This is a genomic window from Streptomyces enissocaesilis (assembly GCF_039533765.1).
Lineage (GTDB): Bacteria > Actinomycetota > Actinomycetes > Streptomycetales > Streptomycetaceae > Streptomyces > Streptomyces enissocaesilis.
The window spans coordinates 1-56,815 of record NZ_BAAAUD010000050.1; the positions used below are offsets into that span (position 1 = coordinate 1).

Here is a 56,815-nt window from a genome sequence, read left to right on the forward strand (position 1 = left end):
GCGGACCGCCAGCGCCGCGCGCTCGCCCAGGGACTGCCCTCCCTGATCGACCTGATCACCACACAGAGCACCACCCCCTGACCGACCGGGCGGGCGACCGACCGGACGACCGGACGGCCGGCACAAGAGCGGGGCCGGGTCCGAACCGGTCAGCCGTTGAGGTGGCGTTCCATCCAGTCGGCCGCGGCGCGACGGAACAGCCGCCGGTTGTCCGCCCGCAAGAACTCGTGCCCTTCGTTCCTCAGCAGCAGCAGCTCCGAGGGGATGCCGTGCTCGCGTGCCGCCCGTACCACCTGCTCCGACTCGCCGGGCGGGACGTTCGTGTCGTGCTCACCGTGGACCGCCAGCAGCGGGACCCGCAGCGCGTCGATGCGGCTCATGGGGGACAGCGCGTGCAGGAGTTCCCGGTCGTGTTCGGGATGGCCGTACTTGGCCGCGGCCGACTCCGCGATCCACGGCTCGGTCCCGGCGAAGAAGGTCGCGAAGTCCGACATGCCGCAGACGGCGACGCCGGTACGGAACAGGTCCGGGTGCCACACCAGGGACGCGAGCACCAGATAGCCGCCGTACGAGCGTCCCATCACGGCCAGCCGTGTGGGATCGGCGAGTCCGGCTGTGACGACGTGCGCGGCGCAGTCGGCGACATCGTCGATCGCCGCGAACCGCCCGGTGCCCAGGTCCGCGTCCACGAAGGAGCGGCCCCAGCCCGACGAGCCCCGGACATCGGGCGCGAAGACGTCCAGTCCACGGCCGAGCAGTTCGTGGTAGAGCGGATTGAAGACCGGCCGTTCCTGCTCCTCCGGCCCGCCGTGCAGGTGGATCACGCAGGGTGCCGGTCCGCCGGTGTCACGGTCCGCCGCCCGGTAGTACCAGCCGCCGAGCGGCAGGCCGTCGCGGGCGCGCAGGCGCACCGGCCGGGGACGGACCGGCGGGCGGCCCGGTGGTACGGCGTCCTCGTCCCGCGCCGACCAGCCCGTGCGCACGGGGGGCAGCGAAGACGCGCCGTCGGGAAGCCGCCACACGCCCGGCCGGCGCTGGGAGCCGGAGAGCGCGAGGAACATGCCCCCCGGCCCGGTCGGGACGATGCGTGTCACCACCTCGTGCGGCAGCGGTACGGCAACGGCCTGCGGCGGGGGCGCGCCGCTGTCCTGCCCTGCGATGGGGAGGGTGAGGACTTCCAGCTCGCTCGCACCGTGCACGTTCCAGGCGAGGACGGCCGACCCACCGTCGTCGGAGACGGTCAGCAGCTCGAGGCCCGCGGCGTCACGCCCGGCCACCGCGTCGAGGCCGAGACACTCGCCCCCGGCGCCCAGCGTGGCGACCAGGAGGGCCGGGAACTCGCGGTCGGCGTCGCTGCGCAGCCACAGGGTGCGCCCGTCGGGCGAGAACCGGCCGATCCACGGATCGCCGTCGGCCACCGGCACCGCGCACGTCGTCCGCGCGTCGGTGGTGCGCACCACCATCGCTTCACGCCGCCCGCGTGGGCCGCGGCGCAGGAGCGCGAAACGGCCGTCGGCGCTGATGTCGCACACCCGCAGGGTGGCGGCGCCGGCCTCGGTGGCCAGCAGGACGGGCGAGCCCACTCCCTCGGGGTCGATGAGGTACGCGGCCAGCCCGCCGCTCGTCACCTCGCTGCCCGGGGGGCGCCCGGTCGCCGACGCGGCCGTCCCCGGACGCGGACCGGGCCCTGCGTGGTCCCGGTTGCCGCCGCCGAGCAGGGTGGCGTGGCCGTCCCGGTCGGCCCAGCCCGCGGGCAGCGCCGCGAGCTGCGCGTCGGCGCGGAACGCGCCGTGGGTGTGGCCGGCCGTGCCGGACCCCGCGGCCACGGCGGCCACCGCGTCCACGGTGGCCGGTTCGGCGACGGTGACGGCCAGGGCCGAGCCGTCGCGCGTCCAGCGGCCCAGCTGGGCGAACTGGCCCGGTTCGGCGCCGGCGAGCACCCGGCGGCCGGTGCCGTCGGGCCGTACGCACAGCACTCGGGTGTGCTCACCGCCTCCCGGAGCGGTGGTGTACGCGATCCAGCGGCCGTCGGGTGACCAGGAGACCTCCGTCACCGGGTCCGGATCGGCGTCCAGGAGGTGGGCGGCGCTGCCGTCGGCGGCCGCGGACCACAGCTGCGGTACGCCGGCCCGGTCGCAGATGAAGGCCACCTGCGCGCCCGTGGGGTCCGCCGACGGATACCAGCAGCCGTGGACCACCAGGGGTGTCGGAGTGTCCCGGGCTCCCGGGGCGTCCGGCAGGGGCGTCACCGCCGGGGCCGAGGCCGCGGTCGGAGGGCGGCCCGGCGAGAACCGGTCCGGCGTGCCCGGGAACGCGCCCGGGAACGCCGCCGTGGTCGCGGAGGGGGCGGACGAGGGGGGAGCCTTCCCCGGCTCCCGCGGCCGCCGCTCGCCGATCACCTGATTCCGTGCGTCTGCAGCCATATCTCCAGCAAAGCCACCTGCCACAGGGCGTTGGCTCCCCGCTTGGTCCGGTGCGCGTCGGGCGCCGCCAGGAGTTCGGCGACGTACGGCTCGCGGAAGACGCCCCGCTGCCGGGCTTCGGGAGCGGACAGGGCTTCACGCACGCGTTCGAGTACCGGTCCGGCCATGTGGCGGATCGCCGGGACCGGGAAGTACCCCTTGGGGCGGTCGACGACTTCGCGGGGCAGGACCTGACGGCCGGCGTCCTTCAGCACCCCCTTGCCCCCTTGCGCGAGCTTCAGCTCCGGCGGGCACGCGGCGGCCAGTTCGACCAGTTCGTGGTCGAGGAACGGCACCCGGGCCTCCAGGCCCCAGGCCATGGTCATGTTGTCCACCCGCTTGACCGGGTCGTCGACCATCATGACGTGGACGTCCAGCCGGAGCGCCGCGTCGAGCGCGGTCTCGGCGCCGTCGACCGCCATGTGGGCCCGGACGAAGTCGCCGGAGGCGTCATGGCCGACCAGCATGTGCGGCTGGAGCATCCGGGCCAGGTCGGCGTGCGGCCGGTCGAAGTACACGTCGGCATACGTCTCGGGCTCCTGCTCGCGCTCGACGGCGGCCATCGCCGGATACCAGTGGTAGCCGGCGAGGATCTCGTCCGCGCCCTGTCCGCTCTGGACGACGGTGAGCTCTTTGGCGACCTGCTCCGACAGCATGTGGAAGGCGACGGTGTCATGGCTGACCATCGGCTCGCTCATGGCCTCCACCGCGCCGTCCAGCCCGGTCGACACGCGGTCGGAGGGGATCATGAGCTGGTGGTGGTCCGTGGCGAACCGCTTCGCCACGAGGTCCGAGTAGCTGAACTCGTCGCCCTCCTCACCGTTCTCCGACTCGAATCCCACGCTGAAGGTCGACAGGTCGGTCTGCCCCTCTTCGGCCAGCAGGGCCACGATCAGGCTCGAGTCCAGGCCGCCCGACAGCAGTACACCCACCGGCACGTCCGCGACCATCCGGCGGCGTACGGCCGTGCGGAGGGCGTCCAGCACCGCGTCCCGCCAGTCGGCCGCGTCCATGCCGGCGTACGCGGACCTGCGGGTGTACGACGGCTGCCAGTAGCGGTGCTCCTGGTACCGGCCGTCCCGCTCCACGACCCGCACGGTGGCCGGGGGAAGCTTGCGCACCCCGGCGAGCACGGTCCGCGGCGCGGCCACTGTGGCGTGCCAGCTCAGGTACTGGTGCACCGCCACCGGGTCGAGGGAGGTGTCCACCCCGCCGCCCGCGAGCAGCGCCGGCAGGGTCGAGGCGAACCGCAGGCGGTCCGCCCCCTCGGTCAGGTACAGCGGTTTGATGCCCAGGCGGTCGCGGGCCAGCACCAGGCGGCCGGTGTCGTGTTCGGCGATGGCGAAGGCGAACATCCCGAAGAGGTGCTCGACGCAACCGGTGCCCCACTGACGGTAGGCCTTGAGCAGCACTTCGGTGTCCGAGGTGGAGAAGAAGCGGTGCCCGAGGCCCTCCAGCTTCCTGCGGAGCTCCTGGTAGTTGTAGATGCAGCCGTTGAAGACGCCGGTGAGTCCGTTCTGCGCATCGGTCATGGGCTGGGCCCCGCGCTCGGACAGGTCGATGATCTTCAGTCGGCGATGCCCCAGAGCCACCGCGCCCTGCGACCACATGCCCCGCCCGTCGGGACCGCGCGCCGCGAGCCGGTCAGTCATCCGTTCGACCGCTGCGACGTCGGGCCGCCCGCCGTCGAACCTCATCTCTCCGCTCAGTCCGCACATGCGGCACCCCCGCGGTTGCCGGCCGCAGGGACTCCCGGCAGCAGGATCCCCCTCGTCGGATCGGCGGTGTCGAGTTCCTCCGCCCCTGCAGTAACACTCACGGCTTCTCCTCACAGAAAATTCCGTCGGACCCACGGCCGCGCTGCCCCGTCGCGGTAACACTGGGTCGCTGACAGGTCGTCGTTGTCGTCTGCGGGTTCCCCGCGCGATACCACATATGCCCCACAGGTAACATCCGCCCGTTCGGTGTGCCCGGGAGCCCCGCCGTCACGGCGGGGCTCCCGGGCACAGCAGGAACAGGGCCGTGTCGTCCCTGCGGTCGCCCGACGGCCGTGCGTGCCGCACGAGGCCGTCGGCTAGGGCTTCGAGGTCGTGGTCCCCGGCGCTGAGGGCTTCGGCGAGGTCCGCGGTCGCGTCCTCGATGTCGGTGCCCGGTGTTTCGACCAGACCGTCGGTGAACAGGGCCAGGACGGCGCCGGGCGGCAGGGCGACGTCGACCGCCTGGTAGTCCGCCGCGGGGTCGATGCCGAGGAGGAGTCCGGGCGGCAGGGCGGGGCTTCGGGTACGCCCTCCGGGGTGGCGCAGGAGCGGCGGAGGGTGGCCCGCGGTCGCCAGGCACGCGCGCCGGCGGGCGAGATCGAGCTGGACGTACAGGCAACTGGTGAACAGTCCCGGGTTCAGGTCGGTGAGAAGGCGGTTGGTCCGCGCGAGAACGTCGTCGGGGGACGCGCCGGCCATGGCGTGGGCCCGCACGGCGGTACGGACCTGCCCCATCAGGGCGGCCGCGGTGACGCTGTGCCCCTGGACGTCTCCGATGACCGCGGCGGCCGTGGTGTCGTCGAGGCGGATCAGGTCGTAGAAGTCGCCCCCGACGTCCATGCCGCGGGTGGCGGGCAGATAACGGGCCGCCACCCGCAGGCCGGGGAACTCCGGCAGTGTCTGGGGCAGCAGGCTCTCCTGGAGGCTGCGGGCGAGTCCGCTCTTGGTGTCGTACAGATGAGCGCGGTCCAGTGCCTGGGCGGCCAGTCCGCCGAACGCCGTCAGCAGGGCGCGTTCGTCGTGCCCGAAGACGTGGGGGCGCGCATAGGCCAGTACGCAGCAGCCGATCGGACGCCCCGAGGCGAGGAGGGGGAGGAAGGCCCAGGCGTTGTTGCCGTCGTCGGCCATGGAGCCGGGAAAGGCGTCGCCGAGTTCGCGGCGGGAGGCGAAGAAGGCCGGCTCGCCCGTTTCCACCACGCGTCCGCCAGGGCTGTCCGGCGTCAGCGCGGCCCCGTCGAAATGCGCCACCCCCCGCGAGCTGTAGCCGTGATGACCTCGCACGCGGAGCCTTCCCGCCTGTGCGGCGAGCAGTACGACGGCCTGGGCACCGAAGCTGGGTGCGATCTGGCCGACCACCAGCCGGATCACATCGGGCACGCTGAGGGCCTCGGTCAGTGCGGCGGCGAGATGGGCCAGCTGGTACAGCACCCCCGCGCCGGTCGGTCCCGCCCCCGTCCGCGGTACCGCGGTCCGGGCCGGCGCGGATACGTGCGCGCCCGTGGCGACACGGGAGCGGGCGATGCGGACGCTGATCCCCCGGGCATCGGGATAGAGCTCGAAGGACAGCCACAGGCCGTCCGGGCGCCGGACCATGAAGGATGTGGGATGACGGCTCATCACCGCCGATCGGTAGCGGTCCTCGAACACCGGGTCGTCCAGCCAGGGCAGGCTCTCCCAGGGGCGCGCCCCGAGCAGGGTCGGGACGTCACCGCCGACCAGCGCCGCGCCGACCGGGGTGATGAACGTGATCCTGCCGTCGAGATCGAGCGCGCAACCGCCCTCCGGAAGCCGCTCGGCGAAGTCCACCGCCGCCGACGCCTCGGTCTGGGTGAGCGTTCGCCGCCGCGGTACCGGCATGATCCGCGGTCCGGCCTCCGGCAGGACCGGACGGCCGCCGTCGGCGGCGCGGCGCAGAGCCGCGCCGACATAGCCGCATGCCTTCTGGACAGCCCGTTGCCGTTCCCGTTCGATCACCGGGGGGTGGGATCCCGGCCACAGCAGCAGCAGTCCGCCCCAGGTCCGCTGCGCGCTGAGGGCCGGAGCGGCGGCGAGGGCGAACGAGTACGGCAGCGCGAGGCCGAGGCGGGGGTAGCGGCGGGCCAGCTCCCCCTCGGCCCCGACCCACACCAGCCGGCCTTCCCGCACCGCTTCGGCCAGTGGGCCCGAGGCCGACATCCCGACCCTGGCCCAGGGCATCGCCAGGCTGGACGGCACTCCGGCGAGGACAGCGGCGGAGAGCACGTGACCGTCCGACGACAGTACGTAGATCCCGCCGCCGTACGCCCCGGTCTCGCGCAGCGCCCGGGAGAGCAGCCGGTCCAGCACTTCCGGCGCCCCGGCCTCCTCCGGCGAAGCCATGTCCTACTCCCCTGTTTCCCCTGTTCGCCTGCACGGCCGCACGCGGCTACGGCCCCTGTGGGCACGCCGCGAAGCCTCACGCCTCATGAGACCGCCCTTTCAGGGTGCGGAAAATAACACCGTATACGGACATTACGCCCACCGCGTGGCGGTACGCCCGCGCGAGCTTCCGGAGGCCGCGCCCCGCCGCCTTCCCGCCCGCACCGCACGAGACCGGCGGTCCCGCCCGTCCGCGCACCGGTTCCGGCGCCTCACGGGCCGTCCCGTACGGCCGTCGCCACCGCGCCGATAATCCGACGGCGTGAAACGGATGCAGCGGGTCGTCGGCTCGGCGGTGGGTGACGCGCCGGGCGGCCCCTTCGAGTTCGGCCCCGCCGGGGCGTTCTCCACGCGGTTCCCGGCGCACCGTGCCGACGACGAGATGTGCGGAGGCGGCGGCTGGGAGCCCGGCGAGGCCACGGACGACACGCAGACGGCCGTCCTGGTGGCGGAGTCGCTGCCGGAACAGAACGGCCTGGACCTGCCGGACCTCTTCGCGCTTCCAGAACTGGGCCGCGTCGGAGCCCAAGGACATCGGCCTGCAGACCGAGGGCGTACTCACCGGCAGCATGCCCTGGGACATGGCCGCCGCAGTCCACTTCCAGGTCGACCAGCACGCCGCGGGCAACGGCTCCTCGATGCGGGCGGCCACCTCCGCGGCCCACTGCGCACGGGAGGGACAGCAGGCCACGATGGACGCCGCCCGTCGCATCGCCGCCCTGACCCATGGCGACCGCGCCGCCTGGGAGGGGACGGCCGTCTTCCACGAACTCGTACGGGTCGCGCTGGAGGGCGCCGAGCCCCTCGGCGCCCTCCCCCGCGTCCTGGACCACGCCCCCCGGACCACCGTCAGCGATACGCCACCGTCCTCGCCCCTAGCTGGCACCCCGACCGGGCCACCGAGTTCGACGGAGCCGTCTGGCCGGGCCTGGGCTCCGCCGTCTGGGCCCTGCGCACGACGGCCGGTTACGAGGACGCGGTCCGCGCCGCGATCGACCTCGGCGGTGACACGGAAACCGTCGCCGCGGTCACCGGCGGTCTCGCCGGCGCGTACTACGGACTGGACGCGATTCCCGCCCGCCGGACCGAGCGTCTGCACGTCCCCCTGCCGGGATCCGGTGGCCGGGTGCTGCGTCTGCCGGATCTGCTCGGCCTCGCGCACCGCCTCGGAACCCGAACCCTGCCGCGGGGAACCGGCAGGGGGCGGAGCCCGCGGCCCGAGGAGCACCGGCCGCTCCGGAGTCCGGGGCGTACGGACGCGCCGTCTGCCTCGTCCGTGAGCCGGTCGCCCCCGGTGCGGGCCGGTGGCACGTACCGGTCGTCATGTACCGATTGCCATGTATCCGCGCGGTGAACGGCGCGCAGGGGCGGAGGCGACGGGCCGGGCGGCCGCGGCGTGTCAGTGCTTCCGCCGCACCGACACGCCCACGAGCCACACGGCGAGAATCGCCGCGGACGCCACTGCGGCCCTCCGGCCGCGGAACGCCCGGACGCCGTTGGGCAACAGGTCGCGGGCGCGGTCGAACACGCTCAGGGGAATCCCGGCCAGGGCGTTGCCGGGCGGCCGGCGCGGCACGGTCGGATGCGGACGGGTGGGAGCGGTGCGACGGACGGTCTCCCAGGTCGAGCCCAGACGGCGCAGGCGCGCGGGGTCATGGCCCAGGACCTCCTGCAGGCGTGGCAGGAGCAGGTCCTCCTCGTCCCGGATGTCCTGCCGGATCAGGGCGAAGACCTGGCCGGTCAGGTGATCGTGGCGGGGATCGTCCGGGTCCGTGCGCTCGATGTCGGCCACGAGGTCGTTGATCTCCTGGTGTTCCTCCTCGACCCGCGAGGTCAGCGCCTCGCCGTCGGGTGCGAGCCGCCGCAGGGCGGGCCACAGCACGGTCTCCTCGGCGAAGGCGTGGCTGAAGGTCAGCTGGACGATGTCCTTCAGCGTCTGCTGCCGCTCCTCCCGTGGCCGGTCGCCGGATGCGTAGAGGTTCATGAGGCGGTCGAGTTCGGCGTGGTCACGGCGCTGGCGCGCCAGGATGCTGGCCTGGCCGCCGAGTTGCTCGACACTCTGCTGAGCGATGGAGAGAGGCATGGGATGTCCTAACGCGTGGCGCCGGTGCGGGTGCGGCGGGTGAGCAGGACGCCGAGGGCGACCATGCCCAGGCCCAGGACGAAGTGCAGCCAGTTGTCGGCCGTGTTGACGGGGACGAAGTTGGCCGCGCTGTCGTGGTCGATGAACAGGCCGTACAGCCACAGCACCAGGTAGACGGCACCGCCGCCGATGAGGTAGGTGCGGGCGGTGGACGCGGCGCGGGCCATGGCCACACCGGCGACGCCGAACAGCAGGTGCACGATGTTGTGCAGGACGGACACCTGGAACACACCGAGCAGCTTGGCCTCGGAGTGGTGCTCGGCGAACTTCATCGTGTCGTAGTCGGTGGTGATGCCGGGGACGAACCCGAGGACGCCCACCAGCAGGAAGACCGCGCCCACCAGCAGCGCGGCCTGCTGCACAGGGGTCCGGGCGCTCGACGCCGTGCGGTGCCGAGTAGTCATGAGCGCTCTTTTCCTTCTCACAGGGGCGGCCTTGCGGACCCGTCCGATCAGGTCCTCACCGCGCCGGTTACCCCGCCCTCCCGGCATTAGACCGATCCCTCCCGGATCACCCGGCCGCTGTCCCGCCGCGCCCTCGGACGAGTGCTCTGCCGCCTCTGCTGGGCCTTGCCCCCCCAGGCTGGGGGGCAAGGCCCAGCAGGCCGGTGATCAGGCCGCGGACGACAGTTCCTGCCGTACGGTGATCGCGTTGAGGCGGATCGTGTACCGCGCGGTGTCCTCGACGGTCAGGGACCGGGCCTGCTCCGGGCCCAGCGCGACCGTCACATTGACGCAGAAGGCGATGGCGTAGAGCGCGTCCCGCGTCTCCTCGTCCTGGAGGGCGAACAGCAGGTTGTAGTAGTAGCTCGTACGGTCCGCCTCCTCCCGGTAGAAGGAGAGGTGCGTGCCCTCCTGCCGGCCCAGGTCCACGAAGGCTCCGGCGAGGGCCCGCTCGGCCTTGTCCCAGAACGCGGAGTCGGCGGACGGGAACGGAAGGGCCTGGCGCACGGCCTCCTTGAGGGAGAGGACCATGACGCTGACGGGAGCGGTCTCCTGCAGCCCCCAGCCGCGGATGATCTTCACGGTCGAGCAGTCGGGGATGCCGCTCGCCGCCCGGCTGATCTCACCGAAGTCGAAGTCCACGGTCGCCGGGGCGATCGCGTGCTGGAACCCGGCCTCGACGCTCCGCGCCCGGTCCGTGAAGGACGACCCCACCTCGAAGACCGTCTTGAAGGTCGTCTTCCCGGTGGCGATCTGATCGGCCATTGCTGCTCCTAGCGTGTCGGAAGTGATCGCGCCCGGTCGGCAAGTATGCCGTTCGCCCTTCCGTCTCCCGCACGGGGCACGGTCCGTCCCTGCGCCCGTCACGTCCGCCGCACCTGCCGTACCCGCCCTGCCCGTCACAACGGGTCGTCGGGCAGCCAGGACAGGTCGTCCAGGTCCGGCTCCGGCGCCGGCTGCCGGCCGTCGGTCAGGGACTGTTCGGTCCACATGACCTTGCCGGTCGGCGTGTATCTCGTTCCCCACCGGCCCGCGAACTGGGAGACGAGGAACAGACCGCGCCCGCCCTCGTCCGTCGTGGCCGCACGCCGCAGGTGCGGGGCGGTGCTGCTGCCGTCGGACACTTCGCAGATGAGACCGCGCTCGTACATCAGCCGTACGTGGATCGGCTCGGAGCCGTAACGGATCGCGTTGGTGATCAGCTCGCTCAGCATGAGCTCGGTCGTGAACCCGATCTCCCCGAGCCCCCACGTCTCCAGCTGGCGGCCGCACGCGGCGCGGACGGGGGCGACGGCCGCGGGGTCGGGAGCAACGTCCCAGTCCGCGACCCGTGCCGGGTCCAGCAGATGGGTACGGGCCACCAGCAGCGCGATGTCGTCCCGGCGGTGCGGGGGCAGCATGGCGCTGAACACGGCCTGGCAGGTCTCCTCCGGTGTCGCGTCCGCGTGGTCGGCCAGGGTCTGCCGCAGGAGGCGCAGGCCGGTGTCGATGTCGCGGTCGCGGTGTTCGATGAGGCCGTCGGTGTAGAGGACGAGCCGGCTGCCCTCGGGCAGCCGCACTTCGGCGGTCTCGAAGGGCAGGCCGTGGAGGCCCAGGGGTGGAAAGACCGGCACGTCGAGAAAGTCCACCGTGCCGTCGGGACGGACCAGCCCGGGGGCGAAATGCCCCGCCGTGGCCATGGTGCACAGCCCGGAGGCCGGGTCGTAGATGGCGTACAGACAGGTGGCTCCCGTGATGCTGTCGCCGCCGTCGTCCCCCTCTTCCTCGTCGATGCGGGAGACCAGCTCGTCCAGGTGGCCCAGCAGTTCGTCCGGCGACAGGTCGAGTGCGGAGAAGTTGTGGACCGCGGTGCGCAGCCGGCCCATGGTGGCGGCGGCGTGCAGGCCGTGGCCGACGACGTCGCCGACGACCAGGGCGACCCGCGCCCCCGGCAGCGGGATGGCGTCGAACCAGTCGCCGCCCACCCCGGCCTGCGCGGGCAGGTAGCGGTACGCGACGTCCAGGGCGTCCTGCTCGGGCAGGACGCGGGGCAACAGGCTGCGCTGGAGGGTCACGGCCATGGCGTGTTCGCGGGTGAAGCGACGGGCGTTGTCGATGGCGACCGCGGCGCGGGCGGCGAGTTCCTCGGCGAACGCCAGGTCCTCCTCCTCGAAACACCCGGTGGACTGCGAGCGCCAGAAATTGACCATGCCCAGGACGACACCGCGTGCCTGCAGCGGCACCGAGACGAGAGAGTGGATGCCGTAGGCGAGGGCATGGCCGGCCCCTACGGGGTCCTGGGCCCGCCAGCCGTGGGCGACCCTCAGATCGGCTTCGAGCACCGCACGGCCGCTCGCCAGAGCCGCTGCCATCGGCGTGGTGGGGACGACGAACCTGACCAGGTCGCCCACCGGCTGGAAGGGGCGGTCCTCGCCGACACCGCTCACGGCCGCGCGGCGCATTTCGGTGTGCGCACCGGTAGGCTCCTCGCCGCGCAGTACGGGATCCAGCAGCTCCACCGTGGCGAAGTCCGCGAACCGGGGGACCGCCACCTCCGAGAGCTCCTCGGCGGTGCGCATCACGTCCAGTGTGGTCCCGATCCGCACCCCGGCCTCGTACAGCAGTTTCAGGCGCTCCCGGGCGACCTCGGCCGCGCCGGACAGCACCCGCAGCTCGGTGGTGTCCCGGAACGTCGCGGCAGTGCCGGGGGGGCCGCCGTACGGGGCGGTTGGGCGTGTGTTGACGGCCAGCAGCCGGTCACCGGCCAGGTGGATCTCGTCGGTCACCGCGCGGCCCGAGGCCAGCAGCGTGGCGATGGGGGCGTCGAGGCCCAGGTCGGTGACGTGCCGCCCCTCCGCGCCGGCGGGCAGCTCCAGGAGCCTGCGCGCCTCGTCGTTCACCAGTGTCAGCCGGTCGTCGTCCCCGATGATGAGCACCCCCTCCCGGACGGCGTGCAGAACCGCGTCGTGGTGTTCGTACATCCGGGTCATCTCGGCGGGGCCGAGGCCGTGCGTCTGCCGTCGCAGCCTCCTGCTCACGAGTACGGCGCTGCCTGTGGCCAGGGCGAGCGCGCCGACGGCGGAGACGAGGAGCACCGGCAGGTGGCGGTCCACCGCGTCCCCGACGTTCTCGACCGTGACGCCCGCCGTGACCAGGCCGACGACGGAACCGTCGGCGTCGGTGACGGGGACGACGGCCCGGGCCGCGTCGTTCGGGGCACCCTTGAAGATCTCCGTGAAGGCCTCTCCGGCAGCGGCGCGTTCCACGCCCTCGGTGCGCTTGCCGACCAGCCTCGGATCGGTGTCGGCGTACCGGGTGCCGTCCGGCGCCATCACCACCATGAAGTCCACGCCCGATCCCCGCTGGGCCGCGTCCATGTGGGTCCGCAGCGCGGCGGCCGGGTCACGGGACCGCAGCGCCTCGACGGTGCCGGGGGCCCGCGCGAAGGACGCCGCGGCGGCGAGGGACCGGTTCTGGGCGTCCCGCTCGCTGTCCTGGCGCGTCTGGAACGCGAGCGCGACCACCGCGGCCGTGATCAGCAGCACGGCGACCACGATCTGGAGGAGGAGCACCTGACCCGCGGCGCTGCGCACCTCCAGCAGGGAACGCACACCTCGCCGCGACGCGCCTCCGAGACGTCCACTCATGCACCATTTTTAGCATTAAGTTACTTTTCGGGCGCAGGTCCCGCAGGTCCCGCAATTCGCGGCCGGAGCGAATCAGCGGCGGGCCACCGGGCCGGGACCGGCGACGACGGTGGCGCGCACGGGCTCACGCGCTCTTCCGCGGGGCGATCTCCTGGATCAGGCCCTCGACGAGCGCCTTGATCTCGTCGCGGATGGGGCGTACGGATTCGACGCCCCGACCGGCCGGGTCTTCGAGCTCCCAGTCGAGGTAGCGCTTGCCGGGGAAGACGGGGCAGGTGTCCCCGCAGCCCATGGTGATGCACACGTCCGACGCCTCGACCACGTCGACGGTGAGGATCTTGGGGGTCTCGGCGGACATGTCGACGCCCACCTCACGCATGGCCTCCACGGCCGCCGGATTCACCGAGTCGGCCGGGGCGGAACCGGCGGAGCGGACCTCGACGCGGTCCCCGGCCAGATGGGCGAGCCAGGCCGCGGCCATCTGGGAGCGGCCGGCGTTGTGGACGCAGACGAACAGCACGGAGGGCTTGTCGGACACGGCGGGTCTCTTCTCGCGCAGGACGGGCACACATCAGCACCCGATGGTGTCAGCCACCACTGATGTGACAGTATCAGCGCATGATGACGTCAGTCGACACTGAACTGATCCGGGTCCTGGCAGACCCCCTCAGGCTCCGGATCGTGAACCTGCTCGCCCGCGAGACGCTGTGCACCACGCACCTCGTGGCGGAGACCGGCGCCAGGCAGACCAACCTCTCCAACCACCTGAGAGTGCTGCGCGAGGCCGGGGTGGTGGAGACCGAGCCGTGCGGCCGCTTCACCTACTACAAGCTGCGCCCCGACGTCATCGCCCAGCTCGCCGGCCGGTTCGCAGAGCTGGCCGCATCCGCTCGTACCGCTGCCGAGAACAAGAGGGCCTGTCCGTGACCCCCACGCAAGCACCCGCGACCGCCGAGGACTCCTCGGTCGTCCGGAAGCTGTCGACCCTCGACCGCTTCCTCGCCGTATGGATCCTGATCGCCATGGGCCTGGGGCTGGGCCTCGGACGGCTGGTCCCCGGCCTGAACGACGCCCTCGCCGAGGTCGAGATCGGCGGCATCTCGCTGCCGATCGCCGCGGGTCTGCTGATCATGATGTATCCGGTCCTCGCCAAGGTCCGCTACGACGGGCTCGACGCGGTCACCGGCGACAAGAAGCTCATGGTCTCGTCGCTGGTCGTCAACTGGGTCGTCGGCCCGGCGCTCATGTTCGCGCTGGCCTGGATCTTCCTTCCCGACCTGCCCGAGTACCGCACCGGCCTGATCATCGTCGGCCTGGCCCGCTGCATCGCGATGGTCATCATCTGGAACGACCTGGCCTGCGGCGACCGCGAAGCCGCCGCCGTCCTGGTCGCCCTGAACTCGGTCTTCCAGGTCATCGCGTTCGGCCTGCTCGGGTGGCTCTACCTCGACCTGCTGCCCGGGTGGCTGGGCCTGGGCGAAGGCGGGACGCTCGACATCTCGATGTGGAAGATCGCCCTGAACGTCGTCATCTTCCTCGGCGTCCCGCTGCTGGCCGGGTTCCTGACCCGCCGCGTCGGAGAGCGGAGGATGGGCCGCGAGAGCTACGAGGCGGAGTTCCTGCCGAAGATCGGCCCCTGGGCGCTCTACGGGCTGCTCTTCACGATCGTCGTCCTCTTCGCCCTCCAGGGGAGGACGATCACCTCACAGCCGCTGGACGTGGCCCGCATCGCGCTGCCGCTGCTCGTCTACTTCGCACTGATGTGGTTCGGCACGTTCGCGCTGGGCAAGGCCATCGGCCTGGCGTACGACCGCACCGCCACCCTCGCCTTCACCGCCGCCGGCAACAACTTCGAGCTCGCCATCGCCGTCGCCATCGCCACCTTCGGCGTCACCTCCGGCCAGGCCCTGTCGGGTGTCGTCGGCCCCCTGATCGAGGTCCCCGTCCTGGTGGCCCTCGTCTACGTGTCGCTGGCCCGGCGAAGGAAGTTCGGGGCACCGCCGCTCAGCTCGTGACGCGTCGCCCCGATGCGGTGGTGGCCGGCGGCGGGCGGGGCGGGTNCACCGGCCCGTTCGTGAGCCCCTGCGCGACGGCGTCCCCGCCGGTTGTTCCGTGTACGGACGCGCAGGGCCGGGATCACTTGGTGGCGCCCTGCGCGAAGCCGTTGTAGATCCAGCGCTGGAGGCAGAGGAAGACGACCAGGGTGGGGACGATCACGAGGATGGCGCCTGCCGAGATGTTCTCCCAGTGCGCCCCGAAAGGCCCCTTGAAGCGGAACAGGGCGGTGGAGATGGTGCCGAGCTCCTGGGACGGCATGTAGAGGAAGGGGATGTAGAAGTCGTTGTAGACGGTGATTCCCTTGATGATCACGACCGTGGCCACCGCCGGCTTCAGGAGCGGGAAAATGATCTTCCGGTAGATCGTGAAGGCGTTCGCCCCGTCCAGGCGGGCGGCTTCGTCCAGGGACGTCGGGATACCCCGGATGAACTGCAGGAAGATGTAGATCGAGACGATGTCCGTGCCCATGTACAGCAGGATCGGGGCCCAGCGGGTGTCGAACAGGCCGAAGCCGTTGACGACCTGGAAGGTCGCGACCTGCGTGGTGACACCCGGTACGAGCGTGGCGACGAGGAACAGCGCCATGACGAGCTTCTTGGCGCGGAAGTCGAAGCGGTCGATCGCGTAGGCGGTCATCGAGCCGATGACGACGGTGCCGCTGATGGAGAAGAGCAGGATGAAGGCCGTGTTGCCGAAGGCGGTGAGCATCTTGCCGTCGGTGAACGCGGTGGCGTAGTTGCTGAAGTTGAGCCAGTCGCCCGGCAGGGAGAGCGCGCCCCCGTCGGTGGCTTCCTCCGACGTCTTGAGCGACGTCAGGAAGACGACGACGAGCGGCAGGAGAACCGCCAGGCACGCGGCGATCAGCGACAGGTAGGTCAGGGCCGGTCCGAGCCGGCGGCGTCCGCCGCGTCGGGCGGGCAGGGCCGTGGTCATACGAGGTCCACCTTCTCATCGGGCACGAGACGGCGCTGGATCCAGGTGATCAGGAGAATGATCAGGAGCAGCACGACCGCGGCTGCCGAGGCCAGGCCGGTCTTGTTGAACTGGAAGGCGAGCTTGACCGTCTGGATGACGAAGGTCGAGGTACCGGTCGCGCCGCCCGTCATGATGTACGGGATCTCGAACACGGCGAGGGAGCCGGAGACCGCCAGGATGACGCTGAGGCTGAGCACGGGCTTGATGCTCGGGGCGATGATGTACCGGAACTGCTGCCACTTGCCGGCACCGTCCAGTTCGGCGGCTTCGTACAGCTCTCCGGGGATGGACTGGATCGCGCCCAGGAACAGCACGAAGTTCAGCCCGGTGTACCGCCAGACGGAGACTCCGGCCAGCGACGTGTTCGCGGAGACGGGGTCGCCGAGCCAGGCGTGGTCGGTGTCGGCGCCGAACCAGGACAGCACGGAGTCGAGCGTGCCGCCGTCCTGGAAGAAGTAGAGGAAGACGAAGCCGATGGCGACGCCGTTGACGAGGTAGGGGAAGAAGAGGATCCCCTTGAAGAAGGTGCGGAACCTGAGGTCGAAGCTCAGTACGGCCGCGAAGTACAGCGCGACGGTGATCTGGACGGCGGACGCGGCGAGGTAGTAGCCGCTCACGAAGAAGACCCGGAAGAGTTCCGGCCGGGTGAAGATCTGGGTGTAGTTGTCGACGCCCGTGAAGTCGCGGTCCGGGCTGATGCCGTCCCAGTCGGTGAAGCTGTAGAAGACCATGTTCACCACGGGGACGTAGGTGAACGTGATCAGCAGGGCCAGCGGGATCGCCAGGAACAGCCACGGTGTGATCTGCCGGAGAGGGCTGCTCCGCCAGGAACGGCCCGGAGGGTCGCCGGGCGCGCCGCGCCGCGCGGCCCCGCGGTCCGCCCCGCGCGCCGCGGGAGCCGCTCCCGCGGGGGACTGCGCGGGCGCGGTGTCGGTTGTTTCGGTCATGTCGGCCTTTCTGTCCGCTGATGCCGTACGACAGGGGCCCCGGCCGGTGTCGTACGGCCGGGACCCGCGTCCGCCGTCCGTCAGGAGCCGGCGGTCCTCGCCGCCTCGTCCCACTTCCTGTCCAGGTCGGTGAAGAAGTCCTGGAGGCTGCCCCTCTGGGCGCCGCGCGCCATGTCGATCAGCTTCTGGCGGTAGTCGGGCTTGGCCAGACCGATCTCGGCGGCGTTGTCGATCGCGTTGACCTGCCCGGTCTCCGCCTCGGAGCGCTCCACCAGCTTGACATCGTTGTCAACGTAGTCCTTGAGCGTGCTGGGCAGGGGAGCCGACTTCACCGCGGGGACCGCGCCCTCCTTCTGCGAGTAACCGGACTTCTCGGTGAACCAGTCGATCCAGGCCCGGGCGGCCGTCTTGCGCTCGGAGTGGATGCTGACGGCCTGCTGGTAGTCGGAGACGACGGTGGCGCAGAACGCGCCGTCCTTCTGCACGGGGAAGGGCATGAAGCCGATGTCCTGCGGATCGGTGCCCGCCTTCTTCGCGGCGTCCCGCATCTGCGTGATCGCCCACGAACCGAGCTGCATGGTCGCGATCTCCCCCTTGGCGATCAGGGTCTTGGAGCTCTCCCAGTTGGTGGTGGTGGGGTCCTTCTCGGCCAGCCCGTCGTGGACGATGTCGTACAGGAGCGAGTCGATGACGTTCAGCTCACTGCCCTGCTTCCACGGGGAGACGGGGCCGGCGAGCCGGTCACCGGCCTTCGCGTCACAGGTGACCGAGCCGATGTTGTTGCTCCAGCTGCTGAGCGGCCAGCCGTCCTTGAAGTTGGTGTAGTACGGGACCGCGCCGGTCTTGTCCTTGATCGCCTTCAGGGCGGTCGTGAACTCCTCGGGGGTGGTCGACCACCGCGTGACGCCGGCCTTCTTCCAGACGGCCTTGTTGTAGACGAAGCCGTTGGCCGTGCCGAACTGGGCGACGCCGTAGACCTTGCCGCCGACATCCGTCTTGTCGCTGAAGCGGTACTTGTCCGCGAGTTCGGAGGTGGCGCCCAGGGGGGCGAAGAACTTCGGGTAGTCGCCCTTGGCGACCACGCCGGGGATCATCAGCACGTCGCCGTACGCCTTGGTGTTCATCCGGATCCTGACCTCCCCCTCGTAGTCGGTGAGGGCCTCGAACTTGACCTTCACCTTGGGGTAGGTCTTGTTGAACTCGGCGGCGTAGGCCTTCATCGCCCCGCTCTGGACGAGGTCCGTACGCGGCGTCAGGACCTTGATCTCGCCCGAGGCGTCGCCCGGGTCCACGGGGGCGGCCGCCGTCTCGCCGGAGGCGGCACCTCCGCCGCCGCACCCCGTCACGGTCAGCAGCGCGACGGTCAGCAGCGCGCCCGTGAGCGTCTTCGTCTTCCCCATGTGCCAGCTCCTTCAGGGTTGCGGATCAGGTCCGCGGTGGGATGTCGGCACTATGTCAGGCGGATGTGAACCGGTAAAGCTCTGATTTCCGGCACGATGCCCAATCGTTACCGGAGGCGGGCAATCCCTTGAAAGAAGAAGCAAAACAGGGACGTTGCGTTACTCCAGCGCCTCTGAACTGAGCTTTACCGGTTCATGGACAGAGGCTCGGAGCCGGGTTACGTTGTGCGGCGTCGTACATCCACCTGGCCCGAGTCAGGCGATTGGAGCCGCACCATGAAGGACGTCACCCAGCTGACCGAGGGCTGGAGCCTGCGCCACGAGGGGGCGCTGCTCCCGGCGCGGGTTCCCGGCTGCGTCCACACCGATCTGCTGGCCGCCCAGCTCATCCCCGACCCGTTCATCGGCCGCAACGAGACCGAGGTCGCCTGGGTCGGCAGGCGGGCGTGGTCCTACGTCACGGACCTGTCGCACGACAGCGCCCACGAACGCACCGACCTGGTTTTCGACGGGCTGGACACCGCCGCGGAGATCACCCTGGCCGGCGAGGTTCTCGGTACGACGCGCAACATGCACCGCGGTTACCGGTTCGACGTCACGGGGCGCACCGGAACGCTGGAGGTCGGCTTCGCCTCCGCCTACGACGAGGCGGCGGCGGTCCGGGACCTGACCGGGGAGCGGCCCAACGTCTACCCCGAGCCCTTCCAGTACATCCGCAAGATGGCCAGCAGCTTCGGCTGGGACTGGGGCCCCACCGTGGTGACCGCGGGCATGTGGCGCCCCGTACGGCTGGAGCACTGGTCGACCGCCAGGATCGCGCGGGTGCGCCCCCTCGTCACGGTCGCGCAGGACGGCACGGGCCGTGTGGAGGTGCGCCTGCGGGTGGAGCGTACGGAGCGGGGGGCCGGACGGCGGCTCGTCGCGCGCGCCCGCGTGGCGGGGACGCGGGCCGAGGCCGAGGTCCCCTTCGACGGCGAGGAAGCCGTGCTGCGCCTGGAGGTTCCCGGGGCCCGGCTCTGGTGGCCCCGCGGATACGGTGAACAGCCCCTCTACGACCTCGGCCTGACGCTGCTGGACGAGACCGGCGCCCTCGACACCTGGCACCGCCGGATCGGGTTCCGCACCGTCGAACTGGACCGTTCCGCCGACGAGCACGGGACGGGTTGCACGTTCGTCGTCAACGGCGTGCGGATCTTCGCGCGCGGGGTCAACTGGATCCCGGACGACGTCCTGCCGAGCCGCGTCACCCCCGAGCGCTACCGGACCCGGCTGACACAGGCCGCCGGGGCCAACGTCGACCTCGTCCGGATCTGGGGCGGCGGCATCTACGAGGACGACGCCTTCTACGACGTCTGCGACGAGCTGGGCCTGATGGTCTGGCAGGACTTCCCCTTCGCCTGCGCCGCCTACCCCGAGGAGCAGCCCCTGCGCGGAGAGGTCGAGGCCGAGGCGCGTGACAACGTTGTCCGTCTGATGCCGCACCCGAGCCTGGTCCTGTGGAACGGCAACAACGAGAACCTGTGGGGCTTCCGGGACTGGGAGTGGGAGCCGGCCCTGGCGGGCGACTCGTGGGGAGAGGGGTATTACCTCGGCCTGCTGCCACGGATCGTCGCCGAACTCGACCCCACCCGCCCCTACACGGCGGGCAGCCCCTGGTCCGGCTCCTGGGACCACCACCCCAACGACACGCGCCACGGCACCCACCACTCCTGGGAGGTGTGGAACCGGCAGGACTACGCGGAGTACCGGGCGAGCGTGCCCCGGTTCGTCGCCGAGTTCGGCTGGCAGGCCCCTCCGGCGATGGCGACCCTGCGCAGGGCCCTGCCCGGCGAGGACCTCGCCCCCGACTCCCCCGGCATGCTCCACCACCAGAAGGCCGAGGACGGCAACGGCAAGCTCGACCGGGGCGTGGCGCGTCACTTCGCCCTGCCCGGGAACGACTTCGACCGGTGGCACTACCTCACCCAGGTCGTCCAGGCGCGCGCCGTCGCGGCCGGCATCGAGCACTGGCGGGCGAACTGGCCGGTCTGCGCCGGCACGGTGGTCTGGCAGCTGAACGACTGCTGGCCGGTCAGCTCCTGGGCCGCGATCGACGGCGACGGGCGGCTGAAGCCGCTGTACCACGAGCTGCGCCGGGTGTACGCGGACCGGCTGCTGACCCTTCAGCCGGAAACCGGCGGGCTCGTGCTCGCCGTCGTCAACCAGTCGGCCGAGCGGTGGCGGGCGGCCGTCGCGCTCCGGCGCCTGGAGGCGGACGGCGCCCTGGCGGACGAGACCGTCCTCGACGTCGTGGCCGAGCCCCGGTCGGTGGTGCGGCTGGCGGTCCCGGCGGGCCTGGTGCCTGCGGAGCGGTCGTCCAAGGAGTTCCTGGTCGCGGACGCGGACGGGCTGCGTGCGGTCCATTTCCCCGTACCGGACAAGGAGTTCGCGTATCCGGAACCGCGTTTCGACGTCCGGCTGGAGCCCGTGCCCGGACAGGGGGATAGAGTCGACGTCGTGGTGACGGCACAGACCCTGGTGAGGGACCTCCTCCTGCAGGCCGACCGGCTCGGCCCCGAGGCGAGTGCGGACTGCGGCCTGCGGACGCTGCTGCCCGGCGAAGAGGCCCGTATCCGGGTCGGCGGCTGCGGCCGTGTGGACGTCGATGCCGTCCGGACCGCTCTGTTCAGTGTGGATGTGGTGTGAAGCCGTCTTCCGGACGCGTCACGATCAACGACGTCGCAGCGCGGGCAGGAGTGTCCAAGGGTGCGGTTTCCATGGCCTTCAACAACAGGCCGGGGGTCTCACCGACCACCAGGGAGCGCATTTTCGAGGCCGCCCGCGACCTCGGCTGGGCGCCCCACCAGACCGCTCGCAGCCTCTCCAGCCAGCGCATCGACATCGTCGGTCTGGCGATCTGCCGGCCGGCCCGGCTGCTCGGCCTCGAACCCTTCTACATGGAGTTCATCTCCGGCATCGAAAGCGTCCTGGCCCAGCGGTCGTGCTCGCTCCTGCTGCGCCTGGTGCGTGACCTCGACGAGGAGATCGCCCTGTACGAGAGGTGGTGGCGCAGCAAGATGATCGGCGGTGCCATCCTCGTGGACTTCCACCAGGACGATCCGCGGGTTCCGGCGCTGCAGGCCATCGGGCTCCGGGCGGTGGCCGTCGGACACCCGTCCCTGACGGGATCGTTCCCGTCTGTCTGGACCGACGACGCCACGGCGGCGGCCGAGGCCGTCCGTTACCTGGCCGCCCTGGGCCACCGGCGCATCGCGCGCGTCGGCGGCCCGGCGGGGCTCGGGCACAGCGGGATCCGGGCCGCCGCGTTCGAGTCCACGACGCGCGAGCTCGGCCTGGAGGGGCACCGTCAGGTGCCCACCGGATTCGCCGGCGAGGAGGGCGCCCGGGCGACCCGCAGCCTGCTGCTGTCGCCCGACCGGCCGACGGCGATCGTGTACGACAACGACATCATGGCCGTCGCGGGCGCCGCGGTGGCGGCCGAGATGGGGCTCGTCGTACCGGACGACCTGTCCCTGCTCGCGTGGGACGACTCGCAGTTGTGCCGTCTGACGCATCCCACGCTGTCGGCGATGAGCCACGACGTGCACCACTTCGGCGCGGAGGTCGCCCGTACCCTGTTCGGTGTGATCGCCGGCTCCCAGGGGGACTCGCTCCAGGTGCCGACGCCTTCGCTCACCCCGCGGGGTTCCACCGGGCCGCCGCCGCGCGGGTAGCCCCGACGGAACGGCTCAGGGCCGCGCCTCCTTCACCGGGGTGCGGCCCTGAGCCCTTTCTCCACCAGACCGTTGGGGCCTGCCGCCGAATGATCTTCGTTCGGGATCATGGTCTGGTGGTACGCCACCATGCCGGGACGGCTGGACGACCGGGCGGGCCTCGGCGGGATCGCGTCCCGGCCGGGGCCGGGACGGCCCGGGTCCGACCCGGCCACGTCACCGGCGACCAGGGCTGCCGCTCCGGGGCCGTACGCGGCCGGCCGCGGCGACGGAACATCCGGCGCACCCTCCCGGAGCGGTCCGACCGGATGCGCAGCCGGCTCCGGCGAGGTTGTCGTGGTGGACGCCCCATCGCCTTCGACCAGCAGGTCCACACGCGGCGCAACGTGGTGCCGGCCCCGGGCCGGGCCGGAAACGGCTCACGGACAGTGCGGTGTCCCACTCGGCTGTCTGCTCGGCCGTCGTACCCGGCAGCACGCCCGGTCGACGACGCCACCGGCAACCCGTCACCAGACCTCCGGCCGCAGTGCCGACGGGCCGGGGAAAGCCGACCACGGACATGACTCAATCGATTCGCCGGAACGCGGCCGTCCATTAAGGGGCTGCCTCACCAGGCCTACTGTGGGTATGTGAAAACGAAAGGGCCGTAGCGCGGTGCGTCGGCGGCCCTCAGGGAGCGCGAATTGCCAGCCGTCCGGCATGGGACATTTCAATATCCACTCCCGGATGAGTGGAGCGGGGGGATATGACCGTTCCTCACCCGTACGCCAGGGCTGTGTCGCGCACGAGTCTCGTGGAGGAGATATGGAAAATTCGCCCAAAATGCCTCAGATTACTCCCCTTGGCCTCCCCTTGCACGACGGTGCGGCTCACTCCGACCAGAAGATCAACGACGTAGTGATCACCGAACTTCGGGACCCCCGCCCCCTGCTCGAAGGCGGTGAACTGGTGCTGACCACGGGAGAACGCCAGCATGAAGAAATATGGCAGCGATTGTTCACGGAGAACGTCATTCGTGGAAATGCGGCGGCCATCGGGTTCGTGACCGGCTTACGACACACGGCCGCACCTGCGGCGATGCTGGAAATCGCCGAGCAGTCCGGTCTTCCTGTACTGGAAATACCCAGCCGATCACTGTTATCCAAATCCAGCCGTCTTCAGAGCCCTCCCGGAAAACCACAAGGAGCGAGCCTGCCGACCCTGTCCGAGCATCAGCGCAGGATGCTCGACGAGGTCGTGGCGGGGCGCGGCATCCCGGGAGTTCTCAACAGGCTGAGCGAGGCGACCGGCGCGCCCACGGCGGTCCTGGACCTGTCCGGCGCCGGGCTCGACCACCAGGCCGACAGCTACGACTGGTCCACGCACCGGTTGCACGACCAGCGGTTACGTATGACGACCATCGATCCCCCGCATGCCAAGACCCTGCTTCTCTCCATGGCACACAGCGACGTGGCAGCCGAGCTCCAGGAACACGCGGCACAGCTGATCCATGTCGAACTCGGCCGCACCGCCGCCTTCCAGGCGGGGCGCCGGGAACTGGCGGGACAGATCATCGAGGATGTGGTGCGTGACGCGCTCTCCGGGGCCGAGGCCGGCAGGAAACTCGTCACCATCGGCATCGACCCCGGGGCCTCGCACAGCGTCCTGCTGGTGCGCAGCGACGACGAGGCGGCCTCCCACGCCGCTCAACTCACCCTCAGCCGGACGGCGGAGGTGGTGGCCGACGTCGGAGCGTACGGCGTCGGCGTGATGCGCGGCCCTCAGTCCGCCGCCGAGTGGGCGGGCAGCCTCGCTCGGCACGGACTCGAGGGTCAGGATCTCGCGGTGGGGATCGGTGGCCCCTATCCGGGGGTCCAGGGTCTTCGCTGGGCGTTCCTGGAGGCCCAGGAGGCAGCCGCCCACGGCAGCGGTGTGCACCAGGGGCGGCTGCCCAACATGGTTCGGCTGCTGATGTGCATGCCGGATCTGCCTCTGCGCGAGGTCGCGCACAAGGCGATGCAGCCGCTTGTCGATTTCGACGCGTTGCACACGGGCGAGCTGGTGCGCACCCTGACCACGTTCCTCGACTCGGGCTGTTCCCCGCAGCAGACCGCCCGCGAACTGTTCGTACACCGCAACACGGTGCGCTACCGCCTGGAGCAGATCGAGCGGCTCACCGGCTTGTCGCTGGCGAGCACCGAGAACCGGGTCCATCTGTGGCTGGCGTCCCAGCTGCTCGCGTAGCGTCCCGTCAGCACGTGGTGCGGCCGACCCGGACCGCGTCGAGCCGTTCGCGCCCGCGCGCCACGAAGCGGTCCGCCGTCCCCGGGTCCGCCGGCCGGCGGAGGTGCCAGTCGGTACGCGCCTGGTACGCGGCGGCCACGGACAGGAGACGGTCCTCGGCGTAGGGCAGACCGCCGAGGATCGTGCCCACGGGAAGGCCCGCGCGGTCGAATCCGATCGGCAGCCCCAGCTCGGGCAGCCCGAGCATGTCGAAGGGCACCGGGTCGGTCTGGACGACGACGTCGCACTGGCCGAACAGGCCGTCCAGCACCCGTTCCAGCAGGAGGATCCTGGTCCGCTGCCCGATGAGGAATTCGTTCCCGCCGAGGAGCGCCCCCTCGAGCCAGGGGATCACGGAGACGCCGAACGCCCGCAGATCACTCCTCAGTTGCGGCAGGAACGCCTCGCTGCGCTCCGGAAGCCGTACGTTGTTGAACGCACTGCCGGTCAGCAGTTCCCACTGGGCGGGCAGTGGAACGTCCACCAAAGACACGCCGGGGATGGCGTCAAGGGTGTCGAGGAAACGTTTGCGGGCCGCCGCCGTGTCGCCGGTCCCTGAGAGGTATCCCGGTATGACACCGATCCTGGTCGGCCAGCGCAGTGCCACCCGGCCTCTCCTGCGCACGGGGGTCGCGGCCTCGATCAGGTCGGGTACCGGCGGCAGGCCCTGCGTCCTCAGGTCGTTCCTGTCGGGCCCCGCCATCACCGACAGCATGATCGCGGCGTCGAGGGCGTCCCTGGCCATGGGGCCGGGGTGGTCACGGCTGTAACTCAACGGCACGATTCCGTACAGCGACACGCGGCCCATCGTGGGCTTGAGCCCGGTGAGGTTCTGCACGTTGGAGGGCCGGGTGATGGATCCGCCCGTCTGGGTCCCCGTGCCCGCGGTGGCCAGGCGCCCGGCCACCGCGGTCGCCGTACCGCTCGACGAGGCTCCCGGGTCCACCGCCGGATCATCCGGCGCCCAGGCGTTGACCGTGGTGATCAGCCCGTCGGGCTCAGTGGCCCGGGTGGTGGCGAGCGGCCCCATCTGAGCCTTGCCGAGGACGATGGCGCCCGCCCGCCGCAGGCGTGCGACGGCCGTCGCGTCGAACGACGGCACGAAGTCCTGGAAGAGGAAGGAGTTGGCGGTGGTGCGCGTCCCGGCCGTGAAGAAGTTGTCCTTGACAGCCAGGGGAATGCCGTGGAGGAGGCCGCGTGCGGGCCGACGACCCGCCGCCCGTGCCTCGGCCGTGGCCGCTTGCGTCCGTACGAGGTTGAACGCCTGGTAGACGTCCTCATGAGCGGCGATACGGGTCAGGTAGGCCCGTGTCAGCTCTTCCGGCGTCAGGTCTCCCCGCCGGATCATGGTCATGGCCTCGGCGATGGTCAGCTCGGTGAGGTCGGCGACCGCTTCCGGGCGCGGTTCGACGAACGGCAGGGTGGCGCTGTGGCGGGGCGCCCGCGCGGCCGCCACCGCGGGCAGCGGCCCGGCGCCCGCGACCGACAGTGCGGCGGCCCGGGCGAGAAAGGCGCGCCGGTCCACTCGGCGGTCCGACGGGCCCTTCACCGTCCGGCCCTTCCGGCCGCCCGTGAGGGATACAACTGGGGCGCGGCCGTCTGCTGGCGCAGGGCGTGGGCGTCGGCCGGGTCGGTGCCGTCAGGGACCGGTATGCGGTAGGCGGCGAGCACGCCGACCGTCTGTCGCACGAAGACGCGGAGTTCGGCGAGCACGGTGTCCTGGCCGGGTGCTCCGGTGTCCTGATCGGGCCGGGAACCCTCGGGGAGCTGACCGAGGTCGATGCCGATGGACTTGAGACGGGCGTGGATCATGTCGTCGATCATGCCGTCCGTGAGGTCGCCCGCTCCGGGCGGCGTCTGCGGGCTGTCGTCCGCGCTCTCGTGCACCCGTTTCAGCATGATGTCACCCCGCCCGGGCCGGCGTTCATCCGAGTGCGCAGACTGAGAGGCCGCATGTCGGTCCAGTTCTGTCCGATCCATTCCAGGCACTGTGCGCGGTCACCGCTGACTCCCACGGGCCGCCAGCCCGCCGGGGTCTCCAGTTCCGCGGCCCAGATGGAGTACTGCTCCTCGTGGTTGACCACGACGTGGTAGTGCGTCGGGTCCTCGTGCGTGTCGTCCATCTCCATGCCTCTCCTGCTCGAGTGCCTAGGGGCGTGGCTGTTCCTGAGCCGCCGCCGGGCGCATATGGGACTCCAGATCCGTGTTGATCGTCTTCAGCACATGGGACCAGCCGCTCCGGTCGAACACGTGGGCTCCCGGCACGGATCGCAGCGTGAACGGGCCCCGGGTGGTTCGTGCCCATTGCCCCATGTCCTGGCCGGACACGAGAGGGTCGTCCGCCCCGTGGAAAGCCGTGACCGGGCAGTCGAGCAGCTCGGGTGCCCGGTCGAGGTAGGCGTCGGCGACGTGCAGGTCCGCTCGCACGAGCGGCAGCGTGATCTCCATCAGCTCCTCGTCGGCCAGCACCTCGTCGGGGAGTCCGAGAGCGGACAACTGGGCCCGCAGGCCCGCGTCGTCCAGGCGCCCGAGCGCGGGCAGCGGCCTCTCGGGCAGCGGCGCGTTGCAACTGGCGAAGAAGAGCCGCACGGGTTCCCGGCCGTGCTTCCTGCTCAGCTTCCGGGCGAGCACGAGGGCGATCAGCGCACCCATGCTGTGCCCGAACACCGCGAACGGTTCATCGACGTGCACCTGGAACAGCTCGCACAGCGTGTCGGCGATGGCCTCCAGGTCGGTCAGCGGTTCCTCCCGCCAACGCTCGGCGCGGCCGGGGAGCTGGACGGCCATCACCTCGACGCCGGCCGGGAGGTGGTGTTCCCAGCCCTTGAAGACCGACGCGGAACCGCCCGCGTACGGCAGGCACAGCAGCCGCAGCCGGGTCGGTCCCCCGGAGCTCCTGCTGACGAACCACCTGGGTTCGGAGGTCTTGCGCATCGTCGTGTCCTCCGTTCCGGTCAGGAGACGAGGGCGACGGGAAGGTGGCGGATGCCGTACGCGAAGTTGGAGTGCAGCTTCTCCACCGGCCCGTTCAGTTCGAAGCGCAGGCCGCGTGCGAGGAGAGCGCCGAGGAAGGCCTCCATCTCGAAGCGGGCGATGGAGGCACCGATGCAGTGGTGGCGTCCCACCCCGAAGGTGAGGTGCTTGTTGGGCGTGCGGGTGATGTCGAAGTGGTCCGGGTCGTCGAAGACGTCCTCGTCGCGGTTGGCCGACGAGTTCCACAGCGTCACCGCGTCACCGGCCTTGATGTGCCGGCCGCGGATGGTCACGGGGCGCGTGAGCGTCCGCTGGACGTACGTGTTGGTCGCCGTCCAGCGGAACAGCTCCTCCATCGCGCTGCCGAGCAGCTCGGGCTGCTTGAGCAGCCGTTCGTACTGATCCGGGTGCTCGATGAAGGTCAGCACGCTGAAGCTGGCCGTGTGCACCGTCGTTTCGTTGCCGCCGACGGCGAGGTTCAAGCAGTTGTAGAGAATCTCGGACTCGTGCATCGGCCGGCCATTGATCTCGGCCCGCAGGAGACGGCTGACCACGTCGTCGCCGGGGTCCTCCCGGCGTTCGTCGAGGAGCTCGGCGAAGAACTCGAAGATGTCCAGCTGGGACTTGATCAGTGTGACGTCGCTGGAGTTCTCGCCGCGGTACTCGGCGTCCCTGAAGCCGATCATGGTACGGGTCAGCCTTTGCAGCTGGGCGGCGCGTTCCGGTGGCAGCCCCATGGTGGCGGCGAGTACCCCGGTGGGCATGGCGGGTGACACCTCGGTGGCGATGTCGCCGCCACCGTTCTCGACGAGGCGGTCCAGCGCCGCTTCCAGGCAGGCGCGTACGCACTCCTTGGTCCTGGCCATGGCCGCGGGATTGAATCCGGCCTGGTGGACCTGCTGCCGGAGCTGGGTGTGGCGGGGCGGATCGGTGGAGATCAGCATCTGGCCCGAAGAGGTGTCGCTCGAACTGCGGAACGACCCGCCGAGCATCGTGCCCTGGGACGAGCTGTACGTGTCCGGGTGCAGGTATGCGGTCGCGATGTCGTCGTACTTGGTCAGGGCCCAGAAACCGCCGCTCTCGGTGGGGTTCCAGTAGACGGGGTCGTTGTGCCGCAGCCAGTGGAAGGCCTCGTACGGGGAGCCGTCGGCGAACAGTTCGGTCGCCGACAAGTCGATGTGGGGAGCTTCAGTCATGGGCGGGAGCCTCCTTCGCCGAGGGGGCCTGGTCGATCACTTCGGCCAGCTCCCGCAGCGTGCTGTGCTCGAACAGGACGTGTGATTCCACCTGCGTGCCGAGTTCCTTGACGATGGCGCTCCGTACCCGGAAGGCCAGCAGGGAGTGGCCGCCGAGTTCGAAGAAGTCGTCCGTGGCGCTGACGTCCTCGACCTTGAGGACGCGCTCCCACAGGGCAGCCAGCCAGCGCTCGGTACTGGTCCCGGGGGGCGCGGCACCGGACCTGCGGCGCACCTCGGCGGCGCGCAGGGCGTACAGCGCGTCCCGGTCCCGCTTGCCGTTGCTCGTCGTCGGCAGGGCGTCGATGACCGAGACCGAGCCCGGCACCATGTGCCGGGGCACCGTATCCGCCAGGTACCGGCGCAGCTCCGGGCCCGTCAGGTCCTCGGACGCACAGACGATGAACGCGGCCAAGGACCGTTCGCCGGACGTGTCGTCGACGAGGACGGCGGCCTGCAGCACATCCGGATGGCTGCAGATGGCCTGCTCCACCTCGGTGGGTTCGACGCGATGGCCACGGATCTTGACCTGTGTGTCGAAGCGGCCGAGGAATTCCAGCTGGCCCTCGGCATTCGTCCGTACCCGGTCGCCGGTGGCGTAGAAGCGGCTGCCCGGGGCGCCGAAGGGGTTGGGCAGGAACCGCTCCGCGGTCAGCGCGGGGCGTCCGAGGTAACCGCGGGCCACACCGACGCCGCCGACGAAGAGTTCGCCGCTCTCGCCGGCCGGCAGCGGCCTCAACTTCTCGTCGACGACATAGGTCTCGTAACCGTCGAGAGCGGTGCCGATCGGGATGGCAGTGGTGCCGTCGGGGACGGAGTCGACGTGACAGGCGGTCGCGGCGGTGGTGATCTCGCTGGGCCCGTACAGGTTGTACAGCGTCCCCTTGAAGGAGCCGGCGAGCAGATCACGGCAGGTCTTCGGCAGGAGGACGTCGCCACCGCTGCACAGATACCTGAGCGGCGAGAAGGCCTCCCGGTCCACCCGGATGACCTCGTTGAGCACGGCGGCGGGCACCAGCATCATCGTCACCCGGCGGCGCTTCAGTTCGCGGCGCAGGTCGATCGGCAGGAGCGCGTCGATCTTGGGCAGTACCACCACCTCGGCGCCGGCCGCGAGGGCCGCCCACATCTCGAGGGTGATTCCGTCGAACGAGATGCTGGAGATCTGGCCGATCTTGTCGTCCGGGCCGAGCTTCGGCAGGCTCGCGCTGCGGGCCAGCGCAACGATGTTGTCGTGGGTGAAGACGATGCCTTTGGGTTCGCCGGTCGAGCCGGAGGTGTACAGCACACAGGCGGCGGCCTCCGGGTCGCCGCGGGGACCCTCGAGGACGGTGGGCGAAGCCTCGTCGTGCGCCGGAAGGCGGTCGTCCCCGGTCCCTTCGTCCGCGGCGGGATCGTCCCGCGGCGCGTTCACCCGCACGTCCTTCGACGTGGCGTCGTCCCATGCGAGGAGCTCGACGCCCGGCGGCAGCGTGTCCACCTCCTTCGCCTGCCCGACAAGGACCCGGAGGCCGCTGTCACGCACCATCAGGTCCCGGCGCGCGGGCGGATATTCGACGTCGATGGGTACCGCTGACGCCCCGGCCCTGACGACACCCAGCAGGGCGGCTATGGCGTCCCTGCCGCGTGGCAGCCGGATGCCCACATGGTCTTCGGGGCGGACCCCGCGCTCGATCAGCAACGCGGCCAGTCGCCGGGACCGCGCGTCGAGCTGCCGGTAGGTCCAGGTGCCCTCGTCGTCGCTCACAGCCGGGCGGTCCGCGTGCCGGGCCAGGGTCTCGGCGAATAGTGCAGGAAGAGTCGGAGTGGAACTCATCTCATGTCTCCAGTCGCACTGGTGTCCTGCAGGGGGTGGTGTTCCGGTCCGCACGCGCCGGCTGTTCGCGCAGGATCGTGAAGGTGAGCACGATCATGAGCCAGTCCGTACGGAGCGGAGTCGGTGGGCGGTGGCCCGGGACGCGGCAGGCGTCGTGGAGACGCCCGACCTCGTCGGGGCCGAAGACGCCATGCCGTTCGACAAGTTCCGACGAGAGCCAGTCGCTGGTGAATTCGGGTGGCGCCCGGACCAGGAGGGCGCCGCTCCGGGCGGTGAGGGGGAACTTCTCCCGCTCGGCGACACCGGTGGGCACCGTGCCCCGGACTGCCCGCTTGAGGATGTGTTCCTCCTCCAAGTCGTGCGACTTCGGATCCGGCGTCACCTCCATGGTCACGCGTACGAAGTCCAGGTCGAGGAAGGGGTGACGGCCCTCTACCGGGTCGGCCGTCGTCATCCGGTCGCCGTGGTCCCCGAGCAGGTGGCCGGTGGGCCGCGGCTTCACGTCCGGAGAGGAGCGCTGGTGCATGCGGTGGCGCCCGCGCAGCCGGCTGCCGTCCACGAGACGTAGCGGGGTGAACTCGTACAGGAGGTCCGGCACACCCGCGCGTTTACCGAAGTCCGGGGTGAGCTCGACCTCGCCGTCCAGGGAGTGGAGAAGTCCACCGAGCGGTCCGAAGGTGCTGAGAACGGTGTCACGGAACTCCGGGTGTTCCGGTTCTCCCAGCATCGCCGCCACCGCGGCGCTCGTCGGCCGGATGACGCAGCGGCCGCCACCGAGCACGGGCGAAGCCGGGCGGCAGGGCGTGGGAGAGGTCGTCCAGCGCGCCGTCCTCGACAGCCAGATTTATCAGCGCGTTCCTGTATCCGCTTTCCTTGCGCATCCGCGCGCACAGCATGCCGACGGCGTCCTCATATCCGGTCCGTCGGCCGACCAGCCGGCAACCACCGTAGGCGTAGCCCTTCGGCGGATCCCCGTCCCATGCCGCCCATGCGTCCGCAACCCCAGTAGGCACTTGATGTATTTCGACAGGCAAGGAGTTCTCCTCCCACGCTGATCGTCAATGATGTAGTGGTATGTCCGGGCTCGTCGAATCAGCTGTCACTGCGCCCTTCACGGGGAAACACCTTCGGAGAGCTCGAAACGGCTGTCGTCACAGGTCATGCTGAGCGGGCCCGCGGTGGCGACGGCCCACTGCTCGTGAGGATGGCGATGCGGACGCCCGTCGAACCGTGCTTGTGGATCCGTCCCGACGTACACCACGGAAATCCGCTGACCGGTGGCGAATCTCCGGACGGCCCCGGCACGCAGGCTTCCGGCAGGCATCATTTCGTCCCAGTCGATCAGCACTGGTGATTCCTCCACAGAATGGGTTGGCAGAGGACGGAATCTTTCGCCTAAGCCACCCTAGGGGCGATGCACGCAACGAACCATGGGCAGTTGCACAGAATCAGCGGGACCGACTGGGCGCACCGCACACCTGGAGGGCGTCCGACGGTGACTTTCGGCCTGAATATCGAGTTCACTCCCGTGCTCGGACGTGTTCCGTATATTGGATTCTCATGAAAGATGTCGATCACACGTCCGACCCGTCGCCCCTGTCCCCTCCGGCGTCGGTTCGCGCGGAACTACCCGCCATCGCATCGGTCGTGACCGCGACGTTCCTCTTCGGGGTGACGTTCGGCGCGGTGGCCGGCGCGGCCGGCATCTCCACCCCGGCGGCCCTGGTCATGTCGCTCACCACATTCGGCGGCGCCGCCCAGATGGGAGCTGCCAGCGTGATCGCCGCGGGCGGCGGCGTGGGAAGCGCGATCCTGACCGGTTCACTGCTCAACCTGCGGTATCTGCCGATGGCCATCGCGGCGATGGGGGCCTACGGGGGATCTCGGTGGCGGCGCGGCGCGTACGCGCAACTCCTGGGCGACGAGACATGGGCCCTGTCACGCAGGCCGGACGGCAGCTACGACCGCCGCCTGCTGTTGCTGTCCGGCAGCGCCGCTTACGTGCTGTGGTTCGCGGGGACCGCCCTCGGCGCTCTCAGCGTCGGCTTCGCGGGCGACGTCAGCCGTTGGGGCCTCGACATGGTGAGCCCCGCCATCTTCCTCGCTCTGCTCTGGAAGCAGTTGGGCGAGCCCCGCACACGCGTGGTGGCCGCCGTGGCCGCCGTACTCGCACTCGCTCTCGTACCCGTGGCCCCGCCGGGGGTTCCCGTCGCCGTTGCCAGCTGCGCCTGCCTGATCGGATTCGTCAAATGACCGGTGAGTGGATTCTGGTCGCCGCTCTCGGCGTCATCGCCATCGCCATCAGGGCCGCGGGCCCCTTGCTGCTCGGGGACTGGAAGCCGTCGCACCGCGCTCAGCGCACCCTGCGCATGGTGGCCCCGGCGATCCTCACCGCCCTCGTGGTCCTGCAGCTCTTCACCACGGGCCAGGACTACCGTTTCGACGCACGGCTCGCCGGACTGGCCGCCGCGGTCGTGACGCTGGTCCTGAGGGCCAGCCTCATGGTCACCGTCGTCTCCGCCGTCCTGGCCACCGTCCTCACCCGCGCGTTGCTCGGCCAGTACTGAGCTGGTCCCGCTTTCCAGGCGTGGGCCCGAGGCGGTCATGCGTAAGACCGGCGGGCCCAAGGGCGCCGGGAAGATCATTTGGCGGCAGGCCCCGACTGCCGCTACCGGGCCACCGGAGCCAGGCCGCCCTCGCGCAGCCAGCGCAGGTGTTCCGGAGCGGTGGCTCCCCGGCCTCCGGCGTGGTCGGCGAAGGGCCAGACCTTGATGGCCTTGGCCGCCGCGTAGGCGTGGTACGCCGCGTACACGGTGGACGGCGGGCAGACCGGGTCCATCAGCCCCACGCTGAAGAGCGCCGGAGCCAGGGCCCGTCGGGCGAAGTGGACGCCGTCGAAGTGGCCGAGGGTCCCGAAGGCCCGCTCGGGGTCGTCCCGGGTGTGGTGCCGCAGGTAGTCGACGAGTTCGGTGTACGGCCCTTCGGTGGCGGCCTCGGCCCCGCGCCTGAAGTGGCAGAGGAACGGCACGTCGGGCAGGGCCGCCGCGATGTCCCGGCCGGTCAGGCCGGCGACCGCGAGCGCGAGACCGCCGCCCTGGCTGGCTCCCTGGACGACGATCCGGTCCGTGTCGACGTGCGGGAGGCGGCGCGCCGCGTCCACCGCGCGGACGCAGTCGGTGATGAGGCGGCGGTAGTAGTGGTCGCGCGGGTCGTGGATGCCGCGGGTCATGAAGCCGTGGACCCACTGGGGGCCGTCGCCCTCGTCGTGGTCCGGTGTGTCGTGGCCCTGGCCTCGGCTGTCGACGACGAGGTGGGCGTAACCGGCCGACGCGTAGAGGAGGTGGTCGGTCGGCAGGCCCCGTCCACCGCTGTAGCCGATGTAGGTGATCACGGTGGGCAGGGGGCCGTCGGCTTCGGACGGAAGGATGAACCAGGCGGCGACGGGCTGGCCGCGCCAGCCGGGGAACCGCAGGTCGTAGACGTCGACGGTGGACAGCAGGGTGTCCTTGACGGGCGTGAGGCGCGGGTCGCCCCCGGCCTCGCGGGACAGCCGCAGGCTCTCGTCCCAGAAGGCGTCGAAGTCCTCGGGCTCCGGTATCTGTTCGCGGAAGGCGTCCAGCTGGTCGGGGGACAGGTCGGTGAACGGCATGGAGCCGACTCCTCGAGGGTCATCCGGCCGGTACGGTTCACACCGCCCTGCCGTGCCGGGTGGGTCCTGACCATGGCGCGACGGTCTCCCACCGGCCGGGACGGCGCCGGTGGAAGACCGCTCCGCGCCCCACGGCGGGGCGCGGTGGTGGTCAACTCTTCGCGCAGGTTACGCCGTTGAGGCTGAAAGCGGCGGGGATGCCGTTCGCGCCGGTGGAGGAGCCGTTCAGGCCGAAGCTCACTGCGCCGCCGGCCGGTATGGTCTCGGTCCACGACTCGTTCGTGGCGCGCAGCTGTGTCCCCTGCTGGACCACCTTCGCGTTCCAGGCGGAGTTGAGGGTCTGGCTGCCGGGGAAGGCGAAGTCGAGCTGCCAGCCCTTGATCTCCTGGGTGCCGGTGTTGCGGACGGTCACGTCGGCGTTGAACACGCTCCCCCAGTCGCTGAGGCGGTAGGTGACCGCGCACTTCCCGGTGGACGGGCCGCTCGCCGTGGTGACGCTCACCGTGGCGGAGCGCGGGGAGCGGTTGCCGGCCGCGTCGCGGGCGTAGACGGCGAAGGTGTAGGCGGTGGAGGCCGTCAGGCCGCTGACGGCGGCGCTGTTGGTGGTCGTGGTGGTGACCTGCGTTTCCTGGGCGGCGTGGACACGGACGACGTCGTAGGCGGTGACCGCGGTGTTGTCCGTGGCCGCCGCCCACGTGAGGCGTACGCCGCTGGAGGTCACCGCGGACGCGGCCGGGGTGCCGGGCGCGGTGGGCGCCCGGGTGTCGCCGCCGCCGGTGCCGAAGACGCTTGCCTCACGGGCGGTCCGCTTGATTCCGTGGGGGCCGTCGAAGAGGCGCTTCCCCCAGGTGGTCAGCCGGCTCGCGTCGAAGTCGGTGGCCATGTCGAGGTATTCGACACCGCCCCCGTTGCCGCTCCAGGACCATCCCAGGTAGCCGAGGCCGGACTCCTCGGCGGCGGCCATGATGGCGTCCTCGTCGGGGTTGCCGTCCGAGTGCGCGTCACCGAACTCGCCGACGACGAGGGGAAGTCCGCGGGACACGAACCGGTTCAGGTAGTCCCGGACTTCGGCCGCGGTGTCGTAGACGCCGTACATGTGAATCGAGAAGACGGTGTTTCTCCTCGGGTCCGCAGCGAAGACGCCGGGGGCGTTGTCACGCATGGTGAACGCCCAGTCCTGGCCCCAGTTCGGCGCGTCCGCCATGAGCGTGTGCTCGAATCCGGCGGTACGCATACGGCTGATAGCGTTCGACGTGTCGGCTGTCCAGGCGGTGTATCCGGAGTTGCCGTGCGGCTCGTTCCCGAGGTTCAGGATGACGTACTTCTCCTGTCCCTTCACCGCTTGCTGGACCTCGATCCAGTAGTCGACCGCGCGGGAGAGCGAGACCGCGCCGTCCTGTTCTCCGTAGCCGGTGGTGTCATGGGCTTCGAGAACGCAGACCAGCCTGTTCGCCTTGCACCGTTCGACGACGGCCGCGACGTCCGCCGTGCCGTTCTTCGTCCAGCGGTCGCCGGTGCTGAGCACGACGCGCACGGAGTTGGCCCCCAGCGCCTTGATGTCGGCCAGTGCCCGGCCGGTCCTGTCCGGGTACCAGGCGTGTGCGTGGTTCACGCCCCTGAGGACGAAGTCGTTGCCGTTCGCGTCCAGCAGCCGGCCGTCCTCGACGTGGAACCCGGGGGCCGGGTCCGCCGCCTGTGCGGTGGCCGGCGCGGCGAACACGGAGGCGGCCATGGCCAGCAGCGCTCCCGCCGCGGTGGCCAGTTTCCTTCTCATCCCTTGCTCCCAACTCGGTGCGCGCACGCGGCTGGACGTGATGTCACGGGCGTGCGGCATTTCCGTTTCATGGCGGGTGCCGTGCTCCCGGCTCCACGGGGCGTCATTCTCGAAATGACGTGAAAGCCGGGTCGGCTGCCACTGTCTGTTCGTGGAATGCGGCTCACGTCAGACAGGAGGAAACTCACTGAACCTGTAATCGCGCGGCTCTCCGCTCAACGGGCAGGAGCACCAGCCAAGTCGGCTTTCCCGCCCGGCGATCGAAAGAGAGATTATGGGCTCCGTCTCCCCCGCACAACGCCCTGGACCGAACCGGTTAAGTTCAGTCGTGGTTTTTGTCGCGCAGAGGGGTCGGCAGGTCCGCGCCGGCGTCCGCGCCCGCCGCCACGGTGGCGCGGAAGACCACGCCGTCGCCGGTCACGGTGACGCGTTCCCGCGCGGGTACGTAGACGGCGCGGCCCGGCAGCAAGGCCAATGCCGCCCCTCCCTCTCCCCCGACACGGGCCTCGCCACGGGTGCACAGGAGGATCTGCGGAGCATCGCCGCCCAGCGCCCGCGCCTCGCCCCGGGGGTGCGGGAACAGCCGGGAGAGACGGAAGTCGTCGACCGGCGCGGGATAGACGTGTTCACCGCTCCGGTCGTCGGCCGTGGGGCTCAGCACGCGCGTCGGCGGCGCGGTGAAGCGGACGACCTTCAGCAGCTCGGTGGAGTCGATGTGTTTGGGCGTCAGCCCGCAGCGCAGCACGTTGTCGGAGTTCGCCATGATCTCCACGCCCAGGCCGGAGAGATAGGCGTGCGGGATCCCCGCGCCGAGGAACAGCGCCTCACCGGGCGCCAGCCGGACGTACGCGAGCATCAGGGCCGGCAGCAGGCCCTGGTCGCCGGGGTGGGAGCGGGCGATCGCGGCGTACGCCCCGAAGTCGCCACGGTACGGGCCGTCGCGGTCCGCCTCCCGTACGAGCGCGTCGGCGACGGCGCCGAGAAGATGCGGGTCGGGGGTGAGGAAGGCGGTGAACACCTCGCGCAGCGCCGCTTCCCCGGGGCGGGTCCGCAGCGTCCGGGTGAAGGGGGCGAGGGCGTCCACGCGCAGAGCCTCCAGGAGGTCCGCGCACCGGCCCGGCGGCCGAAAGCCGCAGAGGCCGTCGAACGGGGTGAGCGCGACGATCATCTCGGGCTTGTGGTGGCTGTCCCGATAGGTGCGGTACGGAGAGTCCGGAGGGACCCCGAGGGCGTTCTCGGCCTCGTATCCGGCCGCCGCCTGTGCCGTGTCGGGATGCACCTGGAGGGAGAGGGGCGCGTCCGCCGCGAGCAGCTTGAGCAGGAACGGCAGCCGGGGCCCGAAACGGCGCAGTACGGAGTGCCCCAGTTCGTTCACCGGGTCGGCGGCGAGAACGCGGTCCAGCGGCACGGGGCCGCTGCCGCGGTCCACGCGCGACGGGGCCGCGGGGTGGGCGCCCATCCACAGCTCCGCCTGCGGTGTGCCGGTGGGGCGGACCCCCATGAGCTGCGGCAGGGCGGTGACGGAGCCCCACGCGTAGGGCTGGATCGTACTGTTCAGAAGGTCCACAGCAGGTGACTTCCAAGTGACGTCGGAGCGGCTGAGACGGATCTGCGGACCTACGGACCCACGGATCTACGGACCCACGAGTCTCCGGACCCACGTGTCTCCGGACCCACGGATCTACGGTCGGGGCACGGGGACACGGGCGCGGCCGGCCCGGGAGAGCCCCGCTTCCGCGGCCCCCGCGGCCGCCGCGCCGATCAGTCCGGCGTCCAGGGCGAGACCCGCCGGAACGATCGGCACGTTCCGGGTGAAGTCGAGCACCGCGTACTCGTCGATACGGCGGCGCAGAGGCCCGAAGAGCGTCTCCCCCGCCTGGGCCACTCCTCCGCCGATCACCACCACGTCGAGCTCGACGAGCGCGATGGTCGCGGCGATGCCGGCGGCGAGCGCCCGTCCGGCCCGGTCGTAGGCCGCCAGGGCGCGCTCGTCTCCGCCGCGCGCCGCCGCCTCGACCGCCGCCGCGGTCGGAGCCTCCCCGGGAGGGGGCGTCCAACCCGAAGCCAGCGCATGGGCGGCGATCGCGGTGCCACTGGCGAATCCCTCCACACAGCCTCGCGCACCGCACGGACAGAGCGGGCCGTTCATGTCCACCGAGATGTGACCGATGTGGCCCGCGTTCCCGGAGATCCCCGCGTGCAGGCTGCCGTTGAGGATCAGCCCACCGCCCACACCGGTGGAGACCACCATGCAGAGCGCGTTGTCGACGCCCCTGGCGGCACCCGTCCAGTGCTCGGCGGCGGTCATCGCCACCGCGTCCCCGACCAGTACCGGCCTCATGCCGACGGGCACGCGGGGATGGGAACGCACCTTCTCCACCAACGGATAGCCGCGCCAGCCGGGGATGTTGACGGGGCTCACCGTCCCGGCGACGGTGTCGACCGGGCCCGCGCTGGCGATCCCCAGGCAGGAGAGGGCCGGCCATTGCGCGTGCCGCGACAGGTCGTCAAGCACCGCACTGACGGCTCCCATCAGCACATTCGCCGAGTCGCGGGCCGGGGTGGCTCGCTGCGCCCGGGCCACGAGCCGGCCGTCCGCATCCACGAGCGCCCCGGCGATCTTCGTCCCGCCGATGTCGAGTGCTCCGTACACCATCGTGGTCAGCCCTTCCGTCAGCGCAGGGGTATCTGCTCCGCAGACACTCTGCACCGCATTGACAACGTTGTCTAGTAAACAAGTTCAGTTAAGTTAATGGTTTAGTCATATCCCTTTTTCGGCTCTGGCTTCCCCCTGCGAAAGTCACCTGAAGCGCTCCACCCAGAGGTGCCGCAACAGCGGTCGCCCCCCCCCGGAGCGACATCGCCTCCCAAGCCGGGCCGGTGCGCGACGGAGACCGGAGAGTCGCGCCGCGCCGATGGCGCGCAAGGTAGTGGAATGTTCAACCGTCTGGGCTTGTTGAGGCTTCCGCACGGCTCCGCTCCGGAGGCCGGCCGCCGAGCAGGAGGGTCCCGATGACCGGGCAGACGAATCCGAACGACGCCTACTACAGCCACGGCACCGCCGCCGACCGTTGGGCGCGGGCGCAGCTCTTCTTCGAGGCCAAGGAGTACGACAGGGCCGCCCGCGTCCTCACCGGCCTGGTCGACGAAGTCCCCGAGCAGCTCTCTCCGCGTCTGCTGCTCGCCCGTTCGTACTACCACTCCGCCCAGCTGGGCAAAGCAGAGACCGAGCTGCGTTCCGTACTGGAGCGCAGCCCGGTCGAGCACTACGCGCGGCTGATGCTCGGCCGCACGCTGGAGCGCCAGGGCCGGAGCAGCGAGGCGGCGCCGCATCTGCGGATGGCCGCCGCGCTGTCCGGGGACTTCTCCGGCTAGGCGGGCACGGTGGCAGGGAGGGGGGCGGCTGTCGTGGCCGGCCCCCTCCCGGTTGTCGTGGCCGGGTCCAGAACGGCTGCGGTGGCCGGCTCCAGAACGGCTGCGGTGGCCGGCTCCAGGACAGGGGCCGCCGCGGGAGCAGGGGCGGGCGCGGAGGCCGGGTACTCCCTCGCGTCGCCCACCCCCGAAAGCGGCGGGCGCCACAGCAGCGGACTGTTGCGCGCGTCCTCCACACGCCGCGTGAACCATACGACTTTGCCGTCTGCGGTACCGCAGGTACCCCAGCTGTCGCACAGGGCCGCGACAACGGCCAGACCTCCTTCGCCGGCGGACACCAGGCGCGGCATCGGGGGGCCGTTGTCGGCCACCGAAACCGTCAAGTGCCTGCCGGTGCAGCGCAGTTCGACCACGCACCGGCTGTCGTCGCCGACATGCCGGTGAACGTTGGCCAGAAGTTCCTCGACACCCCTGCACACAGGCTGGATGTGCAGCTCGAGATTCCAGTACCGCAGGTGTGCGGCAACGATGCGCCGGATCTGCGAGACGCGCTCCGCCGATACGTGCAGTTCGACCGCGTAATACCGGCCGGTGGGAAGTGTCATGGCCGTGGCTCCTTACCGCGAGGCCCACATGCTTCACCTCGTTGCAGCAACGACCCCCGAACACGAAGAGTGAGCGTTGGTCACCATTGGGTCAGGGCCATCCTGGTCTCCGGAGGCGGGGACCGCAACCGGTGCGGCCCGGTGCCACCGACTTGCGGAACAGTCGCGAGTGCGGTTGTTTCGAAGGAAACGGACGTGGTTTCCGTCTCCCCTGGTTGGGGGTGAACCACTGTGCTGTTCACCGATCGCACCGACGCGGGACGGCGTCTCGCCCTGGCCCTGCGGCGTCTGAAGCCGGAAGGGCCCGTCGTGCTGGGTCTGCCCCGGGGCGGAGTTCCGGTCGCCTTCGAAGTGGCGCGGGCGCTCGGCGCACCCCTCGATGTGGTCGTCGTACGCAAACTCGGAGTCCCGTACCACCGGGAGCTGGGTTTCGGCGCCATCGGCGAGGGCGGGGCCCGGGTCATCAGCGACGACATCGTCCGCCGCAGCGGCCTCCGGGAGGAGGACCTCGTGGCGGTCGAACGCGCCGAGGAGGCGGAACTCGAACGGCGGGCACGGCGGTTCCGCGACGACCGGCCCCGACTGGCGCTCGACGGGCGGACGGTCGTCGTGGTGGACGACGGGATCGCGACCGGCGCCACGGCGGCGGCCGCCTGCGAGGTCGTACGGGCCCAGGGCGCGGCCCGTGTGGTGCTGGCCGCTCCGGTGGCGGCACCCGACGCGGTCGCCCGGCTGAGTACCGAAGTGGACGATGTCGTGTGCCTGTCCGTGCCGCAGGTCTTCCGCGCTGTCGGCGAGTGGTACGAGAACTTCACGCAGACCTCCGACGAGGAGGTCGTCGCGCTGCTGGCACGGGCGGCCCAGGCCGGGGAGGGGGTCGCGAAGAAGACCGCGGAGGTCAGGGAGGCCGCGGAGGTCAGGGAGGTCGAGGTGGACGCCGGCGGGGTCCGGCTGGCCGGGGACCTCACTCTGCCGGAAGGTGCCGGGGCGGTCGTGATGTTCGCCCACGGCTCCGGCAGCAGCCGCCACAGCCCGCGCAACCGGTCGGTGGCGGCGGCTCTGAACCGGGCGGGTCTGGGCACCCTGCTGTTCGACCTGCTCACGCCCGCGGAGGAAGCCGACCGGGCGAACGTCTTCGACATCGGGACCCTGGCCGGCAGGCTCGGGGACGCCACCCGCCGGCTGCACCGCCGCCTGTCCGTCCCGATCGGCTACTTCGGGGCGAGCACCGGGGCCGCGGCAGCGCTGCGGGCCGCGGCGTCCGCCGGCACGGAGGTCGGCGCCGTGGTCTCACGCGGCGGGCGGCCCGACCTCGCGGGGCCGCGACTGGGCGACGTACGGGCGCCCACCCTGCTCGTCGTGGGCGGCCGGGACCCGCTGGTACTCGATCTCAACCGGAAGGCCCAGGCGGAACTGCGCTGCGAGAACCGCCTGGAGATCGTCCCGGGCGCGACGCATCTCTTCGAGGAACCCGGGGCGCTGGACGAGGTCGCCGAACTCGCCCGGATCTGGTTCACCCGGCACCTGGGGCCGTCGGCCCGCCCCGGGTAACCGGGATCGCCACGCCGGCACGGCTCCGCCGGGAGCCGTGCCGGGCCCCACGGCGACCGCCGGGAGCTGTTCGGCATCACGAACCCCGGACCGGGCTGACGCCGCGCGGAGGGTTCACACGGCTCTCCGCGAACAGCTTCTGCCGGGCGTCGGGCGGCTTCCGCCGTCATGAACGGCGGCTCCCGTCCGGGCGGGTACGGCCGACCCGTGCGGCGGCCCCCTCCGCCGCGGCAGCCGCGTGGCAGGCGCCGCGGCCGTCGGCGCGCGCCACGATCCGGCCTCCTTCGACACGGACGGCCGCCTCGGTGCCGTCACTGACGGCCGGTACCCCGGCCGCCTCGGCGAGGGCGCCCGACGCGTCGTACACCACCTGGAGTCGCGGCCACGCCGACGGCGGGAACGCCTGGCGCAGGCAGCCGCACAGGCCGGCGACGGCCAGCCGTGCCAGCGGTACCAGTTCGGCCGGTTCGCCGGTGACCAGGACGGCGGTGACCGTGACCCCGGGCGGCGCGGCCCGTACCGCTTCCTCGGCGGCTTCGAGCCGGTGCGTCCCGAGGATCGCCACCACGCCGTCGCCGGCCAGCCGCGCCGGCCCGCCGCGTACGGCGTCCACCGCGGGCGGCGGGGACCACGGCTCGTCGGCCGGGCGTGCCCGCGGGATGTAGGGGAGGTGCGGCGGGGGCCACGTGTCGTCGAGAGCGAGGTCCGCCAGCCGTTCACAGGCGCTGACGACGTTGAAGGGCTCGATGAACCCGGGGGCCGCGTCGGCCATCTGACTCGCGCCGTGCAGGGTCGTGAGGACGGCCTCCGCCACGCGCACCAGGCGGCCGGTCGGGGCGTCGGGCCGCCGCAGCCCCTCCAGAGCCAGACCGAGCAGGACCGCGTCCAGCTTCATCAACTGGGCGAACGGTCGCCGGATGCGCTCCTCGGAGAGGACCTCGGACATCAGGTGCCGGTCCAGCCGGGGCGATCCGTACCGGTCGCCGGTGCTGATGCCCGTGCCTGGGCCCCCGCCCGTGCCCATGTCGGTACCGGTGTCCGTGCCGACGAGCGGCAGCCCGGCGACCCAGGCGCGGGCGAGCGCGCCGAGCGCTTCGGTGCGGGTGCGGCCCGGCGCGGGGTGCGGAGGTTCGGGTACGCGCTCGGCGAGGTCGGCCAGGACCGCGAAGTACAGCGCCCGCTTGCCGGGGAAGTTGGAGTACACCGCGCCCCGGGTCAGCCCGGCGCGCTCGGCAATGGCGTCCACTTTGGCGCCCGGGAAGCCCCGTTCGGCGAACTCGTTCCTGGCCGCGTCGAGCACCCTGGCGCGGTTGTGCTCCTGCAGCTCCGCCCTGCTGAGCCGGCCCATGGTCCTCACTTGCCTGCGTTGCCGTCCGTGTCGGTTCAAGATACCGTCGCCATCCAGATGATGACGTCATATGTTTTCAGCATTCGACGAGAGCGAGGGAGGTTTCCGAGTGGCACGCATCGGTGACAGCGGCGACCTGCTGAAGTGCACGTTCTGCGGGAAGAGCCAGAAGCAGGTCACGAAGCTCATCGCGGGCCCCGGTGGGATCTGCATCTGCGACGAATGCGTCGGACTCTGCAACGAACTCATCGCGGAGGACCCGGACGGTCCGGCCGGCGGCGGACCGGGAGAGCTGCCTACACCCCGGGAGATCCACGCCTTCCTCGACCAGTACGTCGTCGGGCAGGACGGCGCCAAGAAGGCGCTCGCGGTGGCGGTCCACAACCACTACAAGCGCATCGGCGCGGCGGCCGGCGGGCAGGAGGGGGTCGAACTCGGCAAGTCCAACATCCTGCTGATCGGCCCGACCGGATGCGGCAAGACGTATCTCGTCCAGACCCTCGCCCGGATGCTCGACGTCCCGTTCGCCGTCGCGGACGCGACGGCGCTGACGGAGGCCGGGTACGTCGGGGAGGACGTCGAGAACATCCTGCTGAAGCTGATCCGGGCCGCCGGCTTCGACATCGGGAAGGCCGAGACCGGAATCATCTACATCGACGAGATCGACAAGATCGCCCGGAAGAGCGAGAACCCGTCGATCACGCGCGACGTGAGCGGTGAGGGCGTGCAGCAGGCGCTCCTGAAGATCCTGGAGGGCACGGTCGCGAGCGTGCCGCCGCAGGGCGGCCGCAAACACCCGCAACAGGAGTTCATCCCCTTCGACACGAGCAACGTGCTGTTCATCGTCGGCGGCGCGTTCGCCGGTCTGGAGCGGATCATCGAGCAGCGGACCGGCCACAGGGGCATCGGGTTCGGCGCTCCGGTCCGTACCACCGGGAAGGACCGGGAAGCGGGCCGGGAAGCAGACCGGGAGGAGCGGGACCCCTTCGCCGGCGTCATGCCCCAGGACCTGCTGAAGTTCGGACTGATCCCGGAGATCGTCGGCCGGCTCCCGATGGTGTCGGCCGTGCAGCCGCTGGACCGGGCGGCGTTGGTACGGATCCTCACCGAGCCGCGCCACGCCCTGGTCCAGCAGTACCGGCGGCTGTTCGAAATCGACGGCGTGGAGCTGGAGTTCACCGAGGACGCCCTTGGCGCGATCGCCGACCGGGCGCTGCTGCGCCGTACCGGCGCCCGGGCGGCGCGCACCGTCCTCGAAGAGATCCTGCTCGACGTGATGTACGAGGTGCCGAGCCGGGACGACGTGGCCCGCGTCGTGGTGGACCGCGACACCGTACTCGGCCATGCCGCCCCGGCGCTGGTGCCCCGCGCGCGGCCCGGCCACGGGCAGGGCCGGGAACCGGACCACCGCGACCGGACCGCCTGACCACCGGCCTGCCCGTCCGTCGATCTGCCCGTCCGCCGGCCCGCTGGTCCATGCGGATGAAACCGAATCCCCGCGAATGCGATGGCTGGAGCCCCGTGGAGGTGATCGGCAAGGGTGGCAGATGCTCCGTCGACACCCCGCGGGAAACCTCCAGAGAGGCAGGGCGCCCCAGCATGCTCAGCACTGACTTCGTCACCGGATCCCCCGACTGGCTCGACCTCGGCAGCCCCGACACCTCGGCAGCCGCCACGTTCTACGGTCAGGTCTTCGGCTGGGACTTCCGGTCGCGCGGCCCCGACGCCGGTGGGTACGGCTTCTTCCAGCAGGACGGCAAGACGGTCGCCGCCCTCGGGCCGCTGACACAGGAGGGGGCGGGTTCCGCCTGGACGGTGTACTTCCGGACGTCCGACGCCGATGCCACGGTCGAGGCGGCCGGGGAGGGCGGCGGGACCGTCCGCGTGGAGCCCTTCGACGTCATGGACGCCGGACGGACGGCCTGTCTGACCGACCCGGGCGGCGCGGAGTTCGCCGTATGGCAGCCGGCCGCCGTCGAGGGACTGGAGAAGGTCTCCGACGACAACAGCTTGTGCTGGGCGGAGCTGCACATCGGTGATCCGGCGACCGCCCTCGGCTTCTACGGCTCGCTGTTCGGCTGGCGGTCGCAGGAGATGGAGACGCCGGGCATGACGTACACCGTGCTCTCCACCGCCGAAGGCGACCAGCGGGAAGCGTCGTTCGGCGGCGTCGCCCCGCTCCAGAGCGAGTCCGGGGAGGCGCGCTGGATTCCGTACTTCGCCGTGGAGGACGTGGACGAGACCGTCACCCGGTCCCGGGCGAGTGGCGGGTCGGTCGTCATGCCCGCGGCGGACGTCCCGGACGTCGGCAGGATCGCCTGGCTCGCCGATCCCTTCGGCGCGGCCTTCGCCGTCCTCAAGCCCGCGCCCCCGGCCTGACGTCCGGGTCCTGCCCCGGGGACGACACGGCCGGCCACCGGGCCCGCCGGTAGCTGCTGCCGTCCTTGGGGCGGTCCAGCAGGCCCGCCACGACCAGGTGGCGGCGCAGCGCCGAACAGTCTTCGTGCACCGTGAGCAGCGCCTCGTTGACCTCGCGCTCGCTGTACGCCCGGTCCCGCTCGAACAGGGTCTCCGCCAGGTGTACGAGCAACTGCTCGCGGCGGGCCGTCTTCCGCGGGATCGCCGTCAGCCGCCCCCGGGAGAAAAGGGCGGCCACCCCGGCCGTCCCGGCCACCCCGGCCGTCCCGGTCACCCCGGCCGTCCCGGCCGCCTTCTGCGAACCGCTGGTTCTGTTGTCGGACATGACCGGCAGCCTGCCAACCGGCCCGGCCACCGGGCAACCCGTTTTCACGACGGGTGCCCGGCCCCGCCGGCCCGCCCGCTCGAACCGGGATCCGCGGCCTCGGCCCTGCTCAGCCCTGCTCAGCCCTGCTCAGCCCCGGTAGGTCTCCAGCAGCCGCAGCCACACCTCGCTGATCGTCGGGTACGCCGGAACCGCGTGCCACAGGCGGGCGATCGGGACCTCCCCCGCCACCGCCACCGTGGCCGAGTGCAGCAGTTCGGCCACCCCCGGGCCCACGAAGGTGGCGCCGCGTACGATCTCGCGGTCCAGGTCGACGACCATGCGGGCGCGGCCCCGGTAGCCGTCGGCGTACAGCCCGGCGCCCGAGACCGACGCCATGTCGTAGTCGACGGCCCGCACCCGGTGCCCCGCCGCTTCCGCCTGCGCGAGGGTGAGGCCGACCGCAGCCGCCTCGGGGTCGGTGAAGACGACCTGGGGTACGGCGGCGTGGTCGGCGGTGGCGGAGTGGGCGCCCCAGCGTGCGGTGTCCACGGGCTTGCCGTGGGCCCTGGCGGCGATGGCGTCGCCCGCCACACGTGCCTGGTACTTGCCCTCGTGCGTCATCAGCGCCCGGTGGTTGACGTCCCCCACCCCGTACAGCCAGTCACTGCCCTCCACCCGGCAGCTGTCGTCGACCGTCAGCCAGGAACCGGGCTTCAGCCCGACCGTGTCCAGGCCGATGTCGTCGGTGCGCGGGGCGCGGCCGGTGGCGAAGAGGATCTCGTCGGCCTCGACCCGTTCGCCGTCGTCGAGGACGGCGGTGACCGGACCGTCGCCGCCGTCGCGCTCGACGGCGGCGACCGGGGCCCCGGTCCGTACGGTCGCGCCCGCTTCCGTCAGTGCCTCGGCGACCAGCTCACCCGCGAAGGGCTCCATGTTCGCCAGCAGGCCCTTTCCGCGTACGAGCACGGTGACCCGGGAGCCGAGCGCCTGCCAGACCGTGGCCATCTCCACGGCGACCACTCCCCCGCCGACGATCACGAGCCGGTCGGGCACCTTGCCGGCGCTGGTCGCCTCGCGGCTGGTCCAGGGGTTCGCGCCGGCCAGTCCCGGCAGGTCGGGGACGAGGGCCCGGGTGCCGGTGCACACCGCCACCGCGTGCCGCGCCGTGAGGGTGTACCGCTCGCCCGAGGGTGGCTCGACGGTCACCTGCCGGGGGCCCGCGAGCCGGCCCCTGCCGCGGTGGATGTCCGCTCCGATCGACTCCAGCCAGCCCACCTGGCCGTCGTCCTTCCAGTTCGACGCGTAATAGTCACGGTGCGCGAGCACCTCGGCGACGTCGAGGGGGCCCCGCACCGCCGCGCGCAGCCCCGGGACGCGGCGCGCGTCGGCGCGTGCGGTCACCGGGCGCAGCAGCGCCTTGCTGGGCATGCACGCCCAGTAGGAGCACTCGCCGCCGATCAGTTCGTTCTCCACCACCGCCGTGCTCAGCCCGGCGGCCCGGGCGCGGTCCGCGACGTTCTCGCCGACGGGCCCGGCTCCGACCACCACGACGTCGTACTCCACTGCATTCGTCATACGCGCAGTCTGGTGCGAGGTGTGCGCCGTGGCCAGCCGGGCAGGCGGAATACGGCGAGCCCGCACGCCGTTGTGCGGGGACGGCTTCGCCCGCCATGCCAGGAAGAGGAGCACACCATGTCCACCGTCGAGCTCACCAAGGAAAACTTCGACCAGGTCGTGAGCGAGAACGACTTCCTCCTCATCGACTTCTGGGCTTCCTGGTGCGGTCCCTGCCGGCAGTTCGCGCCCGTCTTCGAGAGTGCGTCCGAGCGCCACCAGGACCTCGTCTTCGCCAAGGTCGACACGGAGGCCCAGCAGGAACTGGCCGCGGCCTTCGAGATCCGCTCCATCCCGACCCTGATGATCGTGCGCGAGAACGTGGCGGTGTTCGCCCAGCCCGGCGCTCTGCCCGAGGCCGCGCTCGAGGACGTGATCGGGCAGGCCCGCAAGCTCGACATGGACGAGGTCCGCAAGTCCGTCGAGGACGCGAAGCAGGCCCAGGGCGGGCAGGACGCCCGGGAAGCGGGCTGAGGCGCGCCGGAGCGTACGGAAACAGGAAAGGGCCCGGCCGCAGCGGCGGGGCCCTTTTCCGTACGGCCGGTACGGGGAGGCGCTCCCGGCCCCCTAGAAGGGGTGGTCCGCCGGTTCGCGGCGGACCGTCGTCCAGCGCAGTTCGGTGAACGCCTCCAGGTTCGCCTCGCCGCCGAAGCGCGCCCCCGTGCCGGACGCGGCGACGCCGCCGAAGGGCGCGACCGCCTCGTCGTTGACCGTCTGGTCGTTGATGTGGGCGATGCCGGTGGGGACACGGTCCGCGAGCCGCACCCCGAGCGCGGTGTCGCGGGTGACGATGCCCAGGGAGAGGCCGTACGGGCTCGCCGACGCCAGGGCCGCGGCCTCGTCGAGGGTACTGAAGGAGCGGACCGGTGCGACCGGGCCGAACACCTCCTCGGCGTACGCGGGGGTGTCGTCGCCGACGCCCGCCAGTACGGTGGGCCGGTAGAAGAGGCCGCGGTGCGTGCCGCCCGCCACGAGCTTCGCGCCGCTCGCCGTGCTGGCCTCCACCAGACCGTGGATCTTGGCGAGTTGGGACCGGTCGATGATCGGGCCCAGGTGCACCTGCTCGCGGTGCGGGTCGCCGACGGCCAGGGACTCGGCCTTGGCGGCGAGCCGTTCGACGTACTCCTCGTAGAGCGAGGCGTGCACGAGGTGGCGGCCGGTGGTCATGCAGATCTGGCCCTGGTGGAAGAAGGACCCCCAGGACGCCTGGGCGACGGCGCCTTCGAGGTCGGCGTCCTCCAGTACGACGAGGGCGGAGTTGCCGCCCAGTTCCAGGTGGGCGCGCTTGAGCGCGCGCCCCGCGGCCTCCCCGACCGCGCGGCCCGCTTCCGTGGACCCGGTGAAGGAGACGACCGGTACGCCCGGGTCGGCGACGAGCGCCCGGCCGGCCCCGGCGCCGCCGGGCAGGACGTGCAGCAGGCCCTCGGGCAGTCCCGCCTCGGCGAACACGGCGGCCAGGCCGAGGCCGCCGCAGACCGCGGTACGGGGGTCGGGCTTGAGCAGAACACCGTTGCCCAGCGCGAGAGCGGGGGCGACGGAGCGTATGGAGAGGATCAGCGGGGCGTTGAAGGGGGCGATGACGCCCACCACCCCGGCAGGGACCCGCCGGGTGTACGACAGCCGGGGCGCCTCGCTGGGCAGTACCTGGCCGGTCGGGCGGGAGGCCAGGGCGGCGGCCTCGTAGCACTCCTGGGCGGCGACGTGGAGTTCGAAGTCGGCCTTGCCGGGTATGGAACCGGATTCCCGTACGAGCCATTCCCGCAGTTCGCCGGCGTGCGCGGCGAAGAGGTCGCCGGCGCGGCGGAGCACGGCGGCCCGCCGGAGGTGCGGTGTGCGGGCCCAGGCCGCCTGCACGGCCCCGGCGGTCCGGGCGGCCGTACCGACGTCCTCGGCGGTGGCGAGCGTGACCCGGCCGAGCGTTTCGCCCGTGGCGGGCTCGACGACGTCCGACTCACCGCCCGAGAGCCGGACGGGCTGCCAGGTCTTGGGGTCGAGCAGGGGCATGCGGATCTCCAGTCGCTCGGTCGTGCGGACGCTCAGTCGAGGGGAAGTCCCGTGTAGTTCGCGGCCAGTTCCGCGGCGGCGGACCGGGAGGCCGCGAGGCGGTGCAGCCGTGCGAGATGCACTCGGCCGTCGAACGCGCTCTCGCTTGGTTGACTGTGCAACATCGTAGTCATGTCGTACGAGAAACGAGTGGCCTGCCACACCCGCCGCAGACACAAGTCCGAGTAGGAGTCCAGGAGTTCGTCCGATCCGGTGCGGTGGTGGTGGGTGAGGGCACGGGCCAGGACCTGTACGTCGGAGACCGCCAGGTTGAGCCCCTTGGCGCCGGTGGGCGGCACGATGTGCGCCGCGTCCCCGGCCAGGAAGACCCGTCCGTGGCGCATCGGCTCGGTGACGTGACTGCGCATCGGCGTCACCGACTTCGAGGTGATCGGGCCGCGCGCCAGGCTCCAGTCGCCGTCGACCGCGAAGCGCCGGTCGAGCTCGTCCCAGATCCGCTCGTCGGACCAGTCGGCGGGGTCGGTGCCGTTGGGGACCTGGAGGTAGAGGCGCGAGACGCTGGGCGACCGCATGCTGTGGAGGGCGAAGCCGTCCTCGCCGCGCGCGTAGATCAACTCGCCGCAGGACGGCGGGACATCGGCGAGGACGCCCAGCCAGGAGTACGGGTACGCGCGCTCGTACGTACGGCGGACCGCGTCCGGGACCGCCGCGCGCGCGATGCCGTGGAAGCCGTCGCAGCCGACGACGTAGTCGCACTCCAGGGTCTGTTCGCGGCCGTCGTGCGTGAAGCGGACCACCGGGTGGTCGGACTCCGGCTTCTCGACGGCGTGGGCCTCGGCCTCGAAGAACAGCGGCGGTCCTTCGGCGAGCTGGAGGGCAATGAGGTCCTTGACGACCTCGGTCTGGGCGTACACCGTCACCGACCGGCCGCCGGTCAGCTCGGGGAAGTCGACGCGGTGGCTCCGGCGGTCGAAGCGGAGCTCGATGCCGTGGTGCACGAGCCCCTCGGTGTCCAGGCGGGCGCCGGCGCCGCAGGCGCGCAGGGCGTCGACGGTGCCCTGTTCGAGGATCCCGGCGCGCTGGCGCTGTTCGACGTACGCGCGGGTCCTGTTCTCCAGGACGACGCAGTCGATGCCGGCGGTGTGCAGCAGCCGGGCGAGGAGCAGCCCGGCCGGGCCGGCTCCGATGATTCCCACGCGGGTGCGGAGGGTGTGGGCCATCCGTTCAGCGCTCCAGTACCAGTGCGAGGCCCTGGCCGACGCCGATGCACAGCGCGGCGAGGCCGGTGCCCGAGCCCGCGGCGGCCAGCTGGTGGGCGACGGATCCGGCGAGGCGGGCACCGGAGGCGCCGAGCGGGTGGCCGACGGCGATGGCGCCGCCGCGCGGGTTGACGACGGCGGGGTCGAGGTCCGGCCACTCGGCGAGACAGCCGAGCGACTGGGCGGCGAATGCCTCGTTCAGCTCGAAGGTGGTGAGGTCGGCGAAGGACCTGCCCGCCTTGGCGAGCGCCCGCCGGACCGCCTCGACCGGGCCGAGACCGAAGAGCTGCGGCTCGATGCCGGTGACGGCGGAGGTGCGGATGCGGGCGAGCGGCTCGCGGCCGGTGGCGCGCAGGCCCTCCTCGTCGACGATCAGGAGCGCGGCGGCGCCGTCGTTGAGGGGCGAGGCGTTGCCCGCCGTGACGCTGCCGGTCTTGCGGAAGACCGGCTTGAGCTTGGCCAGTGCCTCCATGGTCGAGCCCTCGCGGATGCACTCGTCCCGGGTGAGGTCCACGCCGTCGTACGGGACGACCTCCCCGTCGTACAGACCGTCGGACCAGGCCCTGGCCGCCTTCTGGTGGCTGGCGAGGGCGAAGGCGTCCTGCTGCTCGCGGGTGATGCCGTGCTTGTCGGCGACGAGCTCGGCGCCCTCGCCGAGCGGGACGGTCCACTCGTCGGGCATGCGGGGGTTGGTCATGCGCCAGCCGAGCGTGGTCGAGTGCAGTTCCTGGTGGCCGGCGGGGAAGGCGCGCTCGGGCTTCTGGAGCACCCAGGGCGCGCGGGACATGGACTCGACGCCGCCGGCGATGGCGACGGAGGCGTCACCGAGCGCGACGGCGCGGGCCGCCTGGATGACGGCTTCGAGGCCCGAGCCGCAGAGACGGTTGACGGTGACACCGGGGACGGAGACGGGGAGTCCGGCGAGCAGCACGGCCATCCGGGCGACGTCCCGGTTGTCCTCGCCCGCGCCGTTGGCGTCGCCGAAGTAGACGTCGTCGATCCTGGCCGGGTCGAGACCGGGAGCGCGGGCGACGAGCGACTTGACGACGTGTGCGGCGAGGTCGTCGGGGCGTACGCAGGAGAGGGCGCCCCCGAACTTGCCGATCGGGGTACGGACGGCGTCGACGATGTAGACGTCGCGGATACTCATCGGGTCTCTCCGGAGTCGTAGGGTGACCACTGTGCGGTGTTCGCTGAGTGAACTATCGTTCACATCTGATCCCGCCCGAGTCTCTGCGGAGCGTCGTCCGCTGTCAACGGCCCGCCAGGAGGAATCCCATGCCGAGCGCCACGCCGAGGGGGGCCGGGAGCGCTGCCGCGAGCGCCGCGTCGCCCGTCGGGCCGGCCACCGAGCCCGTCGCCGAGCCGGTCGGTCCGCTGGAGCGCGGGCTCACCGTGCTGCGCGCCCTGTCCGCGCCCGGCGCCGGCGACCGGCTGCGGCACAGTGATCTCGTACGGTCGACGGGCCTGGCCCGCTCCACGGTCGACCGGGTCGTGTCCACACTCGACCGGCTCGGCCTGGCGCGCAGCGACGGGCGCGAGGTGGCCCTGGCGCCCCGGCTGATGGAGCTGCCCGGCGCGTACCTGACGGCGTGCGGGATTCCGGCGGCGCTCGGAGCCGCGGCGGAGCGGCTCGCGGACGAGTTCGACGAGTCGGTGTCGGTGGCGGTGCCGGACGACGGGGTCGCGGGGGTGCGCTTCGTACTCCAGACGACACGGCAGCGCACCATGTCGCTCGCCTTCCGGATCGGTGATCTGCTGCCCGCCGAGCGGTGCGCGCCGGGCGCGCTGTTCGCGGCGGAGTGGGACGCGCGGGGGTGGCGGGCGTGGCGCGGACGGCGGGCCTCGGACCCGCTGGACGCGGGGTTCGCGGCGGTGCCGCCGTTGCGCGGGCCGCGGGGCCGGGAGGACTTCGAGCAGCGGGCGGCGCGGGCGGGCGTGGACGGCTGGGCGGGTGACGACCAGCTGATCGAGCCGGGTCTGGTGGCGGTCGCCGTGCCCGTACGCGACGGAGCGGGGCGCACGGTGTGCGCGGTGAGCGTGGTCAGTCACACCAGCCGGCACACCCTGGAGTCGTTGCGCGAGGCCGTACTGCCCCGCCTGCGCGCGGTGCGCGGCGAGTTGGAGGCGGCGCTGGCGACGCCACGTCCGGCGGCGGAGGGCGCGCCCGCACGGGACACCTCGCTGGAGGCCAAGCGTGAGCTGGGCCCCGGCTTCCTCCAGTCCCTGGCGCGCGGACTCGCCGTACTCGGCTCGCTCGGCGCCGACCGGGGCGACGGGATGGCGCTGACGACGGTCGCCGGGGCGACGGGACTGGCCAGGGCGACGGCGCGGCGCTCGCTGCTCACCCTGGAGCAGCTGGGGTACGTCGCCTCCGACGGGGGCCGGTGGCGGCTGCTGCCGCGCGTGCTCGAACTGGGCTGCGCCCGCCTCTCCGAGCTGGGGCTCGCGGAGATCGCCCGGCCTCATCTGGCCGCGCTGGTACGGCGCGTGCACGAGTCCGCGTCGCTGGCGGTGCTCGACGGCGCCGACATCCGGTACGTGGCGCGGGTCCCCACGGTGCGCATCATGAGCGTCAACATCACGGTGGGTACGCGCTTTCCGGCGTACGCGACATCCATGGGCCGGGTGCTGCTGGCGGGCCTGGCGCCCGGGGAGCGGCCGCCGCTGCCGGAGGCGCTGCCGGCGCTGACCCGGCGCACCGTGACCTCGCCGGCCGAGCTGGGGCGCGTCATCGAGCGGGCGGCGGTCGACGGGTACGCCCTGGTGGACGAGGAGCTGGAGGAGGGGCTGCGCTCGCTGGCGGTGCCGGTGCGGGACGGGCAGGGGCGCGTGGTGGCCGCGGTGAATGTGGCCCGGCACGCGGGGGACGGGACGCCGGAGGAGATGCGGGAGGCGTTGCTGCCGGCGTTGCGGGAAGCGGCCGCGCTGATCGAGGCGGACCTGCGGGCACTGGGCACGGCGGGCCGGGCCGCGCCGCCGCTCTGACTCCGGCGCCCCCGCGGAGCCGTTCCCGCTTCGGGGAACATCGGCTGCGACCGACCATCGCGAGGTTCGCGCCGAGGCGGCTCGGGCGCCGGACGGTGCCCGTGTTCCGCTTACGACACGTGCGGGTTCAGGCACGAGAAGTGCGGGTTCAGGCTCACCACGCCCGCATCGGCCGGCATGCACCGCACCCCCCGAGGTGCCTGCCGCGCCTTCCGGATCGCCGGGCGGGGCGGCGGCCGGAGCGGCCGGTTCGGCGGGGTCACGCCGGTGTGGTGGCGGTGTGCTTCTCCTGGGATGCGAGGACTCCCGCCGAAGCCGCCGCCGTGGTCCTCACCCGCGACGACCAGGCCGGAAAGGTATACGGCCTCGCCGGTGACGCCGCCCGGCCGCTGCCGGAGCTGGCCTTCTCCGCCCCGGCGTGGCACCTCGCGACGGCGGACGAGGGGTTCGGTCCCGCAGCTGCTCGCCTGGGCGGCACTCCGGGAGCGGACAGTGGCGGTGAACCCGCGCGGGGAGGCGGCGGACATCGACATCGAGCTGGAGGCTTTCCGGCTCCGGGACGAGGCGTCGGCGCTCGGCCTGGCCGCGCTGTCCGGTGTCGGCCTGCTGTCCGCCGCGCCCGTCGCGCCCTCGCCGGTGCAGCTCGTGGACCCGGGCTTCCCCATCGGCGCGGCGAAGGCGGCTGTGCTCGGGGAGCGCGGCTTCGAGGTCCGTACGGTCCGGGGCGCGGGCCGCACCATCCACCGGGACGGCTTCGACGCGTTCATGGCGTCGCTGGACGGCTGGATCCGGCAGATGCGCGGGTACGGGCCGGACCGCTTCCGCGGGAGCGGCCCGTACCCGTATGCGCTGACGTACCTATGCCGCCTCAGCCGCCCGCCAGCACCGGCCAGAGATCCGGGTCCTCGAAGTCCAGCGCCCACAAGGCGGTATGGGTGATGCCGTACTCGCGCAGCACCGGCAGGTGTTCGGCGACGCCGCGCGCGTCCTGGTACCAGACCTCGCGCCGCTGCGAGCCGTCCGAGTAGCTGAAGTGCGGCGTCCGGGACTCCGGGTCGAGGGTGTAGGGCGCCCCCTTCGCGCTGCGCAGCGCCTCCGCCTCCTTCCAGGTGACGTGCTTGGCCCGGGTCTTGCCGTCGGCGGGCCAGTCCCAGCCGTACGCGGGGAGCCCCATCTCGATCTTGCCGGCCGGGACCTCCGCGGTCGCGACGCGCAGGATCTCGTCGTACCACCGCGGGGTGGACAGCGGGCCCGGCTCGCCGCCCTTCCAGTGGTAGTCGTACGCCATGATGCGCATCCGGTCGGCCGCGCGGCCGATGGCGGCGTAGTCCCAGATCCGGCCGGTGGTCGCCGTCTTGGGCGACACGGTGATCACGCACTGCTTGTCCATCGCGTGCAGGCCCCGGCAGACGCCCTCGACCAGCTTCGCGTACCCCGCGCGCACCTGCTCGTAGGTGGCGTCGCCGGTCGCGGCGATGGTCTCGTAGTCGAGGTCGAGTCCGTCGTAGTCGCGGCTCCCGGCGATTTTCAGGAGGGTGTCGATGTGGGTCGCGCGGTGCGTGGGGCTGGTGAGGATCGAGCCCAGCGCACCGGGTTTCATCGTCTCCATCACGGTCGGCACGACCTTGACGCCGGCGGCGTGCAGTCCGTCGACGACGCGCCGCTCCCCCGCGCCCGGATGGCCGTCGATCCGCCCGGCCGAGACGGCCTGGTACCAGAAGGGGCTGACGGTGTGCAGCTGCTCGGCGTGGGTCAGGGCATCGCGGTACGCCCCCTCCTGGTCCCAGTAGGGAAGCCAGGCGGAGACGGTACGGGGAGCGGCGGCGCGGTGCGGGTGCGGCTCGGGGTCCGGTCCGGCGGGGGCGGCCGGGAACTGCGCCGCCGCGCTCAGGAGCCCCGCCGCTACGAGGACGCTCAGGATTCGTGTGGCCATGGACCGAGCCTGTGACCCGGCCGCCGGGTCCGCGCTGCGGACTGGGCCGTCCAGGTCCTGACCTCACCCGGGTGACGACCCCCACGGCTGGGGCTCGGCCCCGGTCACGGCCCCGGTTTCCCTCGTCCGCCCGGCGAAGACCGTGCGGAAGGCGCCCCGCACGGACGCCTCGCGCGTACGGTCCAGCACCCCGAAGACCACCTCGTCGAAGTGGCCGGAGAAACGGCCCTCCCCGGTGAGGTGCGCGTGGAACGCGCCCGCCACGGCGGCGGGATCGTTCATGAAGACGCCACAGCCCCAGGCGCCCAGCACCAGCCGCCGGTAACCGCACGCGGCGGCCGTCTCCAGGACCCGCCCGGCGCGGGACGCGAGCGCGGCCGGGACGCGGTGCGCCCGACCGGGCTCGCGGCTGCGGATCACTCCCGCGTTGGGCGCGGGCGAGGTGAGGAACCCCGCGGTGTACGGCGCGGCGAGCAGCGCACCGCGGTCGTCGCGGAAGACCGGGACCTCGGGCGAGTGGATGACCCGGTCGGTGTAGAACGGGCTGCGGTCGGCACGGTGGTGGGCGTAGAACTCCGGGACGCGCAGCAGGGTCGCGTACAGCGCGGAGCCCCGGCACAGCGCCTCCTCCTGTGCCTGGGCGCCGTTCAGGTAACCGCCGCCCGGATTGCGCGCGGAGGCGAAGTTGAGCACGGCGACCGGGCCGGGTGCCGCTCCGGTCAGCCTGCGCGCCGCCTCCAGGCTGCTCTCCCCCGTGACCTCGAAGACCGTCGTACGGTCCGTGTCCGGCGTGACGGGGACCGGGTCGGGGCCGTACATCCTGGTCCCCGCCAGGGCGGCGGCCAGTGCGTCGCCGATCGGCACGTCCCGGCCGCCCGGGGCGGCGTACCGGCCCGCCCGGACGATCTCTTCGGTCTCTTTCGCGATTCCCCGCAGTCGTGCGCTCACAGGCCGGATCGTCGGTGACCACCGCCCGCCGGCGCAACGGGGTTTCCGCGCCCGCCGGGGCACCCTTGTGCGAGACGGCGTCTGTGGCTTAGGTGGAGTGCGATGCCCGTCCCGGTCCGTCCGGGGCGGGCTCAGGCACGATCCCGGCCACCCCATCAGTCGGTAAGGGAGAACAGCCCATGTCCCCAGGCGACTTCGCGCAAGAAGGCCCACCGGTCACCGAGGCAGGTGCCGAGGCCCTGCTGCGCGGCATCTGTTTCAAGACAGGTCCGCCGCGCACCGTCGGCGTCGAACTCGAATGGCTCGTCCACGAACTCCACCTCCCCGAACTCCCCGTCGAACCCGCCCGTCTCGAAGCGGCGACGACCGCTCTGCGGGCCCTGCCCCTGCTCTCGACACTCACCGTCGAGCCGGGCGGCCAGCTGGAACTCAGCTCATTCCCGGCCCCGTCCCTGACCGAGTGCGTCGACTCCGTCTCCGCCGATCTGGACGCCGTACGCGCCGTTCTGCGCTCCCGGGACCTCGGCCTCACCGGTATCGGTACGGACCCCTGGCACCCCCCGAAACGTCTTCTGCGCGAGCCCCGTTACGACGCGATGGAGACGTACCTCGACCGGGCGGGTCCCGCGGGCCGGGCCATGATGTGCTCGTCGGCCTCCGTCCAGGTCTGCCTGGACGCGGGACACGAGGAGCCGGGCCCGCTCGGCCACGGGCGGCGCTGGCAACTCGCCCACCTCCTGGGCGCCGTACTGTCGGCGGCGTTCGCCAACTCGCCCTTCCAGCACCGGCGCCGCACCGGCTGGCGCTCCACGCGTCAGGCCCTGTGGACGGAGATCGA

48 protein-coding genes and 1 pseudogene (1 of these 49 cut by a window edge) are annotated in these 56,815 nt (G+C 71.7%); 16 read left to right on the top strand and 33 right to left on the bottom strand.

All coding sequences use genetic code 11. The annotated features are described in order from the left end of the window. Positions 1-149: 149 nt before the first annotated feature. From ABD374_RS25505 to ABD374_RS25515, 3 genes are all read right to left on the bottom strand, one after another. Positions 150-2,423 (bottom strand): prolyl oligopeptidase family serine peptidase, encoded by a 2,274-nt coding sequence (locus ABD374_RS25505; protein WP_344497948.1) that lies wholly within the window; start codon positions 2,421-2,423, stop codon positions 150-152. Then, the gene (locus tag ABD374_RS25510) at positions 2,396-4,180 is read right to left on the bottom strand and encodes an N-acetylglutaminylglutamine amidotransferase (RefSeq protein WP_344497949.1); all 1,785 of its coding nucleotides are present in this window, start codon (positions 4,178-4,180) and stop codon (positions 2,396-2,398) included. Before ABD374_RS25510 ends, ABD374_RS25505 begins: the two co-directional genes overlap by 28 nt. A gap of 267 nt (positions 4,181-4,447) precedes the next feature. Beyond that, complete coding sequence (locus tag ABD374_RS25515; RefSeq protein WP_344497950.1) at positions 4,448-6,577, bottom strand: SpoIIE family protein phosphatase; 2,130 nt, start codon at positions 6,575-6,577, stop codon at positions 4,448-4,450. Between the two features lie 310 nt (positions 6,578-6,887). Here ABD374_RS25515 and ABD374_RS25520 point away from each other — a divergent pair. Beyond that, positions 6,888-7,787: pseudogene (locus ABD374_RS25520) on the top strand (ADP-ribosylglycohydrolase family protein); the annotation flags it as partial. A gap of 228 nt (positions 7,788-8,015) precedes the next feature. Here ABD374_RS25520 and ABD374_RS25525 read toward each other — a convergent pair. The 5 genes from ABD374_RS25525 to ABD374_RS25545 all read right to left on the bottom strand — a co-directional run bounded on the left by ABD374_RS25525 (position 8,016) and on the right by ABD374_RS25545 (position 13,366). Beyond that, a complete protein-coding gene (locus tag ABD374_RS25525; RefSeq protein WP_344497951.1) occupies positions 8,016-8,699 on the bottom strand; it encodes a hemerythrin domain-containing protein in 684 nt (227 codons plus the stop codon). A gap of 8 nt (positions 8,700-8,707) precedes the next feature. Continuing rightward, positions 8,708-9,163 carry a DUF4383 domain-containing protein gene (locus tag ABD374_RS25530; protein ID WP_344497952.1) on the bottom strand — a complete coding sequence of 152 codons (456 nt, stop codon included), beginning with the start codon at positions 9,161-9,163 and terminating at the stop codon, positions 8,708-8,710. A gap of 207 nt (positions 9,164-9,370) precedes the next feature. Continuing rightward, positions 9,371-9,967: a Type-2Aa cytolytic delta-endotoxin gene (locus tag ABD374_RS25535; protein WP_344497953.1), complete on the bottom strand. Its 597-nt coding sequence runs from the start codon at positions 9,965-9,967 to the stop codon at positions 9,371-9,373. Between the two features lie 134 nt (positions 9,968-10,101). Beyond that, positions 10,102-12,828 (bottom strand): SpoIIE family protein phosphatase, encoded by a 2,727-nt coding sequence (locus ABD374_RS25540; protein ID WP_344497954.1) that lies wholly within the window; start codon positions 12,826-12,828, stop codon positions 10,102-10,104. A 124-nt stretch (positions 12,829-12,952) separates the two neighbouring features. Continuing rightward, on the bottom strand, positions 12,953-13,366 hold the full coding sequence (locus ABD374_RS25545; protein ID WP_344497955.1) for an arsenate reductase ArsC: 414 nt from the start codon (positions 13,364-13,366) through the stop codon (positions 12,953-12,955). Positions 13,367-13,446: 80 nt separating this feature from the next. On the opposite strand from ABD374_RS25545, the gene ABD374_RS25550 reads away from it, so the two are divergent. Both ABD374_RS25550 and arsB read left to right on the top strand, forming a co-directional pair. Then, the gene (locus ABD374_RS25550) at positions 13,447-13,755 is read left to right on the top strand and encodes an ArsR/SmtB family transcription factor (protein ID WP_344497956.1); all 309 of its coding nucleotides are present in this window, start codon (positions 13,447-13,449) and stop codon (positions 13,753-13,755) included. Beyond that, positions 13,752-14,843 carry an ACR3 family arsenite efflux transporter gene (arsB, locus tag ABD374_RS25555; RefSeq protein WP_344497957.1) on the top strand — a complete coding sequence of 364 codons (1,092 nt, stop codon included), beginning with the start codon at positions 13,752-13,754 and terminating at the stop codon, positions 14,841-14,843. The genes ABD374_RS25550 and arsB overlap by 4 nt, the downstream gene beginning before the upstream one ends. A gap of 121 nt (positions 14,844-14,964) precedes the next feature. Here arsB and ABD374_RS25560 read toward each other — a convergent pair whose 3' ends face one another. The 3 genes from ABD374_RS25560 to ABD374_RS25570 all read right to left on the bottom strand — a co-directional run bounded on the left by ABD374_RS25560 (position 14,965) and on the right by ABD374_RS25570 (position 18,208). Beyond that, entirely contained in the window at positions 14,965-15,819 is an 855-nt protein-coding gene (locus tag ABD374_RS25560) for a carbohydrate ABC transporter permease (protein WP_344497958.1), read from the bottom strand. Continuing rightward, entirely contained in the window at positions 15,816-16,808 is a 993-nt protein-coding gene (locus ABD374_RS25565) for a carbohydrate ABC transporter permease (protein ID WP_344497959.1), read from the bottom strand. Before ABD374_RS25565 ends, ABD374_RS25560 begins: the two co-directional genes overlap by 4 nt. Before the next feature lie 80 nt (positions 16,809-16,888). After that, positions 16,889-18,208 carry an ABC transporter substrate-binding protein gene (locus ABD374_RS25570; RefSeq protein ID WP_344497960.1) on the bottom strand — a complete coding sequence of 440 codons (1,320 nt, stop codon included), beginning with the start codon at positions 18,206-18,208 and terminating at the stop codon, positions 16,889-16,891. A gap of 276 nt (positions 18,209-18,484) precedes the next feature. Between ABD374_RS25570 and ABD374_RS25575 the strand changes: the two genes are divergently transcribed. The 3 genes from ABD374_RS25575 to ABD374_RS25585 all read left to right on the top strand — a co-directional run bounded on the left by ABD374_RS25575 (position 18,485) and on the right by ABD374_RS25585 (position 24,144). Continuing rightward, positions 18,485-20,893 carry a glycoside hydrolase family 2 protein gene (locus ABD374_RS25575; protein WP_344497961.1) on the top strand — a complete coding sequence of 803 codons (2,409 nt, stop codon included), beginning with the start codon at positions 18,485-18,487 and terminating at the stop codon, positions 20,891-20,893. Next, positions 20,890-21,921, top strand: coding sequence for a LacI family DNA-binding transcriptional regulator (locus tag ABD374_RS25580; RefSeq protein ID WP_344497962.1), 1,032 nt, complete (start codon positions 20,890-20,892; stop codon positions 21,919-21,921). Before ABD374_RS25575 ends, ABD374_RS25580 begins: the two co-directional genes overlap by 4 nt. 822 nt (positions 21,922-22,743) lie before the next feature. After that, a complete protein-coding gene (locus ABD374_RS25585; protein WP_344498008.1) occupies positions 22,744-24,144 on the top strand; it encodes a helix-turn-helix domain-containing protein in 1,401 nt (466 codons plus the stop codon). A 7-nt stretch (positions 24,145-24,151) separates the two neighbouring features. On the opposite strand, the gene ABD374_RS25590 is transcribed toward ABD374_RS25585, so the two are convergent. The 9 genes from ABD374_RS25590 to ABD374_RS25630 form a co-directional block, all read right to left on the bottom strand. After that, positions 24,152-25,732, bottom strand: a complete 1,581-nt coding sequence (locus tag ABD374_RS25590; RefSeq protein WP_344497963.1) for an amidase — start codon at positions 25,730-25,732, stop codon at positions 24,152-24,154. Continuing rightward, positions 25,729-26,082, bottom strand: a complete 354-nt coding sequence (locus ABD374_RS25595; protein WP_344497964.1) for a hypothetical protein — start codon at positions 26,080-26,082, stop codon at positions 25,729-25,731. Before ABD374_RS25595 ends, ABD374_RS25590 begins: the two co-directional genes overlap by 4 nt. Beyond that, positions 26,076-26,306, bottom strand: a complete 231-nt coding sequence (locus ABD374_RS25600; RefSeq protein WP_344497965.1) for an MbtH family protein — start codon at positions 26,304-26,306, stop codon at positions 26,076-26,078. The genes ABD374_RS25595 and ABD374_RS25600 overlap by 7 nt, the downstream gene beginning before the upstream one ends. Positions 26,307-26,331: 25 nt before the next feature. Next, complete coding sequence (locus ABD374_RS25605) at positions 26,332-27,117, bottom strand: thioesterase II family protein (RefSeq protein WP_344497966.1); 786 nt, start codon at positions 27,115-27,117, stop codon at positions 26,332-26,334. Positions 27,118-27,137: 20 nt separating this feature from the next. Further along, positions 27,138-28,352: a cytochrome P450 gene (locus tag ABD374_RS25610; RefSeq protein WP_344497967.1), complete on the bottom strand. Its 1,215-nt coding sequence runs from the start codon at positions 28,350-28,352 to the stop codon at positions 27,138-27,140. After that, the gene (locus ABD374_RS25615) at positions 28,345-30,207 is read right to left on the bottom strand and encodes a non-ribosomal peptide synthetase (RefSeq protein ID WP_344497968.1); all 1,863 of its coding nucleotides are present in this window, start codon (positions 30,205-30,207) and stop codon (positions 28,345-28,347) included. The genes ABD374_RS25610 and ABD374_RS25615 overlap by 8 nt, the downstream gene beginning before the upstream one ends. A 1-nt stretch (position 30,208) precedes the next feature. Further along, positions 30,209-30,934: an asparagine synthase-related protein gene (locus tag ABD374_RS25620; RefSeq protein WP_344497969.1), complete on the bottom strand. Its 726-nt coding sequence runs from the start codon at positions 30,932-30,934 to the stop codon at positions 30,209-30,211. Beyond that, positions 30,900-31,220 (bottom strand): hypothetical protein, encoded by a 321-nt coding sequence (locus tag ABD374_RS25625; protein ID WP_344497970.1) that lies wholly within the window; start codon positions 31,218-31,220, stop codon positions 30,900-30,902. Before ABD374_RS25625 ends, ABD374_RS25620 begins: the two co-directional genes overlap by 35 nt. 98 nt (positions 31,221-31,318) lie before the next feature. After that, the gene (locus ABD374_RS25630) at positions 31,319-31,555 is read right to left on the bottom strand and encodes a cupin domain-containing protein (RefSeq protein ID WP_344497971.1); all 237 of its coding nucleotides are present in this window, start codon (positions 31,553-31,555) and stop codon (positions 31,319-31,321) included. Between the two features lie 212 nt (positions 31,556-31,767). Between ABD374_RS25630 and ABD374_RS25635 the strand changes: the two genes are divergently transcribed. Continuing rightward, the gene (locus tag ABD374_RS25635; RefSeq protein ID WP_344497972.1) at positions 31,768-32,460 is read left to right on the top strand and encodes an AzlC family ABC transporter permease; all 693 of its coding nucleotides are present in this window, start codon (positions 31,768-31,770) and stop codon (positions 32,458-32,460) included. After that, the gene (locus tag ABD374_RS25640; protein ID WP_344497973.1) at positions 32,457-32,774 is read left to right on the top strand and encodes an AzlD domain-containing protein; all 318 of its coding nucleotides are present in this window, start codon (positions 32,457-32,459) and stop codon (positions 32,772-32,774) included. The genes ABD374_RS25635 and ABD374_RS25640 overlap by 4 nt, the downstream gene beginning before the upstream one ends. A 101-nt stretch (positions 32,775-32,875) precedes the next feature. Here the strand turns inward: ABD374_RS25640 and ABD374_RS25645 are convergent, their stop codons facing one another. The 4 genes from ABD374_RS25645 to ABD374_RS25660 form a co-directional block, all read right to left on the bottom strand. Beyond that, positions 32,876-33,856: an acetylxylan esterase gene (locus ABD374_RS25645; RefSeq protein ID WP_344497974.1), complete on the bottom strand. Its 981-nt coding sequence runs from the start codon at positions 33,854-33,856 to the stop codon at positions 32,876-32,878. A 151-nt stretch (positions 33,857-34,007) separates the two neighbouring features. Beyond that, a complete protein-coding gene (locus ABD374_RS25650) occupies positions 34,008-35,630 on the bottom strand; it encodes a cellulase family glycosylhydrolase (protein ID WP_344497975.1) in 1,623 nt (540 codons plus the stop codon). Positions 35,631-35,952: 322 nt separating this feature from the next. Further along, positions 35,953-37,197: a mannose-6-phosphate isomerase, class I gene (gene manA, locus ABD374_RS25655; protein WP_344497976.1), complete on the bottom strand. Its 1,245-nt coding sequence runs from the start codon at positions 37,195-37,197 to the stop codon at positions 35,953-35,955. A gap of 114 nt (positions 37,198-37,311) precedes the next feature. Beyond that, positions 37,312-38,286, bottom strand: coding sequence for an ROK family protein (locus ABD374_RS25660; RefSeq protein ID WP_344497977.1), 975 nt, complete (start codon positions 38,284-38,286; stop codon positions 37,312-37,314). Between the two features lie 356 nt (positions 38,287-38,642). Between ABD374_RS25660 and ABD374_RS25665 the strand changes: the two genes are divergently transcribed. Then, positions 38,643-39,005: a tetratricopeptide repeat protein gene (locus ABD374_RS25665; protein ID WP_344497978.1), complete on the top strand. Its 363-nt coding sequence runs from the start codon at positions 38,643-38,645 to the stop codon at positions 39,003-39,005. Here ABD374_RS25665 and ABD374_RS25670 read toward each other — a convergent pair. Then, complete coding sequence (locus ABD374_RS25670; protein WP_344497979.1) at positions 39,002-39,607, bottom strand: ATP-binding protein; 606 nt, start codon at positions 39,605-39,607, stop codon at positions 39,002-39,004. The genes ABD374_RS25665 and ABD374_RS25670 overlap by 4 nt on opposite strands. Before the next feature lie 231 nt (positions 39,608-39,838). On the opposite strand from ABD374_RS25670, the gene ABD374_RS25675 reads away from it, so the two are divergent. Further along, positions 39,839-41,158: a phosphoribosyltransferase family protein gene (locus tag ABD374_RS25675; protein ID WP_344497980.1), complete on the top strand. Its 1,320-nt coding sequence runs from the start codon at positions 39,839-39,841 to the stop codon at positions 41,156-41,158. 166 nt (positions 41,159-41,324) lie between these two features. Here ABD374_RS25675 and ABD374_RS25680 read toward each other — a convergent pair whose 3' ends face one another. Beyond that, entirely contained in the window at positions 41,325-42,506 is a 1,182-nt protein-coding gene (locus ABD374_RS25680) for a TetR/AcrR family transcriptional regulator (protein WP_344497981.1), read from the bottom strand. A gap of 109 nt (positions 42,507-42,615) precedes the next feature. Between ABD374_RS25680 and clpX the strand changes: the two genes are divergently transcribed. Next, a complete protein-coding gene (clpX, locus tag ABD374_RS25685; RefSeq protein WP_344497982.1) occupies positions 42,616-43,932 on the top strand; it encodes an ATP-dependent Clp protease ATP-binding subunit ClpX in 1,317 nt (438 codons plus the stop codon). A 173-nt stretch (positions 43,933-44,105) separates the two neighbouring features. Then, a complete protein-coding gene (locus ABD374_RS25690) occupies positions 44,106-44,885 on the top strand; it encodes a VOC family protein (protein WP_344497983.1) in 780 nt (259 codons plus the stop codon). Here ABD374_RS25690 and ABD374_RS25695 read toward each other — a convergent pair. Both ABD374_RS25695 and ABD374_RS25700 read right to left on the bottom strand, forming a co-directional pair. Continuing rightward, positions 44,863-45,162 carry a DUF2087 domain-containing protein gene (locus ABD374_RS25695; RefSeq protein ID WP_425577350.1) on the bottom strand — a complete coding sequence of 100 codons (300 nt, stop codon included), beginning with the start codon at positions 45,160-45,162 and terminating at the stop codon, positions 44,863-44,865. The two genes, ABD374_RS25690 and ABD374_RS25695, sit on opposite strands and share 23 nt — an antisense overlap. A gap of 216 nt (positions 45,163-45,378) precedes the next feature. Next, the gene (locus ABD374_RS25700; RefSeq protein WP_344497985.1) at positions 45,379-46,806 is read right to left on the bottom strand and encodes a dihydrolipoyl dehydrogenase family protein; all 1,428 of its coding nucleotides are present in this window, start codon (positions 46,804-46,806) and stop codon (positions 45,379-45,381) included. 117 nt (positions 46,807-46,923) lie between these two features. On the opposite strand from ABD374_RS25700, the gene trxA reads away from it, so the two are divergent. Beyond that, the gene (trxA, locus tag ABD374_RS25705) at positions 46,924-47,319 is read left to right on the top strand and encodes a thioredoxin (RefSeq protein WP_344497986.1); all 396 of its coding nucleotides are present in this window, start codon (positions 46,924-46,926) and stop codon (positions 47,317-47,319) included. A gap of 93 nt (positions 47,320-47,412) precedes the next feature. Here trxA and ABD374_RS25710 read toward each other — a convergent pair whose 3' ends face one another. The 3 genes from ABD374_RS25710 to ABD374_RS25720 are packed head-to-tail and all read right to left on the bottom strand — an operon-like array spanning position 47,413 to position 51,258. Then, positions 47,413-48,849 (bottom strand): benzaldehyde dehydrogenase, encoded by a 1,437-nt coding sequence (locus ABD374_RS25710; RefSeq protein ID WP_344497987.1) that lies wholly within the window; start codon positions 48,847-48,849, stop codon positions 47,413-47,415. Positions 48,850-48,881: 32 nt separating this feature from the next. Beyond that, the gene (locus ABD374_RS25715) at positions 48,882-50,069 is read right to left on the bottom strand and encodes a 4-hydroxybenzoate 3-monooxygenase (RefSeq protein ID WP_344497988.1); all 1,188 of its coding nucleotides are present in this window, start codon (positions 50,067-50,069) and stop codon (positions 48,882-48,884) included. A 4-nt stretch (positions 50,070-50,073) separates the two neighbouring features. Then, a complete protein-coding gene (locus ABD374_RS25720; protein WP_344497989.1) occupies positions 50,074-51,258 on the bottom strand; it encodes a thiolase family protein in 1,185 nt (394 codons plus the stop codon). A 128-nt stretch (positions 51,259-51,386) separates the two neighbouring features. Here ABD374_RS25720 and ABD374_RS25725 point away from each other — a divergent pair, with 128 nt between their 5' ends. Beyond that, positions 51,387-53,096, top strand: a complete 1,710-nt coding sequence (locus ABD374_RS25725) for an IclR family transcriptional regulator domain-containing protein (protein ID WP_344497990.1) — start codon at positions 51,387-51,389, stop codon at positions 53,094-53,096. 492 nt (positions 53,097-53,588) lie between these two features. After that, positions 53,589-54,035, top strand: coding sequence for a hypothetical protein (locus ABD374_RS25730; protein WP_344497991.1), 447 nt, complete (start codon positions 53,589-53,591; stop codon positions 54,033-54,035). Here the strand turns inward: ABD374_RS25730 and ABD374_RS25735 are convergent. After that, the gene (locus ABD374_RS25735) at positions 53,965-55,029 is read right to left on the bottom strand and encodes a glycosyl hydrolase family 18 protein (RefSeq protein ID WP_344497992.1); all 1,065 of its coding nucleotides are present in this window, start codon (positions 55,027-55,029) and stop codon (positions 53,965-53,967) included. The genes ABD374_RS25730 and ABD374_RS25735 overlap by 71 nt on opposite strands. 63 nt (positions 55,030-55,092) lie before the next feature. Further along, positions 55,093-55,977, bottom strand: a complete 885-nt coding sequence (locus ABD374_RS25740) for a TIGR02452 family protein (RefSeq protein ID WP_344497993.1) — start codon at positions 55,975-55,977, stop codon at positions 55,093-55,095. A gap of 179 nt (positions 55,978-56,156) precedes the next feature. Here ABD374_RS25740 and egtA point away from each other — a divergent pair, with 179 nt between their 5' ends. Then, positions 56,157-56,815, top strand: partial view of an ergothioneine biosynthesis glutamate--cysteine ligase EgtA gene (egtA, locus tag ABD374_RS25745; RefSeq protein WP_344497994.1) — the 5' portion only. Its footprint extends 619 nt past the window's final position; only the first 659 of its 1,278 coding nucleotides appear in the window; it begins with the start codon at positions 56,157-56,159; its stop codon lies beyond the right edge, outside the window.

Excerpts from the sequence above, each read along its gene's own strand:
- ABD374_RS25540 (WP_344497954.1), bottom strand. The coding sequence starts at position 12,828 with ATGAGTGGACGTCTCGGAGGCGCGTCGCGGCGAGGTGTGCGTTCCCTG.
- ABD374_RS25505 (WP_344497948.1), bottom strand. The coding sequence starts at position 2,423 with ATGGCTGCAGACGCACGGAATCAGGTGATCGGCGAGCGGCGGCCGCGG.
- ABD374_RS25570 (WP_344497960.1), bottom strand. The coding sequence starts at position 18,208 with ATGGGGAAGACGAAGACGCTCACGGGCGCGCTGCTGACCGTCGCGCTG.
- ABD374_RS25670 (WP_344497979.1), bottom strand. The coding sequence starts at position 39,607 with ATGACACTTCCCACCGGCCGGTATTACGCGGTCGAACTGCACGTATCG.
- ABD374_RS25715 (WP_344497988.1), bottom strand. The coding sequence starts at position 50,069 with ATGGCCCACACCCTCCGCACCCGCGTGGGAATCATCGGAGCCGGCCCG.
- ABD374_RS25550 (WP_344497956.1), top strand. The coding sequence starts at position 13,447 with ATGATGACGTCAGTCGACACTGAACTGATCCGGGTCCTGGCAGACCCC.
- ABD374_RS25565 (WP_344497959.1), bottom strand. The coding sequence starts at position 16,808 with ATGACCGAAACAACCGACACCGCGCCCGCGCAGTCCCCCGCGGGAGCG.
- ABD374_RS25710 (WP_344497987.1), bottom strand. The coding sequence starts at position 48,849 with ATGCCCCTGCTCGACCCCAAGACCTGGCAGCCCGTCCGGCTCTCGGGC.
- ABD374_RS25640 (WP_344497973.1), top strand. The coding sequence starts at position 32,457 with ATGACCGGTGAGTGGATTCTGGTCGCCGCTCTCGGCGTCATCGCCATC.
- ABD374_RS25620 (WP_344497969.1), bottom strand. The coding sequence starts at position 30,934 with ATGCTGGGAGAACCGGAACACCCGGAGTTCCGTGACACCGTTCTCAGC.
- ABD374_RS25660 (WP_344497977.1), bottom strand. The coding sequence starts at position 38,286 with ATGGTGTACGGAGCACTCGACATCGGCGGGACGAAGATCGCCGGGGCG.
- ABD374_RS25610 (WP_344497967.1), bottom strand. The coding sequence starts at position 28,352 with ATGACTGAAGCTCCCCACATCGACTTGTCGGCGACCGAACTGTTCGCC.
- ABD374_RS25645 (WP_344497974.1), bottom strand. The coding sequence starts at position 33,856 with ATGCCGTTCACCGACCTGTCCCCCGACCAGCTGGACGCCTTCCGCGAA.
- ABD374_RS25535 (WP_344497953.1), bottom strand. The coding sequence starts at position 9,967 with ATGGCCGATCAGATCGCCACCGGGAAGACGACCTTCAAGACGGTCTTC.
- ABD374_RS25595 (WP_344497964.1), bottom strand. The coding sequence starts at position 26,082 with ATGCTGAAACGGGTGCACGAGAGCGCGGACGACAGCCCGCAGACGCCG.
- ABD374_RS25615 (WP_344497968.1), bottom strand. The coding sequence starts at position 30,207 with ATGAGTTCCACTCCGACTCTTCCTGCACTATTCGCCGAGACCCTGGCC.
- trxA (WP_344497986.1), top strand. The coding sequence starts at position 46,924 with ATGTCCACCGTCGAGCTCACCAAGGAAAACTTCGACCAGGTCGTGAGC.
- ABD374_RS25605 (WP_344497966.1), bottom strand. The coding sequence starts at position 27,117 with ATGCGCAAGACCTCCGAACCCAGGTGGTTCGTCAGCAGGAGCTCCGGG.
- ABD374_RS25720 (WP_344497989.1), bottom strand. The coding sequence starts at position 51,258 with ATGAGTATCCGCGACGTCTACATCGTCGACGCCGTCCGTACCCCGATC.
- ABD374_RS25700 (WP_344497985.1), bottom strand. The coding sequence starts at position 46,806 with ATGACGAATGCAGTGGAGTACGACGTCGTGGTGGTCGGAGCCGGGCCC.
- ABD374_RS25510 (WP_344497949.1), bottom strand. The coding sequence starts at position 4,180 with ATGTGCGGACTGAGCGGAGAGATGAGGTTCGACGGCGGGCGGCCCGAC.
- ABD374_RS25665 (WP_344497978.1), top strand. The coding sequence starts at position 38,643 with ATGACCGGGCAGACGAATCCGAACGACGCCTACTACAGCCACGGCACC.
- ABD374_RS25515 (WP_344497950.1), bottom strand. The coding sequence starts at position 6,577 with ATGGCTTCGCCGGAGGAGGCCGGGGCGCCGGAAGTGCTGGACCGGCTG.
- ABD374_RS25725 (WP_344497990.1), top strand. The coding sequence starts at position 51,387 with ATGCCGAGCGCCACGCCGAGGGGGGCCGGGAGCGCTGCCGCGAGCGCC.
- ABD374_RS25530 (WP_344497952.1), bottom strand. The coding sequence starts at position 9,163 with ATGACTACTCGGCACCGCACGGCGTCGAGCGCCCGGACCCCTGTGCAG.
- ABD374_RS25585 (WP_344498008.1), top strand. The coding sequence starts at position 22,744 with ATGCCTCAGATTACTCCCCTTGGCCTCCCCTTGCACGACGGTGCGGCT.
- ABD374_RS25650 (WP_344497975.1), bottom strand. The coding sequence starts at position 35,630 with ATGAGAAGGAAACTGGCCACCGCGGCGGGAGCGCTGCTGGCCATGGCC.
- ABD374_RS25560 (WP_344497958.1), bottom strand. The coding sequence starts at position 15,819 with ATGACCACGGCCCTGCCCGCCCGACGCGGCGGACGCCGCCGGCTCGGA.
- ABD374_RS25680 (WP_344497981.1), bottom strand. The coding sequence starts at position 42,506 with ATGGGCCGGCTCAGCAGGGCGGAGCTGCAGGAGCACAACCGCGCCAGG.
- ABD374_RS25690 (WP_344497983.1), top strand. The coding sequence starts at position 44,106 with ATGCTCAGCACTGACTTCGTCACCGGATCCCCCGACTGGCTCGACCTC.
- ABD374_RS25525 (WP_344497951.1), bottom strand. The coding sequence starts at position 8,699 with ATGCCTCTCTCCATCGCTCAGCAGAGTGTCGAGCAACTCGGCGGCCAG.
- ABD374_RS25600 (WP_344497965.1), bottom strand. The coding sequence starts at position 26,306 with ATGGACGACACGCACGAGGACCCGACGCACTACCACGTCGTGGTCAAC.
- ABD374_RS25635 (WP_344497972.1), top strand. The coding sequence starts at position 31,768 with ATGAAAGATGTCGATCACACGTCCGACCCGTCGCCCCTGTCCCCTCCG.
- ABD374_RS25735 (WP_344497992.1), bottom strand. The coding sequence starts at position 55,029 with ATGGCCACACGAATCCTGAGCGTCCTCGTAGCGGCGGGGCTCCTGAGC.
- ABD374_RS25575 (WP_344497961.1), top strand. The coding sequence starts at position 18,485 with ATGAAGGACGTCACCCAGCTGACCGAGGGCTGGAGCCTGCGCCACGAG.